We start from the raw sequence: 57671 nt of genomic DNA, 5'->3' as shown, positions 1-57671 counted from the left end.
ACGGATGAATAGAGGGCTTGCAGCGTATCTGGTGAAGGCATCAATCCCTTTGGGGTGAGGGTGCCTCCGTAGGTTAGCACGTTGGCGCACCGCCCGAAGCGAAAAGCCTTGACCCCCGCCATGGCCAAGGATCGAACCTCCGTCGCAACGGAATCTGGGGAGCGCTCCTCCCTTCCCTTCAACCCCTCTACACAAAAACTGCATCTTCCATCGGTCCTGTCGCATCCTCTGGACAACTCCAGCTCGGCGATGATCAAGGGGTACATTGGATGCATCCTAACCACTTGGGCACCTATCTCCGCCCAGCGTGTCAGCATCCGATAATCCCTTTTTGCATCGTGGACCATCTGTCCGGTGCGAATCCACCGGTCCAATACCGCTTCTGGATCACCGGTGGCAATGCAATCAACGTTCAGGATATGAGACACATCTAAAGCGGAATCCCCGCCCTTAAGGGCGTAGCCGCTTCCTATAGGGCCTCCTACTATCATTACACCTCGTCTTGGTATCTCAGATAGCCCCTTGAGCTCCTTAAGGGTCATCGGAGATCCCCCGCGGTAACGTCCTGGCACCGTGAGCCCTGCTATGACCATCGTAACCTCTGCGGATCTTATAAGATGGTCTGCCTTCTCTCGGCGCATCTGGTCAACCGTGAGATACAGGACCTCAAAGCCGTTGGACATGAGCACTCCAGCGCAGTATCTTACATAGGGGGATATGTAGGGGGGCACGCCAAAACAGGCGGGTTCGTCAACATACCCATCTATTATCAGGCCAAGGGGCAACTAGATCACCTCGTGGTTAGGAATCCAGTATATGTTAAAATAAAAAGCTAAAAACAACCATACTAATGCCATCGATTGAGAGGGGGATATGACCTTGGGCGTTCCCGTTAGAGATCCTAGGTACCTGGCGGAAGTTCTGGTTGCTTGGCTTAAAGAGAAGGTGAGCGAAGCTGGGGCTTTGGGAGGATTGGTGGGGCTAAGCGGCGGGGTAGACTCTGCCGTTGTGGCGGCTCTGTTGATGCGATCCTTCGGCATCAGTGGTTCCCTTGGGGTGATAATGCCCTGTCACAACCAACCTGTAGACGAAGAAGATGCCCGTCTAGTGGCTTCCTGCGTTGGAATACCGGTGGTTAAGGTGGATCTCTCCGGTTCCTTTGACGCTTTAGTTGGATCCATCAATGGCTCCGATATCCACCTATCTCATTTGGGGATCTCCAACATAAAACCTAGGCTTAGGATGACCACTTTATATGCCATTGCACAGACAAAAAATCTATTGGTTTGTGGAACTGGCAACAGGGCGGAGCTTACGTTCGGCTATTTTACCAAGTATGGAGACTCCGGGGTGGACCTTTTACCCCTGGGAAGGCTCACAAAGCATGAGGTTTGGACCCTGGCGGAGCACTTAGGCATACCGGAGAGGGTGGTCAAAAAACCCCCAACCGCAGGGCTGTGGGAGGGGCAAACCGACGAGGGAGAGATGGGGGTTTCTTACGAGGATCTAGACCGCTATATACTGGGATTGCCGATTCCCCAAGATGTAAGACACAGGATAGAAAACGCCTTTGATAGATCCAAGCATAAGAGGATGGTTCCTCCGGTGCCGGAGATGTTATAATGAATCTTTGGTCGAACCTTCTTAAATTATATCCATGGGGTGATATTTAGTGGCTGGACATTCAAAGTGGGCGAACATAAAGCATCGGAAGGCAGCTCAGGATGCCAAGAAAGGGGCCGCTTATCAGCGGCTTACCAAGGCCATAATAGCCGCTGCAAAGGCTGGCGGCGGGGATCCTAACGCTAACTTCCGCTTGAAAGTGGCCATTGAGAGGGCCAGGGCGGGCAACGTGCCCATGGATAACATAGAAAGGGCCATAAAGAGGGGTACCGGAGAGATCGAAGGTGCCGTGTACGAAGAGGTTACCTACGAAGGCTATGGACCTGCGGGGGTGGCCATAATGGTTGAGGCCATGACGGATAATAGGAACCGCACAGCAGCGGAGATCCGTTCCATATTCACCAAGGGTGGGGGGGCTATCGGAGAAGCCGGCTGTGTGGCTTGGAATTTTGACCGTAAGGGGCTTGTTAAGGTGGATGCCAACGGGGTCGACGAGGCAGCCCTTTTGGACGTGGCCGCCGAAGCAGGGGCTGAGGATATGCAGCTGGAGGGGGATGTCTTCGAGGTCTATTGCGATCCCTCCGTGATGAGTGAAGTGGGAGAGGCGATAAGGAACGCGGGCTACACTGTAAGCAACATGGAGATAGCCATGATCCCAAAGAACACCATAGCCGTATCGAGCAAGGAAGAGGCCGCAAAGGTTTTGGCCCTCATAGATAAATTCGAGGACCATGATGACGTGCAAAGCGTCTACTCTAACGTGGAGATCCCGGACCATATCCTTGAGCAGCTTGACTCCTAACAATGAAATCTGCTGCCTTGGGATAGACCCCGGCATAGGTACCCTTGGCTATGGGATAGTGGTCCAGCGGGGTGGAAGACTTCGTGCGGAGGGGTATGGGGCTATCCATACCCCTCCGGGTCTTTCGCTGCCGGAAAGGCTTAACATGCTTTATCGCCTTATGGGCGAGAAGCTTAAGGCGTTTGTCCCCCACGTTGTTGCGGTAGAGAGGCTATACTTTGGTAGGAACACCACCACCGCGGAGATGGTCTGGCAGGCAAGGGGCGTGGCATTGCTTTACGCTTCCACGTTAGGAGTTCCGGTGCTTGAGCCGGGTCCTTCGGAGGTTAAGATGGCGGTTTGTGGCTATGGGGGGGCGCAAAAGAGGCAGGTTCAGCTGATGGTTCGCTGCCTTCTTGGGTTGGAAAGCTGCCCAACCCCGGACGATGCGGCCGATGCGCTTGCGGTTGCCATAGCGGGATTGACCATGGCAAGGGTGGCCTACGTCGGAGGATTGGGAACTTGATAAGATATGTTGAAGGACTCGTAAACGAGGTTCTTGGGGATATCCTCATATTGGAGGTGCACGGAGTAGGCGTTGAGATAAACGCCACCAGATCTGTTCTGGAAGGGGCCTTTCCGGGAGAGAGGGTCAGGGTTTACGTTTATCTTTCCATTAACGAGAATGGCATATCCCTTTACGGATTTCACGATGAAGACGAACGGAAACTGTTCCTCCTTTTGCTGCAGGTCAGCAACGTAGGAGGAAAGATGGCCATGTCCATCCTTAGAACCCTTAGCAAGGATGAATTGGTGCAAGCCATCGGAATGGGTGATTCATCGCGAATAGCCAAAGCCCCCGGGGTGGGGCCCAAAAGGGCGGAACGCATATGTTTTGAGCTTAAGGGGAAGCTTGATCAACTTTCCATCTCTGCTACGGGGGCCTTGGAATCCGCACCTAAATCGGATATTTCCTCTTTGGTGGAGGCCCTGGCGGGACTTGGATTCTCCAGGGGAGAAGCGTATTCCGCCCTTTCCAACGTGATGGGAAGGCTTAAGGGGACTTCAGAGGAGGAGCTCCTTATGGCATCTCTGAGGTTCCTTCAGAAGGGGTGATGAGCCTATATGGACTCAGAAGATAAGCTTATGGACCACTTGAGGAGCGAGGACGACCCGGATATGGCGGTCGTTAAGTCCATAAGGCCAGAAAGCCTTGATTCGTTTGTGGGGCAGGAGGCACTTAAGGAAAAACTGAGGATATTCATATCCGCATCCAAAAGCAGGGGGGAACCTCTGGATCATTGCCTCTTCTACGGTCCACCGGGGCTTGGAAAGACCACTATGGCGAACATAATAGCGAAGGAAATGGGTGGGGATCTTCGGGTAACCACAGGCCCTGCCATAGAGCGGGCTGGGGATTTGGCATCCATACTATCCAATCTTAGGCCAAACGATGTGCTTTTCATAGACGAAATACACAGGCTTCCGTCGGTGGTGGAAGAGGTTCTTTATTCTGCGATGGAGGACTTTTGCCTGAATATAGTCATAGGTAAGGGCCCCATGGCAAGGAGCATAAAGTTACAGCTACCACCCTTTACATTGGTAGGAGCCACCACCAGGCTTGGTTTGCTGACTTCTCCCCTCAGGGCCCGTTTTGGAATAGTTGAGCAGATGGAGCTCTATACCCCAAGAGAACTCACTGCCATAGTGCGCCGTGGGGCTTCCATACTTGGGGTTCCGATAGATGAAGAGGCTTCCATGGAGATAGGCATGAGGTCCCGCGGTACCCCCAGGGTTGCCTTAAGGCTCTTGCGGCGGGTCAGGGACGTGGCTGCTGTCAAGAAGAGGGAACCCATAGATGTCGGCGTGGCCAGGGAAGCTCTGGACATGTTAGGGGTTGATAAGGAAGGGCTTGACGACGGGGACAGGAAGTTTTTGAGGGCCTTGGTTGAGCTCTTCGACGGAGGTCCTGTGGGCTTATCTACCCTAGCGGCTGCCCTCAATGAAGATCCACAGACAATAGAAGACATATACGAACCGTTTCTCATCCAAAAGGGGCTCTTGGAGAGAACTCCAAGGGGGAGACGGGCAACCAGGGGCACCTACCAATACCTTGGACTTCAACCTTCCGGCAGGTTTCAACAGCTCATACTTGTTGAGGAGGATTGACCATGTGGAATTTGGGCAAATCACTTGTCCTTATAGGAGCGGTTTTCCTCTTGGCAGGGGTTATGGTGTTGGGCTTATCCAAGTTCAACCTTCCAATCGGCAGGCTACCTGGGGATATAGTTATTACGAGGAAGAACTTCACTTTTTTTGCGCCACTTGGGAGCATGCTTGTGCTTAGCATCGTCCTTTCGGTGCTGCTCAATTTGATCTCTCGAATCATTGGAAGATAATAAATAATAAATGACGTTTATCCCATAGTTTTGATATTGATATTAAAAATTGAAGGTGTGGTAGCGCGGTAGTCGTCATAAGGGGGATGGACATATTGGGCAAAATGAGCCGTTTAAAGGGCCTTTGTGTTTTTGTGATGGCTGTATTGGTTTGTTCTTTTTGTTCCACTCTGGAAGCCCAGACTTTGTTGCGGGTGGGTGTTGCGTTGAACGTTGCCAATGGTACTTTGGGCGGAGTGGGCAGCATAACCGATTCATCGGGGACATCGCTTCCCCTATCGGGCAGGGTATCGGTAACGGCTGGAGATGGCGGCGTCTGGATTCAAGGAAGGTTTTTGAGGTTCCCCATCAGAATAGGCGGAGATAACCTTTCCTTCGGTCCCATTGGGTACCGAGGAGGGCTTGAGTTAATCCCCTCCAGAGGTGGCAGGGGGTTTAATGTGGTTAACCTAGTTGAACTAGAGGACTACTTAAGGGGGATAATGAAGGCCGAGGCAAACCCCGGCTGGCCCATGGAGTTCTTGAAGGCCCAAGCGGTGGTGGCAAGGACGTATGCGCTTAGGAACCTTGGAAGGCACAGATCCGATGGCTTTGATATTTGTTCATCTCTACACTGTCAGGTTTACAGGGGGCGAAATGGCGAAGATCCAAGGTCTGATCAGGCCGTCTTCAACACCTCCGGCATGGTCCTGATGTATGGATCTTCCCTTGCGATAACCCCGTTTCATTCGGATAGTGGCGGCGTTACCGCCGCAGCATCGGATGTATGGGGGGGGCGTGTCCCCTATCTTTTATCAAGGCCGGAGCCGTTCCAGTACAGAAGCCCTTACTCCCGCTGGAAGACGATTTTGTCCTCAGACCAAATAGAAAGGGCTCTACGAAGCATAAACCGCTGGGTAGGTAACGTTGTGGGGATAAAGGTCGTAGCCAGGGATAGGGGAGGGCGCATAACCGCCATGGATATAAATGGCTCTTCCGGTACTGTCAGACTTTCCGGACACGCCTTTAGGATGGCATTGGGGACATCGGTGGTTAGAAGTACCAACTTCATCGTAAATGGAAATGGAAAATCGGATATCCCTAGTAATCCTGCGGTAAATAGACCGGTGGAGGACGATGAGAAGAAAACGGACGTGTCGTATGAAACGGACCCATTGGTGGAGATGGTTGAGGATGGGTTGTTTTCAAAGGACGAGATATTCGACATGATAGTCAATCCATCCAAGCGGGATATGTATAAGAAAATGGGGGAAGCTAGAGTAAAAAGCGGAACATCAAATTCCCGTAAAACCGGCGCCGAAAGAAATCCGGTGGCCACCTCCTCGGCTTCAATAAGGCCTTCTTCTGGGAACACATCGTGGGTTCTTGAGGGGCAAGGCTGGGGTCACGGGGTGGGTATGTCCCAATGGGGGGCAAAGACCATGGCGGAGTACGGCTGGAACTTTGAGCAGATATTGATGTATTACTTTCCTGGAACACACCTTGGGAGGCGTTAAGTTGATAGATCTGGATCTGATGGATTCTTACGACTATCACTTGCCGGAGGAGTTGATAGCTCAGAGCCCTGTTGAGCCCAGGGACTCTTCTCGGCTAATGGTGCTATCAAGGCATGGGGGATCTATTGAGCACAGGGTTTTCCGGGATGTTGTGGATTACCTCCTGCCTGGTGACCTGCTGGTTCTAAACGATACTCGGGTGATGAAGTCTCGTCTCTTAGGACGCAAGACTTCGTCTGGGAGGGTAGAGGTCTTCCTCCTATCTCCTGTTGACGATGATGGGACCCTGTGGCAGGCAATGGTAAGGCCTGGGAGGAAGGTGCCTCCTGGCACTTGCGTGCTATTTTCCGACTCAGAAGAGGACGTGGCGGTGGTGGAGGATAGGGTAGGGGACGGCCTGAGGCTGGTGAGGTTCCCCAACCGCAACGGAAGAGACATAGCTAACAGACTTGGGGAGGTGCCCCTTCCGCCTTACATCGAAAATGATGGGGTGGATGAAGACAGATATCAAACCATATACGGTGATCCTGGCAAAGAGAGGTCCGTGGCAGCTCCAACCGCAGGCCTTCATTTTACGGAAGAGCTCCTCTCTTGCCTTACCGACAGGGGCGTCAACATATCATTTGTGACCCTTGACGTTGGGATAGGCACCTTCAGACCCGTAAAAGCTGACAGGGCCTCGGCCCATGTGATGCATAAAGAGGTATGTTCGGTTCCCGAATCTACTGCGGAGTTAATAGCATCTACAAAGGAAAAGGGGGGGCGGGTAATCGCGGTGGGCACCACGGTGGTTAGGACTCTTGAGTCATTCGGCTTAAATGGCATAATAGGAAGAAGTTTCCATACGGATCTTTTTATAAAGCCGGGATTTCAATTCAGGGTGGTGGATGGGCTAATAACGAACTTTCACCTCCCGCGGAGCACGCTTTTAATGCTTGTGGTTGCCTTCGCTGGTTATGACAAGGTGATGTCCGCCTACAAAGAAGCGGTGAGCTTGAGATACCGGTTCTTTTCCTTTGGTGACGCCATGCTAATATTGTAGGAAATGGGTGATTATTCTTAGGTAGCGGGTGGTTTGACTGCGATGTGTGCTGGCCCATCACTTTTTATTTAAGATAAGAGGTGATCAGCGTTGATTAAATGGGCTTGTCTTATGCCACACCCGCCCGTCCTGGTGCCCCAAGTGGGGATGGGGAGAGAACTGGATGCGGAGGAGACCCTTAGGGGCGTTAGGCGGTTATGCATGTTCCTTCCCGACTTTAAGGACGAGATATCTCTGGTAATGTCGCCGCATTTCACATATTTTCCTGGCCGCCTCACCATAGGTGGTTCAGATATCTATAATGGAAACCTCGCCAGCTTCTCTGCCCCCGAGGTTTGCAGCCAATACCAAGGTGATCCCCATTTTATTCGTGAACTTTTCCAGCCCATTGATGGGATTATACCGATGATGATCGATACCACGACCAAGGAGCTGGATCATGGCACCTTCGTGCCGCTGGTGTTGTTGCAAGGTGGAGGGAAGCGGCCTTCGAAAGTCATCCCATTAAACCCTGTGGGCCTTACTCGATTTCAAGCACACGACCTAGGTAAACGTCTTAGGGATGGGATAGAAGCAGCTGGCGGCCATGTTGGTATTCTCTTCAGCGGCGATCTCTCTCATCGTTTAAGCCCCCATGGCCCATATGGTTTTAGCCCTTGGGGGAGGGTTTTTGATGATATGGTTATAGAGGCCCTCTCCCAAGGTGATCCCTCAGATCTTCTTAAACTAGAAGAGGAACAGGTGCAAGAAGCGGGACAATGCGGCCTTAACATCGTATTAGCCTTCATTGGCCTAACCCAGCAGCCACTACGGGTGTTGTCATATGAAGGGCCCTTCGGAGTGGGCTATGCGGTAGCGGTTATGAGGCCCAGGTGTATTCATCCTTACGTGGACTTTGCCAGGCTGGTGTTGATGGATCTCTTGGACAACAGGCAGCCGGATATAAGTTCCATCATCAGGGCCGCAGGAGGAGACGGAAACCTATGGGAGGCAAGGGGCGGTTGTTTTGTATCCCTCTATACTTCCGATGGCCATCTCCGGGGTTGCATGGGGACAATTGAGCCCACAAGCCCTTCGATCTCAATGGAGATAGCTAGGAATGCGGCGGCAGCTGCCTTTGAGGATCCCAGATTTATGCCTGTCATCTTAGACGAGCTTCCTAGACTTAAGATATCCGTTGACGTGTTGTCCCCATTGGAAGATGCTTCTACTGAAGATTTAAATCCGAAGGTTTACGGCGTGGTGGTTAGCACGGGACGAAGACGCGGGGTTTTGCTGCCGGACCTCAATGGTGTAAATACGGTTCGGGATCAGCTTGACATAGCGAGAATGAAAGCTGGTATAGGGGGCCATGAGGAAATCAAGATCCAGCGTTTTACAGTGCATAGGTACAAAGAACCCTGATCTTCCAAAGGAAGCTTCCTTCTGGTTGCCGGAAGGCGATGGTGGCCGGTGTCAACTGTGCTTTCATCGTTGTTTTATAACGGAGGGACACTGGGGTTATTGCGGCGTTCGGTTCTTTAAGGGGGGAGCTTTGCGCTCTCCCTTTTCTGGTCGTTTCTCCGGAGTTGCAGTGGATCCAGTGGAGAAGAAGCCCCTATATCATTGGCGTCCTGGGAGTTCGATCCTGTCTCTGGGAGGGATCGGATGTAATTTGAGATGTCCCTTCTGTCAGAACCACCATATATCGCAGATAAGAGATGGACACTACGAGGGTAAGTTATTAACCCTATCTCCTCCCGATATTGAGGACTTGGCCAACCGATTAGGGGTATCTGCAGTGGCCTTCACCTACAACGAGCCTCTAGTTTATATGGAGTACATTATTGAGGCTTCTTGTTATCTAAAGCCAAGGGGATTGGGGATAGTGTTGGTGACCAATGGTACAGTCAACTTGACTCCCCTCTATGAGCTAAGGGGGCTTGTGGATGGGGCAAACGTGGATGTCAAGGCGTTCTCCAGGGAAAAATACGATTATCTAGGTGGAGACATGGATAGCGTGGTCAGATCCGTAGAGGCATTGATCGCAATGGGAGTTCATGTTGAGATAACCCATCTCTTAGTCCCTGGCCTTTCTGATCCTGGTGAGTTTACGGAAATGGTCCATTGGATTGCAAGCCTTTCTAGAGCAATTCCGTTTCATGTTTCTGCTTACCACCCCTCTTACCTAATGCAGACAAGGCCTATCCCTATAAAGGACGTGGATCACTTCGCGGAGATTGCGAGGGAACGGCTGCTTAACGTATATGTGGGCAATATCCCGGAAAGGGCTCGGAACGTTACGAAATGTCCCAATTGCGGCGAAGACATAATCGTCAGGATGGGCTATAATATAGTAGCTAATTATTTAGACGCATTGGGAAATTGCAGGTTCTGCGGTTCCAATGGAGGAGTGGTGCTTTCCTGACTGATTAGAATTTACACCCTGTTCCCAATGTGGTCAAAGGTCTTCCAAGGGGGGTTTGAGAGGTGGCTCGTAGGGTAGTGGAACTCAACGGTCATGGCTTAACGCTGGAGGATGTGGTTGGGGTTGCAAGGTACGGATGGCAGGTTGCTCTTGATCCTTCCGCCGAGGCGTTCGTTGAAAGGGGCTCTAAAGCGGTAAGCACCTGGGTTGACCAAGGAAGGGTAGTGTATGGGATAACCACGGGTTTTGGCGATTTGGCTAACGTCTCCATACCATCGGACAAGAGCCGGCTTTTGCAGCGCAACCTATTGTTGAGTCATGCCTGCGGGACAGGGGAGCCCTTCCCAGAGGATCTAGTAAGGGCCATCATGCTGCTGAGGATCAACACCTTGACCAGGGGTTTTTCCGGCATAAGCCTGCCAACTCTGATGCAGCTAGTCAACTATCTTAACCTTGGAATACACCCGGTGATACCTTCCCAGGGATCCGTGGGGGCCAGCGGTGACCTGTGTCCCCTGTCTCATCTGGCAATCACCCTCTTAGGGGAGGGGGAGGTCTTCTTCAAGGGGCGCAGGATGCCGACGATGGACGCCCTCAAGGAAGTGTCTCTTAGCCCCATAGAGCTTGGCCCCAAAGAGGGGCTGGCGCTGAACAACGGAACCACCGTTATGACCGCCATCGCGGCTTTATGCGTCGTTGACGCGCAGGCCCTACTCAAAACTGCAGACGTGACAGCCGCCATATCTCTAGAGGCCCTTCACGGGGTTCCCTATGCGTTTGACAAACGTACCCATGATTTGCGTCCCCACGCGGGGCAAAGGGCCGTGGCGTCCAATATGAGGCGTCTTATAGAAGGAAGCGAGATCGTGGAAAAATACAAAGGGAACCGGGTGCAGGACGCCTACTCATTGCGCTGCATCCCCCAGGTACACGGGGCAAGCAGGGACGCTTTGGAGTATGTTAGGCAGAAGGTTGAGATAGAGATAAACTCCGTAACGGATAACCCCCTCATCTTCCCCTCCGACGACGAGGCAATAAGCGGCGGTAACTTCCATGGCCAACCCATGGCTATAGCGATGGACTTTTTCGGAATAGCCATGGCTGAGATAGCGAACATTTCTGAGCGCCGGATAGCTCGCCTTGTGGATCATAAGCTGTCCGGGTTACCGCCGTTCCTGGTTAAGGAGAGTGGCGTAAACAGTGGATTCATGATACCCCAGTATACCGCCGCATCAATTGTGTCGGAGAACAAGGTGCTTGCCCATCCATCGTCGGTGGATTCCATACCCACCTCCGCAAATCAGGAGGATCATGTCTCCATGGGAACCTATGCGGCCAGAAAGGGCCGCAATATACTGGAGAACTCCCGAAAGGTTGTGGCCATAGAGCTCCTTACCGCAACTCAGGGACTTGAATTCTCAATGCCCCTGAACCCAGGGAGGGGGACAAAGGCGGCCTATGACTGCGTCCGGGAGAGGATACCGTTCATGGAGGAAGATGCATATATACATCCCATGATATGTGAGGCCTTGTCATTAGTGAATGAAGGGGCTATCTTAGAAGCCGTCGAGTCCGCCATAGGTTCTTTGGACTAGCGGATGCTTGCTGATTATCCTAATAAAGTAAAGACCAAAATAATTGGGGGGTATCTAAGTTGAGCAAAGCCCTTGTCGAGTGCGTACCGAACTACAGTGAAGGTCGTAGGAAGGACATCATAGAGGCCATCGTGGAGCCCTTTAAGAACAGGCCGGGGGTTTACCTCTTCGACTACCGCGCCGATGAGGATCATAACCGCTTGGTGGTCAGCCTGGTGGGGAATCCAGAGCCGCTTCAGGAGGCCGTAATAGAATCCGCTAAGATTGCCCAATCTCATATAGATATGAACACCCATAAAGGCGCGCATCCAAGGATTGGAGCGGTGGACGTTATACCGTTTACCCCCGTCTCCGGGATAACCATGGAGGAATGCGTGGAACTGGCCAGGGGGTTCGGCAGACGTTACCACGAGACTACCGGGATCCCCGTCTACTACTATGAAGATGCGGCTTTAAGGCCGGATCGGAAGAAGTTAGAGGTCATAAGGAAGGGCCAGTACGAAGCCTTAAAGGACGAGGCGGCTAGCAACCCCGACAGGCACCCTGATGTTGGTGGTCCAGCCCTGCACCCCACAGCTGGGGCCACCGTTATAGGGGCAAGGAAGTTTTTGGTCGCCTTTAACGTCAACCTTGGTACCACTAACTTAGATGTGGCCAAGAAGATAGCGTCCTACGTAAGGGCTTCCAGCGGCGGGTTCTGTCATGTCAAAGGCATAGGTGTGGCCCTGGAAGAGAAGGGCATGGTACAGGTTAGCATGAACCTGGTGGATTACGAGAAGAACTCCCTTTACAGGGTGCTGGAAACCATAAGGATGGAGGCAAGGCGTTACGGCGTGCCGGTTGTGGAGACCGAGATATACGGGATGATACCCGCTGGCGCAATCCTGGACAGTGCGGCCTATTACCTGCAGGTGGCCGATTTTGACCCACAGCAGGTCATAGAGCTGAGGTTGCTTAAGCTAATGGGAGAGAGCGTGAAATGACCGTAAAGCTCTTCCGCAACGCAAGGATATACACCCCAAGGGGAGGATCTGGCCCTTTAAGAGGAGCGGAACAGGGGAGCGTCCAGGAAATAGAGGCCGGGGCTATCCTTTGTGTGGACGGGATAATCGAAATGGTGGGCCCGGAGGAGGATGTACTAGCCCATTCTTCTACCCTTGCGGTTAACCAGGAGATAAATTTGAATGGCAAGTGCATCGTGCCGGGTTTTGTAGATCCCCACACCCACATGTGTTTTGTCTCAAGGAGGGAGGAGGAATTTTCCCAAAGGTTGCATGGGGTCCCATATCTTGAGATATTAAGGTCCGGCGGGGGGATACTGTCGTCCGTAAGGGCAGTTAGGGCCTCAAGTGACCACGATCTGTACGAAGCCACCAGGGCAAACGTAATGAGCGCCCTTAAACACGGAACCACCACGGTGGAGATAAAAAGCGGCTATGGGTTAGACACCGAATCGGAGCTTAGGATGCTCAACGTCATAAAGCGAATTGGCAAAGAAACCCCCATGGACGTAGTCGCAACGTTTATGGGTGCCCATGCGGTGCCCGAGGAATTTAGAAATGATCCTGATAAGTTCGTGGATGTGCTATGCGGCGAGATGATCCCAGCCGTCGTGGAGCAGGGGATTGCCCGCTTTTGCGACGTGTTCTGCGAGGATGGGGTGTTCTCGGTTGATCAATCCCGCAAGATACTTTCATGCGCAAGGAGCAACGGCCTTGAGCTTAAGATCCATGCCGATGAGGTGCATGACCTCGGTGGTGCCTCCCTTGCAGCGGAACTCAGAACGTTGTCCGCAGAACACCTGTTGGCCGCTTCCGACCAAGGTTTAGCCGCCATGGCGGAAGCGGGGGTAATCGCTGTGCTTCTCCCCGCAACCGCTTACAGCCTTAAAAAACCCTATGCAAGGGCCCGCAAGATGATTGAGCTTGGGGTGCCGGTAGCGTTGGCCACCGATTGCAACCCGGGATCATGTTTCTGTGAGTCTATTCAGTTTGTATTCGGTCTTGCGGTGATGAACATGGGCATGTCAGTGGAGGAGGCTTTGGTGGGGTGCACCCTGAACGCCGCCCATGCGATAGGTATGGGGCATAGAGTAGGATCTTTGGAGGAGGGTAAACAGGCGGATTTTGTGGTGCTGGACGGTAAGACCCCGGCCACCATGGCATACCATGCAGGGGTTAACTCCGTGCTTGAAGTTTACAAGCGCGGTGAAAAGGTGGTTTAGCTCCCCGTCTCTCTATATTTAGAAACGCTCTTAGGAGGATTAACCGAATGAAGCTTCAGGACATGACCGTGAAATCGTTTGTCGAAGAACTGGCATCCGATTCCCCCGCCCCTGGCGGAGGCAGCGTTGCGGCCATCTGCGGAGCCCTTGGAGGAGCCTTAGCCACGATGGTGGCAAGGCTTACGGTGGGCAAGGAGAGGTATAGGGACTCCTGGGATGCCATGGAGAAGGTAATTTCTGATGGGCTAGAGCTTAACAGAAAGTTCCTGGACCTCATGGAAGAGGACACCGAGTCCTTCAACCAGTTCATGGCGGCCAGGAAGATGCCCAAAGACACGGACCAGGAAAAGACCGCAAGGGCTCTGGCTATTGCGGAGGCATCAAAGAAAACCGCAATGGTTCCCCTGGCAACCCTCAAGACATGCGAGGCATTGATGGACACGGCCTTTAAGGCCGCAGAGTCGGGTAACCCCAACGCGGTAACCGACGCAGGTACCGCAGCCCTTTTGGCGCAGGCTGCAGCAAAGGCGGCGGCTTATAACGTTTTCGTTAACCTTCCTGGCATAGAGGACCAGGACTTCGTTAAGCAATGTGAGGACCAGGTTAGGGAAAGCCTTGACAGGATAGCCAAGACCGGCAAGGAAGTGGAAGCTCTCTTAAATCAGAAACTGGGGATATAGGGCATAAAACCACGTATCCTAATTTAAGACCAAGACGCAGCCCATATAAGAGCTGCGTCTTGGTATATTTCGGGGTGATAGGTTTGAAGATAAGGGTAGGAGGAATAATAACGGGGTCCAATGGGCTGATGCTGATGCGCTACCGCCACGCTGGGGGTGATGTCTTCTGCATCCCTGGCGGAGGAGTGGACCACGGCGAGTGGTTGGACGACGCGCTCAAGAGAGAACTTAGTGAGGAGCTTGGCATCACCGTATTAGTTGGCTCCGTGATTGGGCTTGCACAAGGGGTTCCCATGGGGACTAAGGGGCCTGTTCTACATGTGCTCTTCTCTTGCGCCATAACAAAGGGCATACCACATCTTAATTCTAACGAAACCTCCGCTGATGAGATATGCTGGATCTCCCCAGGGAAGCTCGATGACTTGGTCTTGTATCCAGATGTTAAGGGGATCATCAAGAGATCGCTTGGGGTTGGTGGCATGTCGGATGCGGCTGTACCATCAAGCGCCCTTGAGATCCCCTACGTTAAACTATCCGCCCGAAGATGGCTTTGATTTTTAGGAGCTCAGCACATTCGCCAAAGATTGCAGGTCACAAGCCCTTTTGCTCTGAAAAGATAAAGCCTTTATTGAGGTGGTTTGAATCTCCCAATAGAGCCAGCTTCGGAATGTTTTCAATGAACTTTATCACCGTGAGGCTTGCGTTGGGTATTATAAATCGCCAAAAAGAATCCAACGGGGCCTGCAATATGTCACAAAGTATGGCCTTTATGACCGCATCATGGGTTACCACGCACACAGTTTGTCCATTGGATACCCTTTCCCTGATAGCCTTTATCGCTTTTATGGCCCTTTGGGCAACCTGATGGAGGTTTTCTCCGTTTGGCATGGTAACCTCCGAAGGACGATTCCGCCAAAGGCGCAACAGGTCTGGCCACTTGTCAAGGACCTCCTCGAACAACAGCCCTTCCCAATCTCCATGGCTTATTTCCACAAGGTCCGCACAGACCTCCACATCCGGCATATCCATGTTGAACTGAGTTATGGCCTCCGCGGTCTTCATTGCCCTGCTTAACGGACTGGACACTATCCAATCTACGCTTACATCCTTCAACCTGGAGGCCAGCGCCGCCGCCTCTAGGGTGCCAGTTTCATTAAGTGGGACGTCCATCCTCCCCTGAAATCGCCCCTCCCTGTTCCAATCGGTCTGGCCATGCCTAATCAAGATAAGGTTCATCACAGATCCTCCTTCAGTGAAACCGTGGTGGCCCAGATCAGATCCCCATCCTCCCTTAGGGTTTTAAGCAGGCCTTCGTTGAGATCCTGATCTATCTGCATAGCCGCCAGGGCAAGACCGCTCCCATTCTTTCTTCCCAACGCGAAGTTCGCTATGTTTACGTTAGCTCTGCCCAGTAGGGTGCCTACCTTGCCTATTACCCCAGGTCTGTCGTGATTTTGGAAGAGCAAAATCTTGCCCGATGGTATTAGGTCAAGCCAATAATCGTTTATCCTAACCACCCTTTGTCTGCCTTCTTCCGTTACAGTCCCCATAAGGCGGACAGAACCCCTCTCGGTGGTTATGATTACTTCTATAACGTTCCTATACGTGTTGGATTCTCCCATGCCCTCCTCTATGTCTATACCCTTATCCCTGGCAATCAGGGGGGCTATCATGTAGTTAACCTCTGCTCCGTGCCGCACCTCTAAAAGTCCCTTCAGGAAGGCCACCGTATATGGTTTCAGCCTAAAGGGGGCCTCAAACCTTATGGGCTCATCCTCATCTTGAAAAACTGGACCCCTCAACACCACGCTACAGGATTTCACAGCTCCCTTAGTAAGGTCCGCCATGTGGGTACCCAATATCCCAAGGTTTCTAGACAGGGCCAGGAACCTTTTCTTTAGGTCCGACAAGCGATGTTTCATAAATGGCAGGTTGACTGCATGCTCATATGGTTCGCCCCGTAACGCCGCCAGCAGGTTTTGCGCAGCTATCCTGGCGACCGCCGACTGAGCCTCGAAGGTATTGGCACCTATGTGAGGAGTTAGCACCACCCGATCCCTCACATCTTCGTTTAGAAGCGGATGATCACGGTTAACCGGCTCATGGCCATATACGTCGATGGCCACCCCCGATAGCCTCCCATCTTTCAGAGCGTCATAACAGGCGCTCTCATCCATCAATCCGCCCCTTGCACAATTTATTAGATAAGCCCCCCTCTTAATGGTCCTTATTCGGTTTTCGTCCAACAGGCCTCTGGTCTCCTCGGTCAGGGGAACGTGAATTGTTACCACATCTGCGATGGCAAGGCCATCCTCAAGGTTCTCAGCCCTGAGCACCCCAAGGTTATCCATCTTCACCTCAGGCACATAGGGGTCATAGGTATACACTTCCATACCGAAAGCCCTTCCCCTGATTGCCACCTGACTGCCAATTTTGCCTAGCCCTATTATGAGTAGCTTCTTGCCATGAAGCTGATGTCCCATGAAGCTTTTCCTGTCCCACTTGCCCGCCAGGATGGAAGCGTGGGCCTGGGGTAACCTTCTTATGAGGCTCAGCATTAGGGCCATGGTGTGATCCGCTGCCGACAGAGTGTTCCCCGTGGGGGCATTTATAACCACAACCCCCCTTTTGCTTGCCTCCATAAGGTCCACATTGTCCACCCCGACGCCGGCCCTTGCCACCACCTTGAGCTTAGGAGCCGATTCAAGCACCTGTACATCAATGGCGGTTCCGCTCCTGGTAAGCAGCGCATCCACATCAATAAGCTCCGCCAAGAGCTCATCCTTGGATATGCCGACCTTTTCAACCAGAGTTACATCAGTTGCATCCCGCAGGATTTGCAGTCCTTCTTCATGGATCGATTCGGTAACTAAAACCTTCCACACGGTAAATCACCTCTCATCCATTGTCTTGTTAGCCGCTTCAATGGCACGCCCAACATCAGACCTCACCCCAAGCTCATTTAAGGCTCTCCAGAGGGAACCTATGATCGTACAAACCTCCGGCCACCCCATATCTGTGTAATGGGCGATCCTGATGAGGCTGTCTTTAAACACCCCTTGACCGCCCGCCACATGAATTCCCATGTCCCTTAAATTGCGGCGAACCCCACTTACCAAGTTGGGATCCATTTTGATAGCCGTTAACCCCGGGGACCGCCTGATTGGAGATTTGACCAAAAGGTCCAACCCCATGGCTTCTATTCCACTACATAGGGCCTTTGAAATTCGGGCTCGGGTTTCCCACCATCCCTCCTTATTTCTTAGGATAATCTCAATTCCTTTTAATAATTGAACGTAGAGGGATATGGGTGGGGTGTATGGGGTTTCCGGATCGTTGGAAAGATACTTCCTGTACAGCTTTAAATCCATGGAGTAAGAGGGGCACCGCACCTCTTGGGCCCTCTCCCAAGCCCTCTTGGACAGCCATACCAGCCCAACTCCCGGAGGGGCCATCAATCCCTTTTGCGAAGAGGTCGCTATCCCATCAAGCCCCCATCTTTCAGGAAGACAAGGCGCAGCCCCTGCGGCACTGACCGAATCAAGCAGTATCAAGGGGCCATCCTGCGGTACGGATCTGGCCAGTTCTTCTACGGGATTAAGAACCCCTGTGGATGTCTCGTTGTGGGTTAAAAGTATTGCCCTGGCCCCAGGGAAACGTTCTAAAGCGTCCAACAGGTGATGGACCTCCACCGACTCACCCCAGGGCACGTCTATCATCTCAATCACAGCCCCATACCTTGAGGCTATCTCCCTAAATCTTTCTCCAAAGAAACCGCAGGATATTGATATCACCCTATCACCGGGGGAAATCAGGTTGCTGCAAAGGGCATCCAACGCACCAGTACCGGATCCGGGTATTGGGATCGGAGGTTCTCCAACCTCAAACAGGCAGGACAATTGGTGGAGCAGATCAGAATATAGGCGAGAGAAATCTGATCCCCTATGGGAGATCATTCTCATGGCACCGCCAATGGATACTTCAAAGGGGATGTCCACCGGACCGGGAGTTAAAAGCATCCTCAACTTTACCTACCTCCTTTTTATCTTTTTACATTAGCTAAATCTAAAACTAGTTACCGGCCATTGCCTCTCAATAAAGGACCCTTAAAAAAGATTTCGGGGAGGTCCGTACCGGCCTCCCCGTTAAAGATGGTGATCCTTTGATTTGCTAGATTTAACCTTACCGCTGGGCTGTCTTTATATCCGGGGGGACAGGAGCAAGATGTAGTTTGAGCAGGTCATCTTTCGAGGTTGAAGAGGACCTAGAGAGAGAACCTGAGCAGGATGAACAGCCACAACCTATCCCCCTCTTCTTAAGGGGACGAAGGGCAATAAAACCTCCCATAAGATCCCTTGCTGTCTGGATAAGATACACCGACCACACCCCGCTCCTCGTAAAATTTGGTTGCTTATACCACAGGCAAGATCGCCAAGTCAAGCATTAAACTTGTCAATCCCTGTGTATGTTTGGACGGAACATTAGTGTATAATAATAAACCTACTCTGCTTTGCGAAAGGGGCTTTCTTTATTGAAGGGCAAGGAATGGCTGTTCTTATCCTTAGGGGTGATCCTGTTCCTAGGATTTTTGGCAGGCCTATCTTTCGTTATGCCGTCCGAGCGTTGGTATCAAATAACTCGGGAAGAAAAGACGCCGATAACCGTGGACATCCCACAGGGAAGTTCCGCAAGGGATGTGGCTAGGATTCTTGTAAATGCAGGGATAGTCTCCGATGAGGCGGAGCTGTTGCGTTGGATGAACCAGCTTGGGTTCGATCGTAGCATAAAGCCTGGGTCATATAAGGTTGAGCCTGGTTCCCCTTGGGAAGTGGCCATGAGGTTGAGAGAGACATCACCGGAGGGGAGATCTATTACCATAGTACCGGGGTATGACCGGGTGGATCTCCTTAAGTTCTTTGATTTGAGGACATGGGAGCTGGCTCTTAAGGATGACGATTCTTTTTTTCCTCCCGTAAAACCCATTCTTCCCGACAACCCTTGGGACAGGCTTGCGTTCATGGCTCCGGATACTTATTTTGTAGGATATGGAGACCAGGCGGTTCGAAGCCTCATAAGAATGGCTTCAAAGGCCTGGTGGGAAAGGGTTGGGGTTCACAATAGGGGGCTGACCAAGGAACGCGCCATGTATACGGCTGTTCTGGCATCCATAGTTGAGAGGGAGGCTAAGCTTGACCGGGAAAGGCCCTTGGTGGCATCCGTTTTCATAAATAGGATCCACAGGGGAATGCCCCTTCAGTCCTGTGCCACCGTGGTTTATGCGTGGAAACTGCAAGGGGAGAAGAAAACGCATCTTTCTTTTGAAGATCTTAAGATAGAATCCCCCTATAACACGTACTCTCGCAAGGGGTTGCCTCCTGGACCTATAGGTATACCAGGAATACCATCGTGGAATGCTGCGTTAGCTCCCGCCAACTCAAAATTTCTCTTTTTTAGGCTTGTGGAAAACGGAAGTCACCGCTTTTCCGAGACATTTGACGAGCACGTGAGGAATGGCCATGAGAACTAGCAGAAACTATCCCGCCCCAAAGTACCAAAAGGAAGGGTGGTTAAAATCCATAAGTGCATCTTTGAGAATTGATGATAGGATTTGGGATTGGGTGGCGATCATTTCGTTTCTTCTATCGCTTTTTCTAGGGGCCTCCCTCTTTACTAATTGGACCGGCGATCTGGGAAGGTCCATAAGGAATGAAATGATAGAGCACATCGGCATATCGATAATAATACCCATAGTTTTCATCGCCTATGCATCGTGGGCAAGGATCTTTAGATACAAGGTTTTGAACATCCAAGGTCAAGCCTTAGGGGCTTTGTCGCTCACCGTAAGTCTAGCGCTCATGCTGGCCATGTGGTCCGAGGCTTTTAAATACCCCAAACTTCTTGAGCTTTCCGGCTTTTTAGGGCGATCCATAGGGCTAAGGGCGTTCCACCTTTTGGGCCCCTTCGGGGCCACGCTATTGGGGCTACTATGTTGCTTGGTCACGGTGGGGGCATTCAGCGGCGAATCGCCATCGGAGATCATGAACTTAATTGCAGTGGTCTTTTCCGCCATAACGGAAAGGCTCAGTAAACGCCTTGGCATATTAAATGGTTTCTTAAGGCTTATCACCAAAACCAAGGAGGACAAGGGATCACCTACCCTTGGATCTGATGACACCTTGTCCATATTCCCAGAGGAAGAAGAATCTGTTTTTGAAGATCATGACGTTAAGGAGCACATGATTGAATTGGACAACCCGTTTCTTGACGAGGAGGTCTCCGTGGAAGGCGTGCGAGGAGAAAATCTAGCCGTTGAAGGGGATCCTTCCTTGGTATGCCAAATCAAACCGGGGTTATTCCCACCGCCGCTAGAAATAATAGGCCCTCCTTGTTCGGGGGACGACGATATAGACCAAGATCAAATTGAAGCCATGGCGGACAGGATACTGTCTTCTCTTAGGGATTTTGGGGTAGAAGCCGAGCTTGGAGAAACCCAGATAGGCCCCACGGTTATTCAGTTTAGGATTCAACTTGCTCCCGGTATCAAGGTCAGCAAGGTGGCGTCTTTAGCCAATGATCTGGCTCTGGCTTTGGCGGTGCCAAGTCTTCGAATAGAAGCGCCGATCCCAGGCAAGCCGTACGTGGGGGTTGAGATACCTAATCCCCAAAGAAGGCCTGTATCGCTTCGGGAGGTAATGGAATCTGAAGTATTCTCAAGACCTAGGGGGGATCTTCCTTTGCCATTAGGGGTTTCCATCGATGGATCCCCGATGGTGTCATTCCTTGAAGACCTCCCGCATCTGTTGGTTGCAGGAACAACCGGTTCGGGCAAAAGCGTATTCATAAATTCATGCATCGTGGGGCTCTGTTCATCGAAAGCCCCATCGGATCTCCGGCTCATACTTATAGACCCCAAACGGGTTGAAATGGCCATATACGATCGACTGCCTCACATATTGACCAAACCGGTCGTGGATTCCAAAAAGGCTGTTCAGGCGCTGGCTTGGTGTATTCGTGAGATGGAGAGCCGATACGATACCTTCTCTCAATACAAGGTAAGAAACCTGGCGGCATATAACAAAAAGGTGTTACCTAAGGATCGGTTGCCCCATGTGGTGGTAGTGGTGGATGAGTTGGCTGACCTTATGATGACTGCTCCAAGGGAGGTTGAGGATTACATATGCCGCTTGGCCCAGATGGCCAGGGCGACCGGAATACACCTCGTCTTAGCCACCCAGCGGCCGTCGGTAAACGTGATAACAGGTCTTATAAAGGCCAACGTACCCGCCAGGGTAGCCTTTGCATTGCCAAGCCAGGCGGATTCCAGAACCATATTGGATTCCGCTGGGGCCGAGAAGTTGCTGGGGAAAGGGGATATGCTCTTCCTGTCTTCAAAGTTCCCTAAGCCCATAAGACTTCAGGCTCCATGGATAGACGAGGCCTATATAGCTAGATGGCTTGACCACCTGGTATCTACCTTTGGAGAACCACAGGTTATAGACATAGAGGATCAGGAAAACAGCGGCTCCACCGGTGACGCCAGCGCAGATGATCCATTGCTTGAGGAGGCAATACGTATTGTCCTGTCCTCCGGGGTTGCGTCGGCAAGCAGCCTTCAAAGAAGGCTTAGAGTAGGTTTTACCAGAGGTGCCCGCCTAATAGATACCATGGAGCAGCTTGGCATAGTGGGCCCACCCGATGGGGCAAGACCCCGGGAGATACTGGTTGACGAGGAGAGCGCCATGGAAATACTCAGGGAAGCTAGGGGAATTTAGATCATGATCTTAAAGTTCCCCTCCGCTGGGCTGTATCTAAACCTCATGCTGCCCAATGAAGAGCATGTAAGGTCACCCCGGGGCATAGTAATGGTCTTAGGCGGAAGAAAGCCATCGCCTTTGTTCCTCAGGGACCTTAAGGATTTGGGATGGGATCTTTGGGCTGTGGACAAAGGCATAGAATCCTGCAAAAAGGTGGACTGGCAACCGTCCATGGCCTTGGGTGACATGGACAGCGTATGTTCGGATGCGTTGGCCTGGGTTCGAAACCTGCAAATCCCCATGGAGATTCATCCGGCGGAGAAGGATCTCACGGACTTCCAACTGGCATTGGGAAGGATATCCAAGACCTGCACGGCAACACAGGATGTACCGGTACTGGTGACCGGTTGTTTTGGCGGGCGACTTGACCACTTGGTAAGCTCCGTTATGAGCTTCTGCTATGCCCCAGGCATCGTTCCAGTTGGCATGGTTGATCAACGGGAAATGGCATTTATACTAAAGGACTATGACAACATTTCATTGGAATTCAAGGGGTTATGTGCACCCAAAAACATATCACTGCTGCCCTTGGAAGACTGCTCAGGGGTGAGCGAGAGTGGAGTTAAATGGGAGCTTCATGATGCATTTTTGAAAAAGTCTCTGCCCTTTGCGATAAGCAACGAACCCACATCCGATAAGGTCAGGATATCTTTAAGCACCGGCATCCTGATCGTATATCTTAGATGGTGACAGTTAAGGAGAAGGTGGGCTAACGGATCTTGGCGGAGGCCATGTTGGGTGAATATCAACCCTTATACGGCGGGAGGAATGGGGTAAAAAGAAAAAGGGCCGTTCTAGACGGCCCTGCGAACTATACCGGAACGGAGACACTTGGTACAGACCTTGAGTCGGCGGGTTTCACCGCACCCCAGGTCCACCCGCACGGTCCTTAAGTTGATTAGCCAACGGCGGCGGGTGTGACGATTAGAGTGGCTGACGGCATTTCCCGTCTGAGGCCCCCTCCCGCAGCAATCGCAGATCCTGGACATTCGTTTCCCTCCCTCCGCTTGTGGCGACAACTGAGCTCGAGCATTGTATCATGGACCGTGGGATCGAAGCAACAACTTATAGACGAAGAAAAACCTTGGGGGTGTCGTGGTTGTCATTCACGGAAGACATGTCAAAGCTGGAGGAAATAGCTGCAAGGCTGGAAAGAGACGATATTCCCCTTGAGGAGGCCCTCACAGTCTATGAGGAGGGCGTTATAATAGCCAGAAGGTGTTTTGAGTTTCTTGAGGATGCTCGCCGCAGGATAGAAATCCTTGGTGACGATGGAACGGAGAAGCCCTTAAACCTATGAACATAACCTGCAGTTTGGAGGAGTAGATGGTGAGCGTGATCAGATTGACCGACGTGTCATCGATGGAGGATCTTGACCTTTACATGCGCCAGGTTGGCGATAAGGTGGAAGATGAAATTGGAAAAATTAAATTTTCGCTGTCAAACACCATGCCAAGCCACCTCTGGTCCTCCATGGATTACTCCCTTTCTAGTGGGGGCAAAAGGTTAAGACCCATCCTTTGCATAGCCGCGTCAGAAGCTTTCGGTGGGTCATGGAAGTCCGTCGTTCCCATGGCATTGGCTTACGAGATGATACATACCGCCTCCCTTATCCACGATGACCTTCCCTGCATGGACAACGATGACATGCGCAGAGGTCGCCCCACCAATCACAGGGCCTATGGAGAGGCGTTGGCGCTGCTTGCCGGGGATGCGTTGTTGGCCTGGGCATTCCAGTATGCGATTGAGGGATTAAGGAAAAACCGCTTCCCAGATAGTCTGATATTAACCGCCATTTCCAGCCTGGCAAGAGCCACCGGCCCAGAGGGGATATGCGGGGGGCAATCTATGGACATGGGTTTCGAATCCGAAGTAAATAAGCTGGATCCAGGCGATAGGCTCCTCAAGGTTGCCAGTCATAAAACGGGGGTTTTAATATCCTCTGCCCTGGAGAGCGGGGCCATCCTGGCTGGTGCAGGAGAGGAAGATCTTGCAAGGATCCGCAACTACGGCATGTGTTTAGGTATAGCATTCCAGGTGGCAGATGACATATTGGACGTAACAGGGAAAAGCGAGGACCTAGGCAAAACCGCAGGTAAGGACCAGGCTCAGGGTAAGACCACCTTTGTATCGGTGCACGGGATTGAGGGAGCAAGAAGGATCCTGGCTGATTTATCCAGCAACGCCAAGGAGTGGGCGACAAATCTTCCTTGTTCTGCAGCGTTCAATTTGCTGGTTGAAAAACTGATGTGGAGGACGCGATGAACTCATTCGGCCACATAAGCGGGGATGAGGAAGGAATACTGTGGAATCTTAAGGGCCCCTGGGAGCTCAAGGGGCTAAACAGATCACAGGTGGAAACGCTGTGCAGCGAGGTGAGGGATCTCATATGCCAGGTTACCCTTAGCAACGGAGGGCACTTGGCTTCTTCTCTTGGGGCAGTTGAGCTTATAGTCTCTCTTTTGAGGTCTTTCTCCCCTCCGGAGGACAAGATAATCTTTGACGTTGGACATCAGGCCTACGCCTATAAAATACTCACCGACCGTCGTGATGCATTTCAAACCCTGCGACAAAAAGACGGCATCGCTGGTTTCCCTCGCCGCAAGGAGAGCCCTTACGATGCCTTTGACGTGGGGCACAGCAGCACGTCGATATCTGCTGCCTTGGGCATGGCAAAAGCCAGGGAGTCACTGGGCATAAAAGGGCACGTGGTGGCGGTGATAGGCGATGGGGCTTTGATCAACGGATTGGCATTCGAAGGCTTGAACAACGTTACCCCGCTTGTCAGTAAAATTATAATAATTTTAAATGACAACAAGATGTCCATAAGCCCAAGGGTTGGCGGCATGGCAGAGCACCTAGCCAGGCTGTCCGCGAGCAGCACTTATCAAGACATTAAGCAAAGGATAAAAAGCGCCCTTAGAGAGGCTCAGGGGGGCAGAAGGCTGGAGGATTTGATTGGACTTTGGAAGGGCAAGCTTAAGTCCATACTTCTTCCTCCTAATATATTCGAAGAGATGGACATAACTTACTGGGGGCCCTTCGACGGACACAGCGTAGAGGAGATGGACAGGATATTCTCCTTGGCCAAAGAGTACCCCGAATCGGTTCTGATTCACGTTATCACCAAGAAGGGTAGAGGGTACAAAAGGGCTGAGATATCGCCCACGGCCTTTCATGGGGTATCCCCGTCAACCTCTGTGAAGGAAGATAGGGCTGTGGATGTCAAAACCCAGGATTGGAGTTCCCTTGCGGCTTCCATCGCTGAGGATATGGCAGCCAAAGATCCACGGGTGGTGTGTTCAACCGCCGCAATGAAGGAGGGCAGCAAGCTAGGTGCCTTTGCAGACTCCTTCCCAGATCGTTTTTTTGACGTTGGCATAGCGGAGTCACATCTTATAACCTTTGCCGCTGGGATGGCCGCAGAAGGCATGATGCCCGTGGTTTTCATATATTCCACGTTTCTTCAGCGGGCGATGGACCAGTTGGTTCACGATGTGTGCCTTCAGGGACTGCCGGTGTTGCTTTGTGTTGATAGGGCTGGCCTAGTTGGGGAGGATGGGGAGACCCATCATGGGCTTTTAGACGTCACTTGGGGTAAATGCATACCAAATCTAACCCTCATGGCCCCAAGAGACGGCGCGGATCTAAGGTTCATGATGACAGGGTGGCTTAAACATCCAGGTCCAGCTCTCATAAGGTATCCCAAGGGTGTGGCTAAAAACATGGACCGTGCGGTTGCTCCCTGGGGAAAGCTGGAGATCATAAGAAATGGCAAGGGTATATGCCTTGCAGGATACGGAAGTACCGTGCCAATAATGGAAGGGGCAGCGGAAATCCTGAGGGCAAGGGGGCTGGAGCCCTCTGTATTAGATCTAAGATTTCTTAAGCCAATGGATCGCCAGGGTATAATAGACGCTTTATCGAGACATGACGTCATGGTGATAGCGGAGGAAGGCTACAGGTTAGGCGGCATTGGGGAGACCATATGCTGTCTAAGCTCGGAGTTTGGCATTCAATGCAAGGTGCTAACCATTGGTGTGTCGGATAGATTCGTGCCTCACGCTAAAAGACAACAACAGCTGGAGGAGGAGGGGCTAACCCCCCATGGGGTAGTCCAAATGTTAGATGAAATCTCATAGGATTAGATTGGACTCCCTTTTGGTGAAGCTTGGGATTGCCAAATCCAGGGAGGAAGCCAAGGGGTTGGTGGAAGCCGGAGCTGTAAGGGTTGAAGGCATGGTCGTCTCTAAACCCTCTTGCATGGTTCTTATGACATCAAAAATTGATGTCCTGAGAGATTCAGAGGGGGAGAAGTGGGTAAGTCGTGGGGCTTTCAAGCTTTTGAGGGGATTAGATGTCTTTAAGGTTAGCCCGTTTAATCTGGTATGCGTTGATGTGGGAGCCTCCACGGGAGGATTTACACAAGTTCTGCTTAAGCGAGGGGCCACAAGGGTATATTCCGTAGACGTAGGATACGGCCAATTGGCGTGGTCCCTAAGGAATCATCCAGGGGTGGTGGTTCTGGAAAGGACTAACGCAAGGTCCTTGTCTAGGGAGATAATACCGGAGCCATGCGGACTCGGGGTTTGTGATGTGTCCTTCATCTCCTTGAAGTTGATCCTCCCGAGTCTTTTTTCCGTTATGGACCCCATGGGTCACGTAATAGCGCTGGTAAAGCCTCAGTTTGAAGTGGGGCGGGAAAGAGTTGGTAAGAGGGGGGTAGTAAGGGACCCTGAGCTGCACAAAGAGGTCCTGTCAGAGATGGCCGCTTTTATCAACGACAACACTCAATGGGGGGTGGTAGGTATGACCCATTCCCCCATAAAGGGCCCGGAGGGTAACATAGAGTTCCTCATCCACGCGGTAGCCCGCGGGGGAGTAGATTATGCGCCGCTGGATGTTGACGAGGTGGTCTTTGTGGCCCACCGTGATGTCCGATGAGCGTGGTGGGGCTGCTGTTTAACACCAGCAAGGCTTCCGCGCTGAGAATCGCCCAGCGGATACTCGGTTGGTGCCAAAAAAGAGGGATAGAAGTGCTTGTTCCCTCGGAGGAAGCCAAGGTTCTAGGGATAGAGGCCTCATTTGACGAAGAATTCCTTGGTAGGGCCAAGCTGGTGGTAGTAATAGGCGGGGACGGTACGTTTCTTAGGGCCGCCAGGTATACGTTGGGACGAGAGATACCCCTTTACGGCATAAACGTTGGGCGCTTGGGCTTTCTTGCAATAGGCAGCCCTCTTAGCGCTGAGGAGGATCTGTCTTCCATACTAGATGGCAGATATACACTACAGACGAGGGACTGCTTGAGGGGCATAGTCATTCGTGAGGGGGAGGAAGTTCATGAGCTTTTTGCCTTGAACGACTTGGTGGTCACCAAGGGGTCGTTCGCGAGATCAATAGATCTGGAACTATCCATAAACGGCGAGATGGTGGGGTTGTTCCCCTGTGACGGATTCATAGCGTCAACCCCCACCGGATCTACCGCTTATTCCCTGTCAGCGGGAGGTCCTATAGTACCTCCCCATTTATCATGCATGATACTTGCCCCTATCTGTGCTCATACGCTGTACTCTAGGCCAATAGTGCTGGGTTCCCAAGACAGAGCCACGATAACTCCTTTTTGCGAGGAGAGGGAAGTCCTGCTCACCCAGGATGGACAGCTAGGTTATAGGCTTCAAGGGCGTGACAGGATAGAGGTGTCTATATGCGAAGACCTGAAGGTCTATACCATATCCCTTCCCGATCGAAGCTACTATTCGTTATTACGCGACAAGCTTCGGTGGGGCAGGTGCGCATTTGATCCCGGGGGAGATGAGTCTTGTTAAGGCGGCTAGCGGTACGCAACATATGTGGGATAGCTTCCGCAGATTTAAAGATAAACGGCAGGTTCGTGGTGATAACCGGGGAGAGCGGATCTGGGAAGAGCAGCCTTGTCCGCTCTCTTGAGCTGGCGGCGGGGAAGCGGTCAAACAATGCCCTAATAAGATCTTCCAGCGTCAGTGGAGAGGTCAATGCGGAGTTTTCCTTTCAGGGCGGCGTCATCAATATCAGAAGGATAATATCTTCCGAGGGCAAGAATAGAATTTTCATGGGAGGAGAGCAGGTTAACCTATCGGATCTCATTTTAACGCTGGACAACAGAATTCAAATACAAAGTCAGTTTTCCCACCTGTGTCTTTTGGATGAGGATGCGTTCATGGAGATACTCGACTCATTCGGTGGCTCTGCCGTTAGATCCCTTAGGGATCAAATGAGATCCGCTTACGGAGATGCCAGGGACGCCGCATTAGAGTTTGAGCGGTTAAAAAGGGACTTTGACAGGTACCAAAGGGACCAAGCCATAATGGAACCTTTGGTCGCAGAGTTAAGAGGGTTAAATCCCTTCCCAGGATGTGCCAAGATCTGGGAAACGGAAGCGGAGCAAATAAGGCGTTCGATGCAGGAGCTAAGAGCGGTGGAAGAAGCCCTGGATATGCTCCATCATCGGGACGGCTCCGCAACGGACATTATAAACGACGCATTGGGCTCCCTGTCATTGAGGCTTCCAGGTTCCGACAAAAAAGATGAGGTTACCAGGAGGCTTTCTGAGGCATTGGACGCGTTAAGAGGCGCCATAGCGGGTCTTAAAACCTGGGAAGGCCTTAGCAGCGTTGATGAAATGGAAGCTAAGGCAGGGGAGCTGGAAGATAAACTTGGAACACTAAAGAGGCTTATGCGAAAACTTCATCTGGATGACGACCAAGATGTAGTTAACTTCTTAAGCGAAGTGGAACATCGATCCCAGTGGTTGATAGAGGCAGAATCTAGACTGAAGTCCCTAAGGGAACGGGTTGCGGCCCTCAAAAAAAGGGCCTATGAAACCGCCATGAAACTTAGAAACACGAGGGCTTCGCTGGCGGAATCATTTAGCAGAGAAGTATCGCTAAACCTTGAGGATCTGGGCATGGAGGGCGTCATGTTCAGCGTCTCCACAGAACCGCTTAAAAAGATAGGCCCATTGGGGGCCGACAGGGTGCTTTTCCTAATGGGCGCCGAAGGCTCGGATCTATATCCCATATCTAAGAGGGCATCCGGTGGGGAGCTCAGCCGCATATTGCTCGCCATTCAGTGTGCCATGAAGGGACGTTGGTCTCCGGAGTGCATCGTATTCGACGAGGTGGAAGCGGGACTTGGCGGTAAGTCCGCGCTTTTAGCTGGGTTAAAGCTAAAAGAACTATCCAATGCCAGCCAAGTCATATTGATAACCCATGAAGCTACGCTGGCCGCCATGGGAGATCAACACCTGGTGGTCAAGAGGAGAGAGGATCTGACCGAGGTTATAGAGGTTTCCGAAGAAGACCGGGTGGCCGAAATAGCTCGAATGCTCTCAGGGGAAGCCCACGAAGATGCCCTAAGGCACGCCAGGTTCCTTATAGAGAAGTACGGTGGACCCGTTGCAAAAGTTGACTAATTTGGGGCTAAAGTGTAGAATTCTTTGGCGCTAATATCGCCTGGGTCGGGTTTAAAGTAGCTTTGCTCACCCGAGTCACAGCGAAAGGAGAGGTGTAAATGTACGCAATAGTGGAGACCGGCGGCAAGCAGTACAGGGTAAAGCAGGGAGACAGGATAAGGGTTGAGCTCCTAAAGGCGGAGGCGGGGGCTTCCGTGTGCCTTGACAAAGTGCTCTTCGTGTCCAAGGATGATTCTGTCGTGATTGGCAGCCCTTACGTTGATGGGGCCAAGGTGACGGCCAAGGTTTTGGAGCACGGCAAGGAGGATAAGGTAATAGTTTTTAAGTATCGCCGGAAGAAGAACTATAGGCGATTCAGGGGGCATCGGCAGCCCTACACCGACCTTCTGGTGGAAGATATCACCCTCTAGCCCTGAGTTCAAGGGGCGAGTGGGCCTTGGGTTTATCTAGGCTTAGGCCAAATGACCAGGGTCACGTTCTTTTTCGATAGCGGTTTGGCGGTGGGTTTTGAGGCGGTTGGACATTCAGGGGCCGCATCAAGAGGAGAGGATGTGGTGTGCGCCGCTGTTTCCACCTTGCTTCAGGCTTTGGAGTTGGGGATAACCCAAGTCGTTGGAGTCAGGGACCTTGATTTTGAGGTGGATCCCGACAAGCCACTTAGGCGGATGATCTGGGGACGCCTGGAGGGTGACGGTTGGCGGGTTTTGGTGGAGACGGTGAGGTTGTCGCTAAAGTCTTTGGCGTCCTCGTATCCTAAGCACATAGTCGTTTCGGAGGTGGAGCGAAATGATCTTCGTTTTTGATATCCAGTTCTTTGCCCACAAGAAGGGGCAAGGCAGCAGCTCGAACGGAAGGGATAGCAACCCTAAGTACCTTGGTCTCAAGAGAACCGATGGTGAGGCGGTCAAGGCCGGAACCATAATCGTGCGCCAGAGGGGGACCAAGTATCGTCCTGGGCTTAACGTTGGCAGGGGTAAGGACGATACCCTTTTTGCGCTGAAGGACGGCGTGGTGAAATTCCAGACCAAGGCGGATCGCAAGTTTGTAAACGTTGTAACCTGCTAGGTAACGGGTTCGCCGTATCTTGTGATCTACTTTTTCATGGGGCCTTTCGGCCCCTTTAATTATGTTCTTATGTGAGGGTGTGGGTAAATGAAGTTCGTCGACATGGCCAAGATAAGGGTCACAGCCGGTACCGGCGGCAACGGCTGTGTCAGCTTCCGAAGGGAAAAGTTTGTTCCCAAGGGTGGTCCAGATGGCGGCAACGGCGGCAGGGGGGGCAACATATGGTTGGTTGCGGATCGTAACCTGCAGACGCTGGCTGACTTCGAGTACAAAAGATCCTACAAGGCTCCGGACGGGAAGCCCGGAAGCGGGAGTGGCCGAAACGGCAAGTCCGGCGAGGACCTGTTCATCAAGGTCCCCTGTGGCACCTTGGTTTATGATCCCTCCACAATGGAGGTATATGCGGATTTGGTGTCCCATGGGGACATGTTCCTAGCCGCCAGGGGAGGAAGGGGAGGCAGGGGAAACAGGGCCTTTGCTAGTTCCTTGAGAAAGGCTCCCAGGTTCGCAGAAAAGGGTTATCCGGGAGATTCCAGGGATCTGCTTCTGGAGCTGAGGATGATAGCAGACCTTGGAATGGTGGGGTCTCCAAATGCGGGCAAGTCCAGCCTGTTAAAAAGTCTTAGCGAGGCCAATCCCAAGATAGCCCCTTACCCCTTTACAACCCTTACGCCTAACCTGGGAGTGCTGGCAGACCACCGCCATCGTCTTGTGATGGCAGACATTCCAGGCCTTATTGAGGGAGCTCACGAGAACAGAGGATTAGGGATATCCTTCCTAAGACATATTCAGAGGACCAGGATGCTGCTCCACGTTTTGGACATCTCATCCGCAAACTTTGATGCTATTCTCGATGACTGGAGCACCATAAGAGCCGAGATGGAGGCCTTTGACCGATCCATACTGGATAAGCCGTGCATGGTGGTGGGCAATAAGCTTGACCTATTGTCACAGGAAGACAGAGATCGTCTGCTGCCTCTTATGGAGGAGTTTTTTGCGGGGAAGGGGATGCGTTTCGTCCCCTTAAGCGCCCTCTCTGGGGAGAACGTTGATCGATTGGTGGAGGAAATACTGCGTTTCGCCGATGAAAACCCGATGCCGATTCATACTCCTAAGGTAACTGCCATAGAGGTGCTTCCCGGTCCGGAGGGAATTGACTTTAAGACCATGCGCCGCCGCAGCGTTCAAGTCCTGAGGGAAGCTGAGGGAGTATACAGGATAGTTCACCCCCATTTGGAGGATGCGGTTTTACGGTACAATTTCGACCATGAGGAGAACCTGGTGAGGTTTGGCCGGTTGTTGCGTTCTTATATGGTTGACGATCTCCTCTTGAATGCAGGGGCCCAGGAGGGAGATACCGTGTTGATAGGCTCAATGGAGTTCGACTTCAACCCCGACTTAGATGCCATAAGTGCTTACGAAGATGAAGATGCTGTATTACCCTCTGCTGATGAGAATTCTGATCATGTCGAGTGAGGCGACGCTGCGTCTAAATCAGCGGATATAAGTATCACCGTTGAATGATATCTCTTAGAACGGGAGCTCTGTCATGGACAGGTTAGATAACGATGCGGATCTATCAAGGCCGGAATATGTAAGAGGGACAGGACTTAGAATAGGCGTAATGGGTGGGACGTTCGATCCCATCCATTACGGCCATTTATTGGCGGCGGAGGAGGCCCGATCCAGGATAGGTCTTAGCGAGGTGGTGTTCGTTCCCACCGGGCACCCACCTCACAAGGATGCAAGCCGCATATCTTCACCGGAGGATAGGTTTAAGATGACTTCCCTGGCGGTGGCGGGAAATGGCAGCTTCAAGGTGTCCAGGATAGAGATAGATACGCCTGGTCCCCATCATACAGTTGACACCATCTTGGCTCTTAAAACTTATTATTCCCAGGATGTCTCTTTCTATTTCATAACCGGTTTGGATTCTATGCTTCAACTTCTGACATGGAAAGAGCCTTTTGTCTTGGCATCGCTTTGCACTTTGGTTGCGGTGAGCAGACCGGGGTATAATGTGAATAAGCTTCTGGACTTGCCGGAACAAATCCAGAAGTCCATATTGCCTTTGGAGATCCCGTTGCTTGCCATATCCAGCACGGACATAAGAAGAAGGCTCAGGGAGGGCTTGAGCATAAGGTATCTCACGCCTGACGGCGTCATAAACTACATATTATCCAACAGGCTTTACATCTAATCATTCCATTACGGAAGGCAGGATCTCCATAGGACATGAGATTGAGGAATGTGTTCTTAGCTGCCATTTTAGTGCTTACGTCTTTTGCGGCCGGAGCATATGTGCGGTTCCGCGCTGAGGTATCCGTACCGGTAGAGAAGATAAAGGATACCATCTCGATTGACATGGGCAAGAAGTTAACGGGATCGTTGAACATACTTTTGCTTGGGGAGGATAACGTAGAAGGCTCCAGGCGAACGGACAGCATAGCCCTGGCGTTCGTGGACCTGGATGCTAAGACCGTTAAGGTGATCTCTCTGCCACGGGACACTAGGGTAAACATTCCGGGCCACGGATTTCAAAAGCTAAATCACTCCTATGCCTTTGGTGGGGTAGATCTGCTCAAATCCACGATAATGTCCAATTTAGGGGTACCCATACACTATTATGTATTGCTGGATTACGGCAGCTTTGCCAGAATGATTGATTCTATTGGCGGAGTAGATGTATACGTGCCAAAGCGTATGCGGTATGTGGATAGGGCGGGTGGACTCAACATAAACCTCGAAAGGGGTTTCCAACATTTAGACGGGGAAAGATCCCTACACTTCGTGCGATTCCGTCACGATGCAATGGGTGACATCGGAAGGGTTCAACGCCAACAGGAGTTCATCAAGGCCGTACTTAACAAGCTGAAAAGCCCAGAGATGGTCACAAAGGTACCACAGTTCGTGAAAGAGGCCGTAAGTATCATAAAGACCGACATGCCCCTTTCAGCCGCACTGCAGCTAGGTGGCTTCCTAAGCGAGATAGATAAGGGAAGCGTTCTTTTTACCATGTTGCCAGGCAAACCAAGCTATATAAAGGGAGTAAGCTACTGGCTCCCGGAGATGGAAGGCTTTAGGCGCATATGTGCCATGAGCATTACGGAGCTATCTAGCCCCAACACGGCTTCCCAAGACGTTGGCGCCACCTATGGGGTACCCATTTCTACCGCATCAGACAGGGATGTGTACGAAGATAAAGGGACAAAAACCCAAGTGAGCGTAAATGAGGGGCTGGAAGGCGCCGATTTTAAGGGGTTAGTCAAATCCATAACTGTACCCGTTGCGATTTTAAACGGGACTGGCAAAAAGGGGTTAGGGCAGATCGCCTCTGAGACATTTCAAAAAATGGGGGTAGAAGTAATATACACAGGCAACGCTAAACACTTTGACTATAGGGCGAGCCTGGTCCTTTATCCCGATGGAGCAAACCAAGACACCATACGGGCCGCTAAAAGCATGGCCAAACTATGCGGGATAAGGGACTCCATGGTACGCTCAGGACGTCAGGCTATGTTCGCAAGCCTAGTCTTAGGAGGAGACTACAAGGAGATTTTGGAAAACCTTAACGAAGCAAGGAAATATCTGGACTCCCAATGATCATGTTTAAGCATGATCTAGCCCTAATACACCAAGCATATTCGAGAAGGAGGCGATTTTTTTTGAAAGACAAACTAGTGCAATCCGGCTACGGGGCAAATCCGATTAATGAAAATACGGCTTCAGAGGATTCGGAGGCCCTTTTTAAGCGCTATCGTCCCTTGGGCATAAGACTTATCGATAAGCATGCCAGAGATGTTGACTTCATAGATGTCAGGGATACCTTAGGGGTGGCTGATCTGTTCGTGGTGGCCACTGCGCTCAACGACATACACATGGACGCATTGGAGACAGAGGCAGAGGAATTTTTAGAGGCCCACTTTGAGTCCGTAAGAAAAGAGGGCAAGGAGAGCAGGCGTTGGCGGCTTTTGGACGCGGGGGACGTGGTGGTCCACATATTTTCCAAGGATGCAAGGGAGTTTTACAGGATAGAGCGAATATGGGGAGACTCTCCGGTACTTAGGTTTGAGGATCCGGATCAATGAGCGACAGGTGCCGATAGACAACACAGAAGTGGTCTTAGGGATGAAGTTATGATCGCAAGCTAGGTTTCTGTTTTATTTAGGAGTTTGGGACGCATCAAGAAGAATGGCGGCTGGGGGAGTTGCCAGCCGCCATTTTGAGGTCGAAAATATGTCCTATAATATATCTTATGTTGCCTAAGAGCTCTTGCCAACCTCTTTGGAGGCCATGGCACGACGGGCCTCGTCGATGATGCCAAGAAATCCCTCTAAATCCAGGGATGCACCGCCAACAAGCAATCCGTCAATGTCCCTTTCTTTGAGGATATCAAAGGTGTTATCAACCTTCACGCTGCCTCCATAGAGAACCCTCACAGAATCTGCCGCATCCGGCATTATGGACCTTACAACTTCCCTTATGTAGGAGCATACCTCCTGAGCATCCTGTGCGCTTGCGGTTTTACCGGTACCTATGGCCCACACCGGCTCATAGGCTATTGCAAGTCTTTGAGCCACAAAGGCACTAGATCGACCCCTTAGAGCCTGTTCAACCTGTGACCTCACCACGATAAAGGTCTCCCCAGACTCCCTTTGGGACAACAACTCCCCAACACATAACATGGCCCTTCCGCCAAAGGTTTCAACTGAAGCCACTTTCTTGGCCACCTGATCATCGGTTTCGCCAAAAAGGTTCCGCCTTTCGCTATGTCCTATAAGAATGTAATCGCTGCCTTCCTTTATAAGGGTGCTTATGCTGATTTCACCGGTGTAGGCTCCTTTTTCCTCCCAATGGCCGTTCTGTGCTCCTACCTTAATCATTTCGGTTGAACGGCTTATCAGACAGCTATGAATACACAGGGCCGTAGGGTATATCAACACCTCCAATAGATCCTCCTCCAAAAGATTGTTCCTCTCGGGTTCCTCAAGGGCCCTCCCTAACCCCCTTATAAAGCTCTCCGCCTCTTCGATGCCCTTGTGCATCTTCCAGTTACCTGCCACAATGTGAGGCCTCAACATACAAATATCCCCCTTCGTAGATTAGATTATGATACGCCCCAAGAGCTGTGATCATAAAATGATGATGGCCCACCTCAAACGGCGGGCCATCATCAAGTCAAGCCAACAACTAATCCAGCAGGATCTCAACTCCGGGCAAAACCTTGCCCTCGAAGAACTCCAAGCTGGCTCCGCCTCCGGTTGAAACGTGCCCTACCTTATCCTCCATGCCGAAAGCGGCCACAGCGGCAGCGCTATCACCACCGCCTACCACCGACGTGGACCCGTTTTGCACGGCTTTTGCAATAGCGTCAGCTACACCCTTGGTGCCGGATGCAAAGGCGGATATCTCAAAAACCCCCATGGGACCGTTCCACAGGATGGTTCTAGCCCCCTCTATTACCTTGGCAAAGTTCTTAACGCTCTCAGGGCCAATGTCCAACCCCATATGATCCGCTGGAATGGCATCACTTGGCACCACCATCGAAGGGACTCCGTCCTTTACCTCCTGAGCTGCAACCACATCAACAGGAAGCACCATGGATATCCCCTTTTCGGCGGCCTTGTTCATCATTTCCCTAGCAAAGTCCAGCTTGTCCTCTTCACACAAGGACCTGCCTATCTCAATACCCTTTGCCTTGAGGAACGTGAACGCCATTCCACCTCCTATGAGGATGGACTGGACCTTATCCAGCATGTTATCTATTACACCTATCTTGTCGGATACCTTTGCCCCGCCCAAGATGAGCACAAAGGGGGAATCCGGGTTGTCCCTCACCTTGCTGAGGGCCGCTATCTCCTCCTCGATCAAGTACCCAGCGTATGTCTCAAGGTGATCCGCAACACCCCTTGTGGACGCATGGGCCCGGTGGGCGGCGCTGAAAGCATCCATCACGAACACGTCGAAGGGCTCCGCAAGCTTCTTAGCAAACTCCGGGGCGTTCTTCTCCTCCTCTGGGTGGAACCGAAGGTTCTCCAGCAGAAGCATTTCCCCCTCCTTGAGGGAGCTTAGCGCCTCTGCCACCGCCCCCCCTACACAGTCCTCCGCCATCTTGACGCTCCAGCCGGTAAGCCTAACTAACTCATCCCTCACGGGCCCCAAGGAAAACTCCATGTTCCTCTTACCCTTTGGCCTTCCAAGATGGGAGGCCATGCAGACCGTCGCTCCCGCGTCTTTAAGAGCCTGGATGGTCTTAAGATGGGCCCTGATACGGATATCGTCTGAAACCTTGCCATCCTTCATCGGGACGTTAAAGTCCACGCGAAGGAAGACCTTCTTCCCCCTCACACGATCAGCGGAAAAGGTCCTTATCTTAGGCATTTACAGTCCCCTCTCCACGATGTAGTTAACCAGGTCAACCACCCTGCAGCTGTATCCCCATTCGTTGTCATACCAAGAAAGCACCTTGGCCATGTTATCTATCACCATGGTATGCTTGGGGGCAAAGATAGAGGAATGGCTGTCCTGAACGAAATCCATGGACACCAGATCCTCCGGCTCATAGGCCAGGATACCCTTGAGGGGACCCTCTGCGTACTCCTTGACCGCCTCGTTGATCTCTTCCGCGGAGGCCTTCCTGGACAACTCCACCACCAAGTCCACCACGGACACATCTGGGGTGGGAACCCTAAGGGCAAATCCGTTGAGCTTCCCCTTGAGCTCCGGCATGACCTTGCCTATGGCCTTCGCAGCCCCAGTGCTGGTGGGGATTATAGAAAGCGCCGCAGCCCTTCCCCTAGAAAGGTTCTTGTGCGGAAAGTCCAAGGTCTTCTGGTCGTTAGTGTAAGAGTGGGCGGTGGTCATAAGTCCCTTTACTATACCAAACCGCTCATGGAGCACCTTAGCCACTGGAGCCAGGCAGTTTGTGGTGCAAGATGCGTTGGAGATGACGTGGTGCTTGGAGGGATCGTAATCCTTCTCGTTGACCCCCATAACTATGGTGATATCCTCATCGGTTGCAGGGGCGGTTATGACCACCTTCTTGGCGCCGGCTTCAATGTGCGCCTTGGCCTTGGCAGCGTCGGTGAACCTACCAGTGGACTCAACCACCAAATCAACTCCCATTTCCTTCCAAGGCAGCTTGGCAGGATCCGGCTCAGCCAACGCCTTCACCCTGTGCCCATTTATAACCAGCACATCCCCATCCACTTCTACGCTTCCTGGGAAGCGGCGAAACACCGAGTCGTACTTGAAAAGATACGCCAGGGAAGCCGGCGGGGTGAGGTCGTTCACCGCAACCACTTCGAAGCGGTTATCCTGCTTCTCGAAAAAGGCCCGGAGCGAAAGACGCCCTATCCTGCCAAAACCGTTAATAGCCACCTTGATCTTATCCATCTCAAGTATCCCCCTTTTGCCATGATATTCCATAGCTTTAAGCAAACCCAAAAGCTCATAACCTCTCTGCAGGCCTGCCAACAAACATATATTTTATATTAAACGCTTGTTTAGGCAACCCCCATGGGATTTAACAAATCCTCCTGAAGAACCCGCAAGACTTCCCCAAGGCTTGCAGAATACAACACGTCGCCATGAGGCTTGTATGGCATTATCCCGTCAAAGAACTCAGCTATACCACCAAGGCAACCGTGCCGCATGTGGGAGTTGAAGGGGCGCATAAAGATCCACCCTATGTCGATCCTGTTGGGATTAAATTTTAAATAAGCGGTTATGAAGTGACCAAGCAACCAAGGCCAGGCCATTCCCCTGAATTTAGCCTTAATCCGTTGATCCATACGACCCTCTTGACGACCCTTGAACTTATCGTGCTTAGGTTCAAGGGTTCTAAGGCCATAGGTGGTATAAAGCTCGTTCCAACAAACATCCAACACGGACCTTCCCATTACCGGATCCAACGGTGAACAGGGAAGCGATATGGCCAGGATCTGGTTTGGCCTTATAGATGGATCAAGCTTGCAGGAAGGATCCACCCAATCGTAAAGGTATCCTCCCTCTTTATTCCAGAAGGTCTCCTTAAAGGATTTAGCACACATATCCGCCATGCGGGCATATCTATCTCGCAAATCCACGTCCCCGATTAGTTCGCAAACCTGCTCCGCGAATCGAAGGGCATTGTACCAAAGGGCGTTTACCTCAACTAAGTACCCTTTCCTGATTACTACCGCCTCGCCATCCACAATCCCGTTCATCCAATGTCTTGATGGGTCATCGGTGGCTAAAAACAGCATTCCGTCATCGGATAGGTTCAGCTGGAGCACATCCATGGGACGAGAATAACGGTCTATTACAGAAAGGACCTTCCTCCAAAGGTCTTCCTTGGAGTCGGGGTTGTCCACGGCCTCGTAAAGCTTCTGGGCCCCATACGCAAGCCACAAGCCGGAATCAACGCCCTCAATTTTTGCTTCTTCTCCATCAACCTCCGAAGGAACAACCCAATCATTAGCCTCCGCAAGGGTTAGCCACCGATTCAAAACCCCCTCTGCCACCGCATGCCTTCCCGTAGACACCAGAAGACCTGGCATTGAAACAAATGTCTCCCTGGCAAGCACCTTCATAGAAGGATAACCGGAATATATGCAAGGACTGCTTCCGTTACCCTCCTCCACCAGATGGGACGAAGCCATCACCAGATCCCTTATGGCACTGGTCTTGGGATCCATTGGAACGGAGGCAACCAGCCTATGGGCTCCCTGAACGGCCTCTTTCTCAAGAGCTGCTATCTCGGCCTTTGACCTGCAGACTCCCCCATCGGAAGAGCACAGTATTACGTAAACAGAATCTCCCTCCTGCATGTCAAGCTGCAAAAAGCCCGGGGACCAAAGATCTTCGCATACCACCCCCTGGCAATTCTCCTCCTGTTCGTAGACCACCCGATCAAACCACAGGTTTTTTTCTATCCATTCGCCATCGGTGGCCCCTATTTTGGTTGTCATGCCCCCTCCCTTTACGACAACCTCATTGTCCGACACGCTGCAGCTAAAATCCAAACGCGATCCACAGAGGGACTGCACGTCCCTGTGCGACACGAGGGGACGCACCTCGAGTCTAACTCGCTCGGGCGAGGCAATCAGCTCATATTTAACTATGGTGCACCCCATACCCTGGGGCATAAATATGGATTTCCTAAACAAGGCACTGTGTATCACGAATAACATGGAGGGCATGGGGGATGCCTGATACTCCTGAAGGTAGCGGAAGCCGTCGGGATAGATGAGATCCTTGTAGCGGTTGGTGGATAGCTGATACTTCTTCCCTCCGATGAAGAGGGTCTCCTCAAGCTTGCTTACCAAAACCTTATGGTTGCCCTTGGGGTCCAGCTTCTTTACTAGAAGACCGTGCGCAAGCCTGGTGTTAGCCCCTATTACGGTAGAGAAACAGTAGCTACCCTGGCCATCGGAGACGAGGAACTCCCTCCCCGCCCCCTTATCGTAGGTGTTGACATCAGCCTTTCCCAGGTACATGGGCATCATCCCCCTTCAACAGGTTGGCAAACATCTTCTCCAACTTCCTCCAACGGTACTCCACCGTGCTCTTGGAGACAGGATGAGGCAACACCTGTCCGAGCTCTCTAAGTGAGAGACTGGGATTCTCCCTCCTAGCCCGTACCACCTCCCGTAAAGGCATGGGCAACTCATCCTCCAGCCCCATCTCACCTATCAGCCTAACCAGACGCATCTGGTTCTCTGATGCCTCCAGGCTTTTAACTATGTTGGCGGAATCACAGTTCACCAACTTATTGGCTTTGTTTTTCATGGATCGGATTATTGCGGTATTCTCTAGCTTTATAATAGCATTAGAAAGCCCAAGAACACCCAGGAAATCAACTATTTTCTGTTGATCTCTTATCATTACCTCTATTCGTTGATCTTTAGGGCGCCTAGAAAATGTAATTCCCCTCGCCCTAAGTAATTTATACAACAAGTCCGCTGTATTATCAAACTGAGGGACCTTTATCATCAGATAGTAGCCCACCTTGGGAAGATAAAGGGCGCCGCAACTTCCCCACAACCCTCTAAGCCAACAGGTCCATTCAATGTCGCTTTTACCCCTAAACCCCCGTAGCAAGTTAAAGAGGTCGTCCGGGAAGATCATCGATATTTTGGCCCTTGTACCCCCTGCCTCGCGATCAATCAACAACTTAGGTGATCCATTGGCAACCAGCCTTTTATCCAAAGCCCCCCAAAGCTTTAATGCACGCCTCAGGACAAATCGTCTAGAGGTCTTGCATACCAATCCGTCTGACACCTTTTGAGGCACCAGTCCCGCCAATATTCCTGCGAGCTCCGCCAAGGGAGCGGTCCCCAAAGGCATTGCCCCCCACTCCTCCCACATTGACAGGCTCAGGTCCTCCAAAGCTCACCCTCCTTGACCTCCCTGGCTATGCGTATCAAAAGTTCCGCCAACTTCTTAGGATCATGCCTAAGAAGTCCTTTTTGGGATTCCGACCCAACGAGATCACCCTTTATCAACCTACAACCGCTGGCCCTAAGCCTTTCTTCCTCCTTTGCGCTGGGGTAAACCGGAGCTGCCCCTTGGCTTAGATATCTATTAAGGGCCCCCTTGGGAAGCTGGGCAGAGTTAGCTATCACCATGTCTGGATAATCCCCTAACACCCCAGCCACCCACTCAACATGATCCATAAAGCCGAACTTATCGGTTTCCCCCGGCTGAGTCATTATGTTTGAGACGTAAACCTTAGGGGCCTTTGATATCCTGACCTTATGGGCCACTCTATCAACAAGAAGGTTGGGAAGAACGCTGGTAAACAGGCTGCCGGGGCCCAGAACTATGAGATCCGCCGACTCTAAAGCCGATAGAACCTCCGGAAGAGGCTTAGGATCCCTGGGTTCCAACCAGATTTTAACTAGCTCGCTGCCAACGCCTGCTATCTCCATCTCGCCTCGCACAACCCTATCGGCTGTTTGACCAAAGAGAACCACCGGCTCCAAAGTTACAGGCAAAACCTGCCCCCTTATGGCCAGGAGCTTGTTCATCTCCTTGACCGCCATACCAAAATCCCCATAAAGCTCCGTGGCAGCAAGGAGTATCAAGTTACCAAGGCTGTGGTCCTTTAGCCCACCTCGATCAAAACGGAAGGAGAGTATCCGCTGAAGGGCGCTGTCGTTCTCCGCAAGCGCCACTATGCAGTTTCTGATGTCCCCCGGGGGAAGCACCCCCCACTCCTCTCGAAGCCTACCGGAACTACCCCCCTCATCCGTAACGGTAACCACCGCTGTTATGTTCCGAGTAAACCCCTTAAGCCCACCCAGAAGGGTTGATAAGCCGGTGCCACCACCTATGGCCACGATGTTAGGACCCATGGCTAGCCTGTGCTCTATGGCGCTTGCTATTATCTCCCTGCCACCACGAGATCCTCCAAACAAAGACCCTCCAAAGGCAGACACAGCTCCCCACGTGGCCAATGCACCGGTTATAAAACCTATCAGAGCGGATATCACCGGATCCATGTCAATCCAAACTACCCTTGTCCACGTCTCGATGAAAGACCTCGCACCTAAGGCCCATCTTACCCATGGAATTCCCTATCGCCTCAGCAACCGCTACGGAACGATGCCTCCCACCCGTGCATCCGATGGACACCCTCAGTACCAACTTACCAGACCTCTCATAACAAGGAGAAAACCTTTTCAACATATCGGACATCTGGCTAACAAACCCTAAAAAGTCAGGCACATCCCTAAAATAGTCAACTATGGCCCTGTCCATACCGGTGAGATCCTTAAGGTGAGGAACATAATTGGGATTAGGTAGGAACCTAACGTCCCACACAACGTCCGAATCCTGAGGGATACCGTACTTAAATCCGAAGGATGTTATTATCAATCTGAAGCCTTCACCGCCGAGAAGTTCCTCCAAAAGAACCTTCCTCAACATGGTGTGGTTCATGCCACTGGTGTCTATGACCATATCGGCTATGCCTCTAAGAGGCACTAGCATGGCCCTCTCCTCAGATATACCCTCTAAAAGATCACCCTCAGGTTTTATGGGATGGGCTCTTTTGGTGAGCTGAAAACGAGATGCAAGCTCTCGATCCGAAGCATCCAGGAAGATGAGCTGCACCTGGGTCTTCCCTGACTTCTTAAGACCCGTCACCACCCGGTCAAGGTCGTTTAACAGATGCTTTCCCCTAACATCCATAACCGCCACCACCCCTACGGAGGATGCGGCAGGATGGCTGCTCAAAACATCTAGAAGCTGAGGCAATAGCAAGGGAGGCAGATTGTCTATGGGATAAAATCCCTGATCCTCTAAAATCCTCAACGCAGTGCTCTTACCGCTACCTGATAAACCAGTAAGTATTATTAGTTTTTTAACCTTAATTTCCCCCATATAACCACTCCCTTGCAAACCCACAACTCCAAAGGCCCCAAAGTCTTGGACCATCGCACCAGGCAGGTCAGCTGTGATGACCACACTCCTTGGCCTTGCCGGTCATTATCTCGACTCCGTGTCTTATCCCCTCTTCCACAGCCTCAAAGCACTCCAGCGCGCCTCTCCGGCTTCCGGGAAACGCCAAGACCAACGTCTTCCCCACCACTGCTCCCATCCCTCTGGTCAGGAAGGACCTTGGATTTATATGGCTGGTCTTTACCCTCATCATCTCTCCAAAGCCTGGAACCAACTTATCCGCAATTCCCATGATCGCCTCAGGGGTTACGTCTCTGGAAGATAAACCGGTGCCACCGGTACAAAGTATCAGCTCTATTCCTTCTCGGCTCCAGCCCAACACCCTGTCCCTTATTGCCTCCACATCGTCTGGAACTATGTCCCTTTTTACTACATCAGTCCCTATGCAAAGAGCCCTTTCTGCCAAAGCAGGTCCAGCAGTATCCTCCCTTTCACCCCTTGATCCCTTATCACTGATGGTAAGCACTCCTGCCTTTATTGGCTCCCACAGGCTGCATCTTTGAGACACGGCGATAAAACCCGGGGAGACAACATGCAGCCTCCCCCCACCATCCAACCTAAGGACCGCACCACCGTCGCCGAAGGATATAAAGAGACTCTGTCTTACAACTTCTTCCTTGATCCCAGATACTACCAGGTGAAGGACATCTTCACCCTCCTCAGCATCTGCATCTAAAGGACCCCCTGGAAATGCAATGAACATCTTCGCCGGTTCACCGTTACATAGGACGTCCCCAGAGCTACCCATGTGTATGTATGCCATGGGCAGATCATCCCTTGAGTTCCAACATATCCTAATCAGCCTTGAATTCACTTGAGATCACCTAACCTCTCATGGGAAACATCTGGGGCAGTCCAATCGCCGCTTTTTCCGCCGGTTTTTCTCAACAACCTTATGGACCTAATCTCCATGCCCTTGTCCAAGGCCTTACACATGTCGTAAAAAGCCAGGGCCGCTACGCTTACTGCAGTAAGGGCTTCCATTTCAACTCCAGTCACATCGCTTGCGGAGACGGAGCTCGTAATTATGACCTCTTTAGCCTCTTTATTTAAGGTGCAATGAAGGAATACCCCATCTATCCTTATGGGGTGGCAAAGGGGTATTAGATAGGGAGTCTGTTTGGCCCCCATTATTCCAGCTAGCTCAGCCACAGTGAAAGGCTCCCCCTTTGGGACTCCTCCTTCCAACAATGCTTCAATAATGCCATCGGTAAGGCATATCCTAGCTTCCGCCCAGGCCTTTCGCACGCTGGGAGTTTTTCCAGCCACATCTACCATGCAGGGCCTACCATGTTCGTCCAAGTGTGTAAAAGAGCTCATGGTTATAGTCTCATCCTCCTATCTGGGACATGTGGAGGTCTCCGGTTATAACGTCCTCCCAACAGCGGGGTTTTGCGCTGACCGCCCTCTTTATCTCGCTCTTTAAAAGTTCAAAATCACCATTTAAAAGGGCAGGCCTAAGATCCGTTTCATCCTTGGCAAATAAACAAGCCCGCAGCTTACCGGACGCGCTTATCCTGACTCTATTACAATGGGAACAGAAGTGGCTTGAAACGGAGGAAATTATCCCTATCCGCTGACCGGTTTTCAGATCGTGATAATATTTCGCAGGTCCCATTACTTCCTCTCCAGTGGAAAATGGAACCCAATGACGCCCGCAAGAAACCCTCCCTAGGATCTCTTCGGCGGATATGAAATTATCCCTGTTCCAAAGTCCATCGTCCAAGGGCATGAACTCTATCAAACGCAGGAGATAGTCATTCTCGGCGCAGAACTCCAGAAGGGCCGGCACCTCCATGTCGTTAAAGGACCTTATAAGCACGGTGTTAACTTTTATAGATCTAAGGCCAAGATCCCGAACCTTTCTTAAACCATTTAAAACCCTAAGCAAGTCTCCGTTCCTAGTTATGTAACGGAATTTATCCGGGTCCAATGTGTCCAAGCTCACGTTCAACCCCGAGATACCCAGATTGGCTATTCTTGGTGCCTCGTCATTTAAAAGCGCCCCGTTAGTTGTAAGGGCCACCTTAAGGTTTGGCAAAAGAGCCCGGAGGGATGATAAAAAGTCTAAAAAACCACGCCTTACCAAAGGCTCCCCACCGGTAAAGCGGATCTTTTTTACTCCAAGATCCTGAAGTGCCTTACACAACAACGTGAGCTCTTCGTAAGACATTATGTCATCGTGCCCTAAAAGGGGAACCCCGTCCTCCGGCATGCAGTAACGGCAACGAAAATTACACCTATCGGTCACCGATATCCTTACGTAGTCGATGTTTCTACGGTAGCTGTCCGTCAGGGCCATCTGTATCCCCCCATTTTTTCAACCCTCAAACGCCAATAAGGATCCCCCGTGCCCTCCATCAGCGCCCTTATGGCAGGATGCTCCGAGTAGGCTGAGTGGTACACCAGTTCATACGGCTCCTCCACTATGGGAATGAAATCTAATCCCAGAGCATCGGCAGCGCTCTTCACCCCCAAAGCCACATCGGCAATACCGGTAAGAACCCTGGCGGCAGCATCCACGTGGGAGGTACAAAGGTCATGATATCCCTTCACTTCGTCCGCTAAGATGCCCTCTTTGTCAAGAAGATGATCCAGAAGTATCCTGGTACCGGCACCGGGTTGTCTGTTAACGATCCTTATGTCATCACGGGTCAAATCCGCAACCCCTCTAACACCCTTGGGGTTGCCCCTTGCCAGGATAAAACCCTGCTCCCTATAGAAAAGGACCTGCCTAAACCATAACCCCTCAGGATCAAGCCTATTTATTACCGTATTGTTGTAAATGCCAGTATCGGGGTCTAAAACATGGCATGTGGCAGCGTGGGCTTCTCCTCGTGCAAGGGCCAATATACCTCCCATACTTCCCGTCCTCTTGATTACCACTTCTCCACCCTTTTTCTTGGCAAGAGCGGCAAGCATTTGAAGGGCCGGGTCATCGGAGCCCTGCAAGAGGCAGCGCCTGGTAAGATCCACGGTAACCAGCGGATAAAACCGTATCTTGTCCCCCCTATTGAGCTCCACGGAATTAGCGGGCACATAAGCCAAGCCATCCGCCTCACCAAGGGACAGCAAGGAGCTTGAACCACCGCCAAGAGGCCAAAGCGAGACCTGCTCTCCTATCTTCACAACCTTAGCCTTAACCCACTCCTCCATACCTGGGGAGGAGGACATGTGATGAAGCAACTGCGGATCCAAAGGTTCAACGCCAAGGGACTCAAAGTAGGTCATCGGCGGCCTTCCTGACAAATAGTTAAGGAACGGGATCACTATGGTAAGCAGCACCACCAGGGAAGATGATGGGAACCCCGGTAACACGATGACGGGCCGGCCTTCAAATGAAGCTCCCATGGCGGGCCGTCCCGGCTTCATCAGCAGCCAACGAAAGACAAGTCCATCCCCAACGGCTTCCACAGACACGTCCCTCCTGCCCTTTGCGGAGCCGCCGGATATAAGGATCACCTGATAACCATCCATAACAGCCCTCCGCAACGCTGCCCGCAGCTCCTCAACATCGTCGGGCAATATGGACCGGTGGACATCTACTTGATATCCGCATCTTTGAAGGTAACCGGTAACCAGCACAGAGTTGCTCTCTACCACATCACCCGGTTTCATATGGCCGCTAACTAAAGCATTATCATCTACTATCTCTTCTCCTGTGGGAATGAACAATATCCTCGGCTTCGGTATAACATTCAACTCCAACACACCGGCGCTGATAAGAAGGGAGGCCAGCTGGGGGGTAACCACATCTCCCGCCGAGGCTAAAAACTGATTTGACATCACGTCTTCCCCAAGGTATCTCAGATTCTGTCCTCTGTGGGATGCCCTGTAAACCACGATTGACCCCCCGTCTGAGCAAGAAGCATCCTCCACCATAACCACAGAGTCAAAGGGCAGCGGTACCGGCGATCCGGTATTAACCCAAGCATAATCTTGAGCATTAAGTACGGCAGGCCTTTGAGGACTAGCATTGGCAGTTGAATCCGACAAAACCGCATATCCATCAACTGCAGACACCGTGGAATTGGGCAGGTTCAGGCGAGCGAAGACCTGTTCTCCCAACACCAGCCCAACAGATGAGCGGGTGGGGACCTTTATCATACCCTGAGGGGAGAACCGGGCCATTAACACCCTCAAGGCTTCTTCCCTTGATATATGCTCCCTGGTCTTCATCGAATCATCCAAAGATCCACCGTCTCCTTTCTGCGAAGGGTCTCCCTATCCTTGGGGATTCTTATAAGACCATCGCACTCCGCAAGTACTCCGCTGTAACTGGAGGCAGAAAAAACAGGGACCACTCCATCATCACATATCTTACCAGGGACAAACTCCTCCACCCCAGGCCTGGCTGGCAAGTCTTCAGCCAACGTAGTCTTAATGATTTTGACGTTCCATCCCTTACCTTCAAGCATCGCTTCAAGCATAGGGGTGACAAAAGTGTAAAACGACGTAGCGCAGGACAACGGATGCCCCGGCAAACCAAGGACTATGCAGGCGGGGGAGCCGGTGACAGCCCCCAAAAGGGGTTTGCCAGGCTGTACATTGACGCCTCTTACTACCAGACCAGGAGAGTCAAATGTAGAAAATATTTTTTCCAGGTGATCCCTTACACTTATCGAAGACCCTCCGCTTATGATGACCAAATGAGCCCACTCCATGGCGCTGTGGATCTTTTCCATTATGACATCGGCTCTATCCTCAAGTATTCCGCCATAAGAGGCATCAACGCCTACGCGCCTCAAGGCAGAACAGACAAACCATCCATTTACATCGTAATGCATACCGCATGGAAGCGGATCCCCTACGGGTTTTATTTCGTCGCCGCTGCTCAGGACACAGGCTTTAAGCTTAAGACACGGAACCCCATTGATGCCTTGGGAAGCAAGGAGCCCTATGTGGGCTTCAGAGAGCAGCGTACCCCTTTCAAGCACCACAGAACCCTCTTGGGCTTCCTCACCCCTAAACACCACGTTTTCTCCACGCTGCAGGGATCTGCGGACTTCCAACGTCGAACCCATTAGGCACGTATCTTCCAGCATTACCACACAGTCTGCCCCTTCTGGCAACATTCCACCGGTGTGTATAACCGCAGCTCCTTGGGAAGGGACCTTAAAATCAGGGACCCCGCCTACGGGAACCTCACCCACAACGTTAAGGAAGGCAGGGGATCCCGATGAGGCTCCCAAAAGGTCCTGGGCCCTTACCGCATAGCCATCACGAAGGCTCCTATCAAAAGGAGGCATATCCAATTGACAACGGACATGGGATCCAAGGATTCGGTTTATACACCTTTCAAGGGGCACAACTTCAACGGGTAAGTTCAGGTGTGCCGCACTTGCCATGGCATGGACCGCATCCTGCCGATCCATCAATGAACCTATGGGACACATCATTTAGCGTCCCCCTTAGGAGGCACAACCTGCGTAGGATAGCCCATCTTAGCAAGCCTAGCTGCTTCTTCATCCGCTTTGGAGCGGTCTCCGTCCACCGGCACCCTTACCCTGAAGAATTTTTTATCCGACACACTGGCCTCCTGCAATGTGGCTTTCACCCCATCTTTCCCCAACCTCTCCATGAGAACCTTGGCTCCCTCCAGGGAGGAAAAGGCTCCTACTTGAACCATAAACTTAGATGCCTCCTTTGAAGCGGAAGCGGACGAGGCTGAAACGTTCGTTCTTTCTGGGGTAGTCCCGCCTCCATTTTGTGGCAAGGGCTTTACGGTTTCAGATTTCTTAGGATTAACCTCTTGTGAACTCTCAGAGGAGGCTTTTTTGATAGTTTTTGCCACCGGCGAAACCTTGGGCACCTTGGCTGATGAGCTTTGAGATTTTGGCGTCTCCTCCACAGGAGAGGCCAGCTGAACCACAGGGGTTTTTGTCTTGCTCTTAGTCTTGGGCTTAACCGTGCTTGGAGCCGTGTCAACCGTCGAAGATGTCGAACGTGAAGGCTGGACCTTTGACACGCTAAGGCCCCCCTTAGCTGGATTTTCAGCCCCAAGACCTTCCGATGTTTCTTCAACGCCCCCAGAGACGTCGCCGTTAAGATCCACAGGGGGCGGTACATCCTGTTCATAGCTTTGAGCGGGAGGATGGTTATCGTCTGGGAACCACTGGGTTATGAAGTATTTACCCCCCGCAAGCAGTATCCCCAGCGCAACAACCGCGGTAAAGGCCATCACAAGCTTTGTAGCCAATCCGCCTTGATTTCGTTTCTTGTAATTTCTAGTAAGTCTGTATCCCACCTCATCATCCCTCCAGATGCCAAGGTAAAAGGCTAAACGCGACTGGTAAGAAGTCCAATCTCGGCAAGCAACTTCACAAGGCAACCCTTTCGATCTGGGCTTACGTGCAGGTCTTCTCGGGGAATTAACGAGTCCCACGGAAGCGACCAAGCCAGGCGGTTCTCAATGGCAGCATCCTTGTGGCCGTTAAACCTAAACTCCAGTTTCCGACGGCCACACAGGGAAAGAGATACCTTCTTTATGAGCGATACCTTTCGGTCATATTCCTTTCGATCTATAAAATCCGCCCTCCACCACGGGGTCAACGGTTTAGGAACAAAGGCGTTTACCGAAGCCGCAACGCTAAGCCCCGTCTTAGATATTATGCCCCCACAAAGCTCTCCTATCCCCACCAGGTCATCGTCAGTCTCGCTGGGAAGCCCTATCATAAAATACAACTTCACCTTTGATATGCCCAAAGAAGCTGCCATCTCTGCCTTTTCTAATATCATATCATCGGTAAAAACCTTTCCACAGAGCGATCTTAGCCTGAACGTACCAGACTCGGGGGCTAATGTGATAGATTTACCTCCACTATATTTTAATGCATTTATCATAAAACTGTCCATTGAGTCCAGGCGAAGAGAGGCAAAGGATATGCCCTTGCCAAACCCTAGGATTTCCTCTATCAACGGCTTTATCTCCGGGTAGTCACCTGCCTCTGGCGTTATCAACCCCACCCGTTCAAACGGGACTTTAGATTGAATAGCATGGATCAAACTTTTTGCATCCACAAGAGAAAGGCGCCGCATGGGCGAAAAACAATAGGTCAATGTGCAGAACCTACAGGCTCTTTTGCATCCCCGCTGCAGCTCCAAAAGGAGCGAAGATTCGAAAATGCTCTTTGGAGTAACCCAAGCACCTACAGAATCCTCAGGATATAACTCCGCAACCTTTCCTATCCCTTGAGGCCTATACAGATGGAACAGTGCCGGCACCAGAACATAAGGGAGGGAGGCAAGCTCCCTTAGCGCATCATCCTTGTTGGGGCTTGTGCGAAGAACACGAACCACCTCTTGCAAGGAGACCTCAGCATCGCCAAGGACGATGAAGTCACAAATTTGGAATAACGCAAAGGGATTAATGTACGTCAATGCTCCGCCAGCGCCTATAATTGGGAGAAACGGATCCTTCCTGTCATCCCTAAAGGGTGGGATTGAACAGCCCTCAAGCCACCTAATAAACGATAAAACCTCGTTTTCATAGGATACGCTGGCGGTTACAATTGAAAAATTACGGACGTGAGCATCTGAATCAACAGAACGATGACTGGGGCCGGGGCCAACAAAGAACCTCTCAACCCCAACCCCAGTTCTACGCAATCTTCTATAGACGTGATGAAACCCCAAGCTGGCGCTTCCAAGGCCATATTCTCCAGGGTAGAACAAAGCCCATCGGGGAGCTCCTCCCCTTGGAAGTTCCTGGGTCCAAACCTCGGCTTCACGAAACCGAGACCAACTCTCCCAAGTAGAGCCAAGATCTCCGTTCTTGGAAGCCCTTCTTTTAGAACTGGTTTTCCCCAAAACCTATCCTCTCTTCCTTATCGGCTAAAGCTGTCCCCTCCTGCGCTTAAAGGCTGGGAGATCAAGATCATCTGTTGGTACCCCACTGCCCCTGAACAAATCTTCCTCCGCCCCAGAAGAATGCCCAATGGGGCGTACCTCGGTCTCCTCAAGTTGAGCCTTTGGCTTGGACCTATCGGACACCCACACACCCTTGGCTTGGCCTAATTGCTTAACTCCTCCAACCAATCCTGGGGCCTTAGGCTCTTGGGGGGCCATTTGAGAGAAGCCGGTGGCAATGGCTACCACCTGAATCTTATCTTCCAAGCTAGGCTCCAGGACAGCACCCCATATTATCTGAGCATCATCGTCGGTGAACTCACTTATTACCTCCGAAACCTCAACAGCCTCATGAAGAGTAAGGCTAGAACCACCTATGACGTTAAACAAGACCCCCTTGGCTCCCTTTATGGGGGCCTCCATAAGGGGACTGTTTATGGCGTTTCTAGCCGCCACAGCGGCACGGTTCTCACCCTGAGCCTCGCCGATGCCCATTATCGCAGCGCCAGCGTTGCTCATGACCGTCTTCAGGTCCGCAAAGTCCACGTTAACAAGCCCAGGTTTTAATATCAAACTAGTCACGCCATCAACCGCCTGACGAAGCACTTCATCCGCCAGCTTAAAAGCTTCGGTTAACGCGGTCTTCTTGTCAGCTAACTGAAGAAGCCTGTCGTTGGGAATAACGATGAGAGCATCTACTTGCTCCTTCAGGCGCTCTATACCACCTAGCGCCTGGTTTATACGGCGCTTACCCTCGAACATAAAGGGCTTTGTCACCACCGCCACCACTAAAGCTCCACTTTCCCTGGCTATATTGGCTATCACCGGAGATGCCCCAGTGCCAGTACCACCCCCCATACCAGCGGTTATAAAAACCATATCTGCGCCCTCTATGGCGGCCCTAATCTCATCCCTGGACTCAAGCGCAGCTTTCTGGCCTATTTCCGGATTAGCGCCCGCCCCAAGACCCCGGGTCAACTCCTTACCTAGAATTATCTTGACATCCGCTTCAGACAACTCCATATGAGCCACGTCGGTGTTGGCGGATATGAACTCAACCCCTTTGATCCCACTCCTTATGATGTGGTTCAAGGCGTTGTTTCCTCCGCCACCTACCCCAACCACCTTTATAACTTCCCTGTAAGCCCGGCCAGACCGGTCTATTTGAAGAAGCTCTGCCATGACTGCAAATCCCCCTAAACGTTCAATATGACCAACCTCGGCGCCCAATGGGCAAAGGACAGCCTAAAAATCAGAAAAGCTCCTCCACATATCTCCTTATCTTTTCCAAGAAATCACCCAATCCACCTCCGGACGAAGACCTGGAGGTCGCCCTGGGCCGAGGATCCTCCATCATGGTCCTCCCATAACCCTGCCTTCTTATGGTGTCCAAGTGAGGTTCCATAAAACGGAAGGGATTGCGCTCTCGCTCTATCATATATCTTATTATTCCAGCAGCAGATACAAACTCTACACCATTCCTGCTGGGAGGCATCCTGTCATGATCCAGCGGCAAGGAAACCCTGGCCGGCATATCCAAGAGCTCGCTAACCAACACATCTATGTCGGTCGTCTTGGCCACTCCTCCGCACATCACCACACCGGCAGACATCATAGAGGGGCTAAGATCCGATATTTCCCTCTTTACTAGAACTGAATAGAGTTCCTCCAGTCGGCACCTTATGACCTCCACAATATCCGGCACTCTGCAAGAGTAGCCCCTGCCCCGGACATCAAACTCAAGGACGTCCTCGGAGGACTCAGCGCCTTCAAAAAGTGATACCTCTTTCTTGATCTCCTCCGCCTTACTCAGCGGCATCTTCAGCACCGACGCCAAGTCATTGGTGATATGGTCCCCACCAACGGGTATCACCGCCAGATGCTTAGGCCTGCCATCGGAGAAAACCGCAACTCCGGTTGTCCCGCCACCAACATCCACAGCCACGGCCCCCGCCATGGATTCCTCCTTAGAAAGCATGCCCAACGCCGAAGCTAAAGGCTTTATAACCAAGCCGTTAACCTCAAGGCCCGCCCTCTCAACACAGTTAAGGACGTTCTGTAACACCGCAGTTGGGATTATGACGGACTGAAGGTCTATCTCCAATCTCATCCCAGTCATCCCAGAGGGGTCGTCAATGCCCCCATGGCCATCCAGAAAATACTCCACCGGTATGGCGTGAAGGATGCTCTGGTTCTGAGGGACGGAGACCTCCGTTTGGGCCGCCTCTATAACCCGCTCCACATCAAGCTGCATGACGGGTCTCGGGGCTCTGCCCAGCGAAACCATTCCCTTGGACCTTATGCTCTTAACATCGCTTCCACTGAAAGCCACAGTGACCTCTTTGAGCTCAAGACCAACCATGTTCTCGGCATCAGAAATGGCGCTTCGAACCGATCGGACGGCTTGATCAAGGTTCACTATCAATCCCTTTCGAATTCCACTGGAAGGGGCATAGCCTATCCCTATTATCTGAGCCTCTCCCGTCCGGCTCTCCCGCTCAGCAACTACAACAGACACCTTGGTGGTACCCAAATCAAGGCCCACCAATAAATCTGGATCGCCATGAGCGGCGGAGGTAGATATCCTTTTAAACAAGAGAAGCCCCCCCGATAAATCTTAATTTTTTTCTTAATAAAATATTGGCCATTACCTATTTTCTGAGTATAATTTTATCCTTATAGGTGCAATCCACCAATACACGATCCCCTGAAATGGCACCTTTTTCCTTCAAGATTTTGACCACTCGAAAAACCTTCTCAGCACTCCCCTCATCTGTTATGGGAAACATTACCTTCATAGTATCCACATCACCAGATGCATATATGGCTACGCCAAGAGGATGCCGATCACCATGCAACACCTTAAGTCCCTTAAGACCTACATCGGACACCCTGGCCCTTTTTACCGCATCCAGCACTCTTATAATCTTAGCCAAAGGTGCATCGGAAGGCATGACATCTCTGTTAAGCGATGCACCTTCGAAAAGGGGGTCCATCGAAGCATCCCAGTAGACCACAGGACCCGAGGGATAGCTCATACCCCTAACAGCCACATTTTGCGGCAGCGACGCAGGCCACACCTTGCCTTCAGCGGCCCACAGCCAAGCCCTCCCCCTCCAGATTACCATCGCCCTGGGATGCAACGGAGAGACGCGAAATCTTAACCATCCCCAATTGGATAAGGACACCTCAGCGGACACCGGGACCTTACCCTCAAGTCTTGCCGCGATCTCATCGCTGCGAAACGCCGCAAGGGGCCAGAACCGACGTTCCGAAGCAGTAAGCACCGACCACGCCGCCTCTTCCGGGACCAAACCTGCAGGAACCACCGTAACCCCAAGTACCCGCATCAGGTTTATATTGGACTCAATCCCCCAAAGGACACCGATCACCAGCGCCAAGAAGACAGCCCTCCAAAGCGGTCTTGTCCCCTTCTTAGACTCAGATCGCAGTCTCCTATCCCCTGGGCAGCGACGATCCATCTCCCAAAAACCTTACCTCCAACTCGAGACTTACCTCGAACTTCTCCATTACCTTACCCCTGCAAATATCAACAAGCCGCATTATATGACCTGCAGTTGCGTCTCCAAGGTTCTCAATGAAATTTGCATGTTGCATAGACACCATGGCTCCACCAACCCTAAGCCCCTTGCAACCCGCAGCATCTAACATCATACCCGCGCTTCCCCCGGGGGGATTTTTAAAAACGCAACCAGCAGTCCTTGCGTTCTTCGGCTGCCCCTTCCTGAAAGAGGCAAAATGCCTAAGCCTCTGTCTTATATCTCCATCGCTCGAGGGATGCAGCTTCAACCCCACCGAAGTAATCCAGGACCTTCCAGATGACAGCCCACACTTACGATAGGAGAATGACAGCTCATCCCCTCCCCAAACCCTCACGCTCCCATCTTCCTCAACGGTTCTTACGAAGGTTACCAAATCACCTATTGACCTTCCCTTGGCGCCGGCGTTCCCCGCCACAGCCCCACCCACAGTTCCAGGGATACCCACCGAAAACTCAAGCCCTGAGAGCCCCCTGCGAACCGCCCAATTCAACAACCTGCGAAGCGGAAGGGCCGCTGAAACCTGGACCTCAACCTCACTGTCCGACGAGGACAACACCAGCGGTGGAGAAGTATCATCCCTAAGGAGCACCACCCACCCCACAAGCCCTTCGTCGGGGATCAGTACGTTTGAACCTTCGCCTAACACAAACGTTCTAACACCCTCATCATATGCTACCTTTCTAAGACAGCCCAAGGCGGACTCCGACCTTGGGCTCACTACCGCTTCGGCACAACCCCCTACACCCCAGGTATTCCAAAACCTCAATGGTTCCTTGGGTCTGACAGCACAGAGCCCCTTCCTATCTAGATCCAACAGCCACCTTATCATCAAGCCTTTTAGCCTCCCCAAGGGCGTTGACTATCCTCTCGCCAAGGCAAGAAACATTTCCCGCTCCAACCGTCAAAACCACATCCCCTTGACGGCAAAAATCGGAGAGCATGCTTACCGCCGCGTCAAAGGATTCGCATAAAACCGGCGAAGAGGCTCCATCGGGGAAACTATCCACTATGAGGCTGGAACTTACTCCACTTATGGGCTTCTCATCCGCAGGGTATATCGGCAGAACCAGAGCCTTATCGGCCAAAGCCAACACCTTGGCAAAGTCAGCGTACATGGCAGATGTCCTAGTGTATCGATGGGGCTGAAAAACCACCACAAGCCTCCTGCCAGGGAATGCCCCTCGGGCAGCGTTTATAGTGGCTTGAATCTCCCTTGGGTGATGGCCATAATCATCAAACACGTCCACCCCTCCGGAAGACCCAACCCTCTGGAACCTTCTTTTAGCCCCACTGAATGAGCTCAAAATACGCGCCGAAGCTCCAAAGGGCACCCCCACCGCCTCCGCCGCAGCACATGCTCCAAGAGCGTTAAGCACGTTATGCTCGCCGCTAACACGGAGACGAAGCTCGCCAACGAATTCACCATTTTTATACACATCGGCGGCTACCCCTCCTCCGCCTATGTGACAAACGTTGGTGGCCCCCCAATCCCAGGCAGTACCCCAACCATACTTTAGGACCTTAACGTCCTTGTTACCAAACTCAATGCGCCGAAGCAGTTCATGGGTACCCCCGTCATCGGCGCATATCACAAGAGTGCCCCCATTCTTTACCCCGCCTATAAACCGAAGGAAGGCGTCCAAAACGTCATCAACGGACCCATAATGATCCACATGGTCCCAATCGACGTTGGTAACCACTGCCACTTCCGGCTCAAATAGTTCAAAACTACCATCGCTCTCGTCCAGCTCAGCCACCATAACATCTCCGGAACCTAGCTTGGCATTGCAGCCTATATCACATAGCTCCCCACCTATGGCCACGGTAGGGGAAATGCCATGCAGCTCCGCAATCAAAGCCAACATCGACGAGGTGGTGGTTTTCCCATGAGTTCCCGCCACACCAACACCTCGCTTTGAGTTAAAGATGGCGCTTAACACTTCCGCCCTCTTCGCTACCGCAACACCCGCCCGCCTGGCTTCAACTATTTCCGGGTGAGAATCCTCTATGGCGCTGGTGTAAACCAGAAGATCGGGTAAAAAACGTCCAACATGGGCTTCGTCATGCCCCATCAGAACCTCCACTCCCCCTTGAACCAGCTTCTTACTATAGGAGGTCTTGGCGGCATCACAGCCGCTAACATGACAACCCATACCCTTCAACAACAGAGCAAGGCCGCTCATACCAGCTCCACCAATGCCCATGAGATGTATCTTCATGCCACGTTCCAGACCAACGGAAGGCACTTTAAGCAAAGCAATACCTCTCCTTTCAATTTTTAGAGGGCAAGCAGCATTTCCCACAATTTACGGCAAATCTCAGACGCCATGGACGGCAAATCACCCGAAAAATCCCCACAGGAAGAAGCCGCCCCAGGGTAGTGATAGCAAGCCCCAGAGGACAGGAGTGAATCCACTGCCCTGGCAAGATTTCTAGGGACCCGCTCCTCATCAAGCACCAAGCCTCTAGCAGATCTACAAAAAGCACCTGCATTGGCACTCTGATGCCCAGCCGACGACTCACGCCAAGGAATTATAACACAAGGTAACCCCCATAACTTAATCTCAGTCAAACTAGAAGCTCCCCCTCTGCTTATGACCACATCCGCCAGAGAGTAAAGCGCTTCCATATCCCAAGTTTGGGGCATAAGCACGCAATTCCCCAAGACCCGTGGGGCGCTGCTCGCGCCTAAAATTAAAAATTTCCATCTATTAAAATACTCATCTTTGGCGGCTTCCACAACCTTCTCGAAAAGGGAGCCGCTGCCCAAGGAGCCCCCCAAAACCAAGGCCAGCCTTGACCCTTCATCTATTGACAGTCCCAAGCGGCTTAAAGCGCTAGACCTAGGTATCCTGTTCATTCCCCTAATGGGGACCCCCACGAACCTATAGTTCTTGCTATTAAGGGGATGGCAAGTCTCCCATCCAGACGCCACGGGGACCTTAAGCAACGCGGCCAGCCTTGTAACCCGCCCGGCCACCGCGTTCTGCTCATGCATAAGGCAGCGCAGCCCCATCATCCTGGATACCACAAGGGCTGGGAAGGACACATATCCTCCAAACATCAGGCAAACATCGGGAGATTCTTTCTCTATACAATCCCTGGCCTGATGGAGGCACTTAAATATCTGTTTCCACCTCCTGGGCATCTTGCGTAATCCCCCGCCAAGGGGGGAACCCTCAAGGTGTATTACGTGGGGGTCTAAGTTGGCCTCCCTGTATATCTTGATCTCAAGAG

General features: G+C 51.8%; 56 protein-coding genes (1 of these 56 running past the window's edge). 31 read left to right on the top strand and 25 right to left on the bottom strand.

Annotated elements, in window-relative coordinates; all coding sequences use genetic code 11:
- On the bottom strand, positions 1-785 hold part of the coding region annotated (locus N2315_03820) for a hypothetical protein (protein MCX7828320.1) (this coding region is incomplete at its 3' end). The annotated region extends 121 nt beyond the left edge of the window; 785 of 906 annotated nt are visible.
- Between the two features lie 94 nt (positions 786-879).
- Here N2315_03820 and nadE point away from each other — a divergent pair.
- The 15 genes from nadE (at position 880) to N2315_03745 (ending at position 14801) form a co-directional block, all read left to right on the top strand.
- Entirely contained in the window at positions 880-1623 is a 744-nt protein-coding gene (gene nadE / locus N2315_03815) for an NAD(+) synthase (protein MCX7828319.1), read from the top strand.
- Positions 1624-1672: 49 nt separating this feature from the next.
- Complete coding sequence (locus tag N2315_03810; GenBank protein ID MCX7828318.1) at positions 1673-2425, top strand: YebC/PmpR family DNA-binding transcriptional regulator; 753 nt, start codon at positions 1673-1675, stop codon at positions 2423-2425.
- Positions 2415-2930: a crossover junction endodeoxyribonuclease RuvC gene (gene ruvC / locus N2315_03805; GenBank protein MCX7828317.1), complete on the top strand. Its 516-nt coding sequence runs from the start codon at positions 2415-2417 to the stop codon at positions 2928-2930. The genes N2315_03810 and ruvC overlap by 11 nt, the downstream gene beginning before the upstream one ends.
- The gene (gene ruvA, locus N2315_03800) at positions 2927-3520 is read left to right on the top strand and encodes a Holliday junction branch migration protein RuvA (GenBank protein ID MCX7828316.1); all 594 of its coding nucleotides are present in this window, start codon (positions 2927-2929) and stop codon (positions 3518-3520) included. Before ruvC ends, ruvA begins: the two co-directional genes overlap by 4 nt.
- A gap of 9 nt (positions 3521-3529) precedes the next feature.
- Entirely contained in the window at positions 3530-4573 is a 1044-nt protein-coding gene (gene ruvB / locus N2315_03795; GenBank protein ID MCX7828315.1) for a Holliday junction branch migration DNA helicase RuvB, read from the top strand.
- A gap of 2 nt (positions 4574-4575) precedes the next feature.
- Positions 4576-4803 carry a DUF2905 domain-containing protein gene (locus N2315_03790; protein ID MCX7828314.1) on the top strand — a complete coding sequence of 76 codons (228 nt, stop codon included), beginning with the start codon at positions 4576-4578 and terminating at the stop codon, positions 4801-4803.
- 137 nt (positions 4804-4940) lie between these two features.
- Positions 4941-6299, top strand: a complete 1359-nt coding sequence (locus tag N2315_03785) for a SpoIID/LytB domain-containing protein (GenBank protein ID MCX7828313.1) — start codon at positions 4941-4943, stop codon at positions 6297-6299.
- A gap of 1 nt (position 6300) precedes the next feature.
- A complete protein-coding gene (gene queA / locus N2315_03780; protein MCX7828312.1) occupies positions 6301-7341 on the top strand; it encodes a tRNA preQ1(34) S-adenosylmethionine ribosyltransferase-isomerase QueA in 1041 nt (346 codons plus the stop codon).
- 111 nt (positions 7342-7452) lie between these two features.
- Complete coding sequence (gene amrA, locus N2315_03775; protein MCX7828311.1) at positions 7453-8745, top strand: AmmeMemoRadiSam system protein A; 1293 nt, start codon at positions 7453-7455, stop codon at positions 8743-8745.
- Positions 8693-9748 (top strand): AmmeMemoRadiSam system radical SAM enzyme, encoded by a 1056-nt coding sequence (amrS, locus tag N2315_03770; GenBank protein ID MCX7828310.1) that lies wholly within the window; start codon positions 8693-8695, stop codon positions 9746-9748. The genes amrA and amrS overlap by 53 nt, the downstream gene beginning before the upstream one ends.
- Positions 9749-9810: 62 nt before the next feature.
- The gene (gene hutH, locus N2315_03765) at positions 9811-11343 is read left to right on the top strand and encodes a histidine ammonia-lyase (GenBank protein MCX7828309.1); all 1533 of its coding nucleotides are present in this window, start codon (positions 9811-9813) and stop codon (positions 11341-11343) included.
- A 59-nt stretch (positions 11344-11402) separates the two neighbouring features.
- Positions 11403-12326 (top strand): glutamate formimidoyltransferase, encoded by a 924-nt coding sequence (gene ftcD, locus N2315_03760; GenBank protein ID MCX7828308.1) that lies wholly within the window; start codon positions 11403-11405, stop codon positions 12324-12326.
- Positions 12323-13567: an imidazolonepropionase gene (gene hutI / locus N2315_03755; GenBank protein MCX7828307.1), complete on the top strand. Its 1245-nt coding sequence runs from the start codon at positions 12323-12325 to the stop codon at positions 13565-13567. The genes ftcD and hutI overlap by 4 nt, the downstream gene beginning before the upstream one ends.
- A 47-nt stretch (positions 13568-13614) precedes the next feature.
- Entirely contained in the window at positions 13615-14247 is a 633-nt protein-coding gene (locus N2315_03750; GenBank protein ID MCX7828306.1) for a cyclodeaminase/cyclohydrolase family protein, read from the top strand.
- A gap of 83 nt (positions 14248-14330) precedes the next feature.
- A complete protein-coding gene (locus N2315_03745; protein MCX7828305.1) occupies positions 14331-14801 on the top strand; it encodes an NUDIX hydrolase in 471 nt (156 codons plus the stop codon).
- Between the two features lie 37 nt (positions 14802-14838).
- Here N2315_03745 and N2315_03740 read toward each other — a convergent pair whose 3' ends face one another.
- Genes N2315_03740 through N2315_03730 form a run of 3 tightly spaced genes read right to left on the bottom strand, consistent with a single transcriptional unit; the run spans position 14839 to position 18266 of the window.
- The gene (locus N2315_03740) at positions 14839-15483 is read right to left on the bottom strand and encodes a histidine phosphatase family protein (protein ID MCX7828304.1); all 645 of its coding nucleotides are present in this window, start codon (positions 15481-15483) and stop codon (positions 14839-14841) included.
- Positions 15483-17132, bottom strand: a complete 1650-nt coding sequence (serA, locus tag N2315_03735) for a phosphoglycerate dehydrogenase (GenBank protein ID MCX7828303.1) — start codon at positions 17130-17132, stop codon at positions 15483-15485. Before serA ends, N2315_03740 begins: the two co-directional genes overlap by 1 nt.
- A gap of 6 nt (positions 17133-17138) precedes the next feature.
- A complete protein-coding gene (locus tag N2315_03730; protein MCX7828302.1) occupies positions 17139-18266 on the bottom strand; it encodes an alanine--glyoxylate aminotransferase family protein in 1128 nt (375 codons plus the stop codon).
- A gap of 512 nt (positions 18267-18778) precedes the next feature.
- Between N2315_03730 and mltG the strand changes: the two genes are divergently transcribed.
- The 3 genes from mltG to N2315_03715 all read left to right on the top strand — a co-directional run bounded on the left by mltG (position 18779) and on the right by N2315_03715 (position 22751).
- Entirely contained in the window at positions 18779-19774 is a 996-nt protein-coding gene (gene mltG / locus N2315_03725; GenBank protein ID MCX7828301.1) for an endolytic transglycosylase MltG, read from the top strand.
- A 91-nt stretch (positions 19775-19865) separates the two neighbouring features.
- Positions 19866-22019, top strand: coding sequence for a DNA translocase FtsK (locus N2315_03720; GenBank protein ID MCX7828300.1), 2154 nt, complete (start codon positions 19866-19868; stop codon positions 22017-22019).
- Positions 22020-22109: 90 nt separating this feature from the next.
- Positions 22110-22751, top strand: coding sequence for a thiamine diphosphokinase (locus tag N2315_03715; protein ID MCX7828299.1), 642 nt, complete (start codon positions 22110-22112; stop codon positions 22749-22751).
- Between the two features lie 104 nt (positions 22752-22855).
- On the opposite strand, the gene rpmB is transcribed toward N2315_03715, so the two are convergent.
- Complete coding sequence (gene rpmB / locus N2315_03710) at positions 22856-23050, bottom strand: 50S ribosomal protein L28 (protein MCX7828298.1); 195 nt, start codon at positions 23048-23050, stop codon at positions 22856-22858.
- 50 nt (positions 23051-23100) lie between these two features.
- On the opposite strand from rpmB, the gene xseB reads away from it, so the two are divergent.
- The 13 genes from xseB to rsfS all read left to right on the top strand — a co-directional run bounded on the left by xseB (position 23101) and on the right by rsfS (position 34664).
- A complete protein-coding gene (gene xseB / locus N2315_03705) occupies positions 23101-23361 on the top strand; it encodes an exodeoxyribonuclease VII small subunit (protein MCX7828297.1) in 261 nt (86 codons plus the stop codon).
- Between the two features lie 62 nt (positions 23362-23423).
- The gene (locus N2315_03700) at positions 23424-24326 is read left to right on the top strand and encodes a polyprenyl synthetase family protein (GenBank protein ID MCX7828296.1); all 903 of its coding nucleotides are present in this window, start codon (positions 23424-23426) and stop codon (positions 24324-24326) included.
- A complete protein-coding gene (gene dxs, locus N2315_03695; GenBank protein MCX7828295.1) occupies positions 24323-26203 on the top strand; it encodes a 1-deoxy-D-xylulose-5-phosphate synthase in 1881 nt (626 codons plus the stop codon). The genes N2315_03700 and dxs overlap by 4 nt, the downstream gene beginning before the upstream one ends.
- A complete protein-coding gene (locus N2315_03690) occupies positions 26190-27005 on the top strand; it encodes a TlyA family RNA methyltransferase (protein ID MCX7828294.1) in 816 nt (271 codons plus the stop codon). The genes dxs and N2315_03690 overlap by 14 nt, the downstream gene beginning before the upstream one ends.
- Entirely contained in the window at positions 27002-27886 is an 885-nt protein-coding gene (locus N2315_03685) for an NAD(+)/NADH kinase (protein MCX7828293.1), read from the top strand. The genes N2315_03690 and N2315_03685 overlap by 4 nt, the downstream gene beginning before the upstream one ends.
- On the top strand, positions 27880-29511 hold the full coding sequence (locus N2315_03680; GenBank protein ID MCX7828292.1) for an AAA family ATPase: 1632 nt from the start codon (positions 27880-27882) through the stop codon (positions 29509-29511). The genes N2315_03685 and N2315_03680 overlap by 7 nt, the downstream gene beginning before the upstream one ends.
- Positions 29512-29609: 98 nt before the next feature.
- Positions 29610-29921 carry a 50S ribosomal protein L21 gene (gene rplU, locus N2315_03675; GenBank protein ID MCX7828291.1) on the top strand — a complete coding sequence of 104 codons (312 nt, stop codon included), beginning with the start codon at positions 29610-29612 and terminating at the stop codon, positions 29919-29921.
- 51 nt (positions 29922-29972) lie between these two features.
- The gene (locus N2315_03670) at positions 29973-30314 is read left to right on the top strand and encodes a ribosomal-processing cysteine protease Prp (GenBank protein ID MCX7828290.1); all 342 of its coding nucleotides are present in this window, start codon (positions 29973-29975) and stop codon (positions 30312-30314) included.
- Entirely contained in the window at positions 30298-30576 is a 279-nt protein-coding gene (gene rpmA, locus N2315_03665) for a 50S ribosomal protein L27 (GenBank protein MCX7828289.1), read from the top strand. The genes N2315_03670 and rpmA overlap by 17 nt, the downstream gene beginning before the upstream one ends.
- 87 nt (positions 30577-30663) lie before the next feature.
- Positions 30664-32052, top strand: a complete 1389-nt coding sequence (gene obgE / locus N2315_03660; GenBank protein ID MCX7828288.1) for a GTPase ObgE — start codon at positions 30664-30666, stop codon at positions 32050-32052.
- Between the two features lie 73 nt (positions 32053-32125).
- Positions 32126-32776, top strand: coding sequence for a nicotinate-nucleotide adenylyltransferase (nadD, locus tag N2315_03655; GenBank protein ID MCX7828287.1), 651 nt, complete (start codon positions 32126-32128; stop codon positions 32774-32776).
- A gap of 71 nt (positions 32777-32847) precedes the next feature.
- The gene (locus N2315_03650) at positions 32848-34179 is read left to right on the top strand and encodes an LCP family protein (protein MCX7828286.1); all 1332 of its coding nucleotides are present in this window, start codon (positions 32848-32850) and stop codon (positions 34177-34179) included.
- Positions 34180-34241: 62 nt separating this feature from the next.
- Positions 34242-34664 (top strand): ribosome silencing factor, encoded by a 423-nt coding sequence (gene rsfS / locus N2315_03645; protein MCX7828285.1) that lies wholly within the window; start codon positions 34242-34244, stop codon positions 34662-34664.
- Positions 34665-34838: 174 nt separating this feature from the next.
- On the opposite strand, the gene tpiA is transcribed toward rsfS, so the two are convergent.
- From tpiA to N2315_03545, 20 genes are all read right to left on the bottom strand, one after another.
- Entirely contained in the window at positions 34839-35657 is an 819-nt protein-coding gene (gene tpiA, locus N2315_03640; GenBank protein ID MCX7828284.1) for a triose-phosphate isomerase, read from the bottom strand.
- A 109-nt stretch (positions 35658-35766) separates the two neighbouring features.
- Complete coding sequence (locus N2315_03635; protein MCX7828283.1) at positions 35767-36957, bottom strand: phosphoglycerate kinase; 1191 nt, start codon at positions 36955-36957, stop codon at positions 35767-35769.
- Positions 36958-37971 (bottom strand): type I glyceraldehyde-3-phosphate dehydrogenase, encoded by a 1014-nt coding sequence (gene gap / locus N2315_03630; GenBank protein MCX7828282.1) that lies wholly within the window; start codon positions 37969-37971, stop codon positions 36958-36960.
- Between the two features lie 110 nt (positions 37972-38081).
- Positions 38082-40055, bottom strand: coding sequence for an amylo-alpha-1,6-glucosidase (locus tag N2315_03625; GenBank protein MCX7828281.1), 1974 nt, complete (start codon positions 40053-40055; stop codon positions 38082-38084).
- Positions 40036-40947 (bottom strand): DNA-binding protein WhiA, encoded by a 912-nt coding sequence (whiA, locus tag N2315_03620; protein ID MCX7828280.1) that lies wholly within the window; start codon positions 40945-40947, stop codon positions 40036-40038. Before whiA ends, N2315_03625 begins: the two co-directional genes overlap by 20 nt.
- Positions 40935-42062, bottom strand: a complete 1128-nt coding sequence (locus N2315_03615; GenBank protein MCX7828279.1) for a YvcK family protein — start codon at positions 42060-42062, stop codon at positions 40935-40937. The genes whiA and N2315_03615 overlap by 13 nt, the downstream gene beginning before the upstream one ends.
- Position 42063: 1 nt before the next feature.
- The gene (gene rapZ / locus N2315_03610; GenBank protein ID MCX7828278.1) at positions 42064-42999 is read right to left on the bottom strand and encodes an RNase adapter RapZ; all 936 of its coding nucleotides are present in this window, start codon (positions 42997-42999) and stop codon (positions 42064-42066) included.
- 13 nt (positions 43000-43012) lie between these two features.
- A complete protein-coding gene (locus N2315_03605; protein MCX7828277.1) occupies positions 43013-43786 on the bottom strand; it encodes a MogA/MoaB family molybdenum cofactor biosynthesis protein in 774 nt (257 codons plus the stop codon).
- A gap of 47 nt (positions 43787-43833) precedes the next feature.
- Positions 43834-44343, bottom strand: coding sequence for a cyclic pyranopterin monophosphate synthase MoaC (moaC, locus tag N2315_03600; protein MCX7828276.1), 510 nt, complete (start codon positions 44341-44343; stop codon positions 43834-43836).
- 10 nt (positions 44344-44353) lie between these two features.
- The gene (moaA, locus tag N2315_03595; GenBank protein MCX7828275.1) at positions 44354-45325 is read right to left on the bottom strand and encodes a GTP 3',8-cyclase MoaA; all 972 of its coding nucleotides are present in this window, start codon (positions 45323-45325) and stop codon (positions 44354-44356) included.
- A complete protein-coding gene (locus N2315_03590) occupies positions 45316-47214 on the bottom strand; it encodes a molybdopterin-binding protein (protein ID MCX7828274.1) in 1899 nt (632 codons plus the stop codon). The genes moaA and N2315_03590 overlap by 10 nt, the downstream gene beginning before the upstream one ends.
- Positions 47199-48398, bottom strand: coding sequence for a molybdopterin molybdotransferase MoeA (locus tag N2315_03585; protein MCX7828273.1), 1200 nt, complete (start codon positions 48396-48398; stop codon positions 47199-47201). The genes N2315_03590 and N2315_03585 overlap by 16 nt, the downstream gene beginning before the upstream one ends.
- A gap of 20 nt (positions 48399-48418) precedes the next feature.
- Positions 48419-49270 (bottom strand): SPOR domain-containing protein, encoded by an 852-nt coding sequence (locus N2315_03580; GenBank protein ID MCX7828272.1) that lies wholly within the window; start codon positions 49268-49270, stop codon positions 48419-48421.
- A gap of 32 nt (positions 49271-49302) precedes the next feature.
- Entirely contained in the window at positions 49303-50697 is a 1395-nt protein-coding gene (locus N2315_03575) for a radical SAM protein (GenBank protein MCX7828271.1), read from the bottom strand.
- A gap of 159 nt (positions 50698-50856) precedes the next feature.
- Positions 50857-52101, bottom strand: coding sequence for a cell division protein FtsZ (gene ftsZ, locus N2315_03570; GenBank protein MCX7828270.1), 1245 nt, complete (start codon positions 52099-52101; stop codon positions 50857-50859).
- Between the two features lie 22 nt (positions 52102-52123).
- Entirely contained in the window at positions 52124-53416 is a 1293-nt protein-coding gene (ftsA, locus tag N2315_03565) for a cell division protein FtsA (protein ID MCX7828269.1), read from the bottom strand.
- Positions 53417-53522: 106 nt separating this feature from the next.
- Positions 53523-54272, bottom strand: coding sequence for a hypothetical protein (locus N2315_03560; GenBank protein MCX7828268.1), 750 nt, complete (start codon positions 54270-54272; stop codon positions 53523-53525).
- A gap of 55 nt (positions 54273-54327) precedes the next feature.
- Positions 54328-55263: a UDP-N-acetylmuramate dehydrogenase gene (gene murB / locus N2315_03555; protein MCX7828267.1), complete on the bottom strand. Its 936-nt coding sequence runs from the start codon at positions 55261-55263 to the stop codon at positions 54328-54330.
- Entirely contained in the window at positions 55235-56680 is a 1446-nt protein-coding gene (murC, locus tag N2315_03550) for a UDP-N-acetylmuramate--L-alanine ligase (GenBank protein MCX7828266.1), read from the bottom strand. Before murC ends, murB begins: the two co-directional genes overlap by 29 nt.
- Positions 56681-56712: 32 nt before the next feature.
- Positions 56713-57671 (bottom strand): UDP-N-acetylglucosamine--N-acetylmuramyl-(pentapeptide) pyrophosphoryl-undecaprenol N-acetylglucosamine transferase (locus N2315_03545; GenBank protein ID MCX7828265.1); only part of this gene is annotated, 959 nt, incomplete at its 5' end.

It is taken from the genome of Thermanaerothrix sp., assembly GCA_026417795.1.
Classification (GTDB): domain Bacteria; phylum Synergistota; class Synergistia; order Synergistales; family Synergistaceae; genus Thermanaerovibrio.
Note: the sequence above shows the minus strand (reverse complement) of the source record. Positions and strands in the feature narration are given on the sequence as shown.

What these genes read in the sequence shown, in the direction of transcription:
- ruvB (MCX7828315.1), top strand. Translation starts at nt 3,530, where the DNA reads ATGGACTCAGAAGATAAGCTTATGGACCACTTGAGGAGCGAGGACGAC.
- N2315_03790 (MCX7828314.1), top strand. Translation starts at nt 4,576, where the DNA reads ATGTGGAATTTGGGCAAATCACTTGTCCTTATAGGAGCGGTTTTCCTC.
- N2315_03785 (MCX7828313.1), top strand. Translation starts at nt 4,941, where the DNA reads ATGGCTGTATTGGTTTGTTCTTTTTGTTCCACTCTGGAAGCCCAGACT.
- amrA (MCX7828311.1), top strand. Translation starts at nt 7,453, where the DNA reads ATGCCACACCCGCCCGTCCTGGTGCCCCAAGTGGGGATGGGGAGAGAA.
- amrS (MCX7828310.1), top strand. Translation starts at nt 8,693, where the DNA reads ATGAGGAAATCAAGATCCAGCGTTTTACAGTGCATAGGTACAAAGAAC.
- hutI (MCX7828307.1), top strand. Translation starts at nt 12,323, where the DNA reads ATGACCGTAAAGCTCTTCCGCAACGCAAGGATATACACCCCAAGGGGA.
- N2315_03750 (MCX7828306.1), top strand. Translation starts at nt 13,615, where the DNA reads ATGAAGCTTCAGGACATGACCGTGAAATCGTTTGTCGAAGAACTGGCA.
- N2315_03740 (MCX7828304.1), bottom strand. Translation starts at nt 15,483, where the DNA reads ATGAACCTTATCTTGATTAGGCATGGCCAGACCGATTGGAACAGGGAG.
- N2315_03730 (MCX7828302.1), bottom strand. Translation starts at nt 18,266, where the DNA reads ATGCTTTTAACTCCCGGTCCGGTGGACATCCCCTTTGAAGTATCCATT.
- N2315_03715 (MCX7828299.1), top strand. Translation starts at nt 22,110, where the DNA reads ATGGTCTTAGGCGGAAGAAAGCCATCGCCTTTGTTCCTCAGGGACCTT.
- rpmB (MCX7828298.1), bottom strand. Translation starts at nt 23,050, where the DNA reads ATGTCCAGGATCTGCGATTGCTGCGGGAGGGGGCCTCAGACGGGAAAT.
- xseB (MCX7828297.1), top strand. Translation starts at nt 23,101, where the DNA reads ATGGACCGTGGGATCGAAGCAACAACTTATAGACGAAGAAAAACCTTG.
- N2315_03700 (MCX7828296.1), top strand. Translation starts at nt 23,424, where the DNA reads ATGGAGGATCTTGACCTTTACATGCGCCAGGTTGGCGATAAGGTGGAA.
- dxs (MCX7828295.1), top strand. Translation starts at nt 24,323, where the DNA reads ATGAACTCATTCGGCCACATAAGCGGGGATGAGGAAGGAATACTGTGG.
- N2315_03690 (MCX7828294.1), top strand. Translation starts at nt 26,190, where the DNA reads ATGAAATCTCATAGGATTAGATTGGACTCCCTTTTGGTGAAGCTTGGG.
- N2315_03685 (MCX7828293.1), top strand. Translation starts at nt 27,002, where the DNA reads ATGAGCGTGGTGGGGCTGCTGTTTAACACCAGCAAGGCTTCCGCGCTG.
- rplU (MCX7828291.1), top strand. Translation starts at nt 29,610, where the DNA reads ATGTACGCAATAGTGGAGACCGGCGGCAAGCAGTACAGGGTAAAGCAG.
- N2315_03670 (MCX7828290.1), top strand. Translation starts at nt 29,973, where the DNA reads ATGACCAGGGTCACGTTCTTTTTCGATAGCGGTTTGGCGGTGGGTTTT.
- rpmA (MCX7828289.1), top strand. Translation starts at nt 30,298, where the DNA reads ATGATCTTCGTTTTTGATATCCAGTTCTTTGCCCACAAGAAGGGGCAA.
- obgE (MCX7828288.1), top strand. Translation starts at nt 30,664, where the DNA reads ATGAAGTTCGTCGACATGGCCAAGATAAGGGTCACAGCCGGTACCGGC.
- nadD (MCX7828287.1), top strand. Translation starts at nt 32,126, where the DNA reads ATGGACAGGTTAGATAACGATGCGGATCTATCAAGGCCGGAATATGTA.
- tpiA (MCX7828284.1), bottom strand. Translation starts at nt 35,657, where the DNA reads ATGTTGAGGCCTCACATTGTGGCAGGTAACTGGAAGATGCACAAGGGC.
- N2315_03635 (MCX7828283.1), bottom strand. Translation starts at nt 36,957, where the DNA reads ATGCCTAAGATAAGGACCTTTTCCGCTGATCGTGTGAGGGGGAAGAAG.
- gap (MCX7828282.1), bottom strand. Translation starts at nt 37,971, where the DNA reads ATGGATAAGATCAAGGTGGCTATTAACGGTTTTGGCAGGATAGGGCGT.
- N2315_03625 (MCX7828281.1), bottom strand. Translation starts at nt 40,055, where the DNA reads ATGTACCTGGGAAAGGCTGATGTCAACACCTACGATAAGGGGGCGGGG.
- N2315_03615 (MCX7828279.1), bottom strand. Translation starts at nt 42,062, where the DNA reads ATGGATCCGGTGATATCCGCTCTGATAGGTTTTATAACCGGTGCATTG.
- rapZ (MCX7828278.1), bottom strand. Translation starts at nt 42,999, where the DNA reads ATGGTCCAAGACTTTGGGGCCTTTGGAGTTGTGGGTTTGCAAGGGAGT.
- N2315_03605 (MCX7828277.1), bottom strand. Translation starts at nt 43,786, where the DNA reads ATGGCATACATACACATGGGTAGCTCTGGGGACGTCCTATGTAACGGT.
- moaC (MCX7828276.1), bottom strand. Translation starts at nt 44,343, where the DNA reads ATGAGCTCTTTTACACACTTGGACGAACATGGTAGGCCCTGCATGGTA.
- moaA (MCX7828275.1), bottom strand. Translation starts at nt 45,325, where the DNA reads ATGGCCCTGACGGACAGCTACCGTAGAAACATCGACTACGTAAGGATA.
- N2315_03585 (MCX7828273.1), bottom strand. Translation starts at nt 48,398, where the DNA reads ATGGATCGGCAGGATGCGGTCCATGCCATGGCAAGTGCGGCACACCTG.
- murB (MCX7828267.1), bottom strand. Translation starts at nt 55,263, where the DNA reads ATGATAAGGTGGCTGTTGGATCTAGATAGGAAGGGGCTCTGTGCTGTC.